At 37.5% G+C, this 57,671-nt stretch carries 53 protein-coding genes, 7 tRNA genes, 3 rRNA genes, 1 other RNA gene and 1 other annotated feature (1 of these 65 cut by a window edge); of the genes, 26 read left to right on the top strand and 38 right to left on the bottom strand.

The genetic code is table 11. The features are described from left to right. From MKX66_RS20035 to MKX66_RS19920, 24 genes are all read right to left on the bottom strand, one after another. A protein-coding gene (locus MKX66_RS20035) for a radical SAM/SPASM domain-containing protein (RefSeq protein ID WP_002016446.1) crosses the window boundary here: on the bottom strand, window positions 1-51 show its beginning. Its footprint begins 828 nt before the window's first position; only the first 51 of its 879 coding nucleotides appear in the window; its start codon is at window positions 49-51; the stop codon falls past the left edge of the window. A 180-nt stretch (window positions 52-231) separates the two neighbouring features. Beyond that, entirely contained in the window at window positions 232-711 is a 480-nt protein-coding gene (rlmH, locus tag MKX66_RS20030; protein WP_002130178.1) for a 23S rRNA (pseudouridine(1915)-N(3))-methyltransferase RlmH, read from the bottom strand. A gap of 59 nt (window positions 712-770) precedes the next feature. Beyond that, window positions 771-956 carry a CxxH/CxxC protein gene (locus MKX66_RS20025; RefSeq protein WP_002035001.1) on the bottom strand — a complete coding sequence of 62 codons (186 nt, stop codon included), beginning with the start codon at window positions 954-956 and terminating at the stop codon, window positions 771-773. Window positions 957-1,009: 53 nt separating this feature from the next. Then, window positions 1,010-2,197, bottom strand: a complete 1,188-nt coding sequence (locus MKX66_RS20020; RefSeq protein WP_002035000.1) for a S1C family serine protease — start codon at window positions 2,195-2,197, stop codon at window positions 1,010-1,012. A gap of 63 nt (window positions 2,198-2,260) precedes the next feature. After that, window positions 2,261-3,055 (bottom strand): MBL fold metallo-hydrolase, encoded by a 795-nt coding sequence (locus MKX66_RS20015; protein ID WP_002130181.1) that lies wholly within the window; start codon window positions 3,053-3,055, stop codon window positions 2,261-2,263. Next, complete coding sequence (locus MKX66_RS20010; protein WP_326996676.1) at window positions 3,039-3,875, bottom strand: two-component system regulatory protein YycI; 837 nt, start codon at window positions 3,873-3,875, stop codon at window positions 3,039-3,041. The genes MKX66_RS20015 and MKX66_RS20010 overlap by 17 nt, the downstream gene beginning before the upstream one ends. Further along, window positions 3,856-5,193, bottom strand: a complete 1,338-nt coding sequence (locus tag MKX66_RS20005) for a YycH family regulatory protein (protein ID WP_159147364.1) — start codon at window positions 5,191-5,193, stop codon at window positions 3,856-3,858. Before MKX66_RS20005 ends, MKX66_RS20010 begins: the two co-directional genes overlap by 20 nt. Then, window positions 5,190-7,025, bottom strand: a complete 1,836-nt coding sequence (walK, locus tag MKX66_RS20000) for a cell wall metabolism sensor histidine kinase WalK (protein WP_002143958.1) — start codon at window positions 7,023-7,025, stop codon at window positions 5,190-5,192. Before walK ends, MKX66_RS20005 begins: the two co-directional genes overlap by 4 nt. Before the next feature lie 3 nt (window positions 7,026-7,028). Beyond that, window positions 7,029-7,736, bottom strand: coding sequence for a cell wall metabolism DNA-binding response regulator WalR (gene walR / locus MKX66_RS19995; RefSeq protein WP_000971867.1), 708 nt, complete (start codon window positions 7,734-7,736; stop codon window positions 7,029-7,031). A 282-nt stretch (window positions 7,737-8,018) separates the two neighbouring features. After that, window positions 8,019-8,091: transfer RNA gene (locus MKX66_RS19990), tRNA-Phe, on the bottom strand. A gap of 41 nt (window positions 8,092-8,132) precedes the next feature. Continuing rightward, window positions 8,133-8,208, bottom strand: a tRNA-Asp gene (locus MKX66_RS19985). Window positions 8,209-8,230: 22 nt separating this feature from the next. Beyond that, window positions 8,231-8,302: transfer RNA gene (locus tag MKX66_RS19980), tRNA-Glu, on the bottom strand. 13 nt (window positions 8,303-8,315) lie between these two features. Continuing rightward, window positions 8,316-8,391: transfer RNA gene (locus tag MKX66_RS19975), tRNA-Lys, on the bottom strand. 154 nt (window positions 8,392-8,545) lie between these two features. After that, window positions 8,546-9,835, bottom strand: coding sequence for an adenylosuccinate synthase (locus MKX66_RS19970; protein ID WP_002034994.1), 1,290 nt, complete (start codon window positions 9,833-9,835; stop codon window positions 8,546-8,548). Window positions 9,836-10,050: 215 nt separating this feature from the next. Next, window positions 10,051-11,412 carry a replicative DNA helicase gene (gene dnaB / locus MKX66_RS19965; RefSeq protein ID WP_002016457.1) on the bottom strand — a complete coding sequence of 454 codons (1,362 nt, stop codon included), beginning with the start codon at window positions 11,410-11,412 and terminating at the stop codon, window positions 10,051-10,053. Between the two features lie 27 nt (window positions 11,413-11,439). After that, entirely contained in the window at window positions 11,440-11,886 is a 447-nt protein-coding gene (gene rplI, locus MKX66_RS19960) for a 50S ribosomal protein L9 (protein WP_002130186.1), read from the bottom strand. Further along, on the bottom strand, window positions 11,883-13,856 hold the full coding sequence (locus MKX66_RS19955) for a DHH family phosphoesterase (protein WP_002016460.1): 1,974 nt from the start codon (window positions 13,854-13,856) through the stop codon (window positions 11,883-11,885). Before MKX66_RS19955 ends, rplI begins: the two co-directional genes overlap by 4 nt. A gap of 78 nt (window positions 13,857-13,934) precedes the next feature. Next, window positions 13,935-14,870: a YybS family protein gene (locus tag MKX66_RS19950; protein WP_215590547.1), complete on the bottom strand. Its 936-nt coding sequence runs from the start codon at window positions 14,868-14,870 to the stop codon at window positions 13,935-13,937. A gap of 81 nt (window positions 14,871-14,951) precedes the next feature. Then, a complete protein-coding gene (rpsR, locus tag MKX66_RS19945) occupies window positions 14,952-15,185 on the bottom strand; it encodes a 30S ribosomal protein S18 (RefSeq protein ID WP_000918874.1) in 234 nt (77 codons plus the stop codon). 44 nt (window positions 15,186-15,229) lie between these two features. Next, window positions 15,230-15,751, bottom strand: a complete 522-nt coding sequence (gene ssb / locus MKX66_RS19940) for a single-stranded DNA-binding protein (protein WP_000981963.1) — start codon at window positions 15,749-15,751, stop codon at window positions 15,230-15,232. 26 nt (window positions 15,752-15,777) lie between these two features. Next, entirely contained in the window at window positions 15,778-16,068 is a 291-nt protein-coding gene (gene rpsF, locus MKX66_RS19935) for a 30S ribosomal protein S6 (protein WP_001233782.1), read from the bottom strand. Between the two features lie 191 nt (window positions 16,069-16,259). Further along, the gene (gene ychF / locus MKX66_RS19930; protein ID WP_002089951.1) at window positions 16,260-17,360 is read right to left on the bottom strand and encodes a redox-regulated ATPase YchF; all 1,101 of its coding nucleotides are present in this window, start codon (window positions 17,358-17,360) and stop codon (window positions 16,260-16,262) included. 115 nt (window positions 17,361-17,475) lie between these two features. Then, window positions 17,476-17,673: a DUF951 domain-containing protein gene (locus MKX66_RS19925; RefSeq protein WP_000436054.1), complete on the bottom strand. Its 198-nt coding sequence runs from the start codon at window positions 17,671-17,673 to the stop codon at window positions 17,476-17,478. A 20-nt stretch (window positions 17,674-17,693) separates the two neighbouring features. After that, entirely contained in the window at window positions 17,694-18,551 is an 858-nt protein-coding gene (locus MKX66_RS19920; RefSeq protein ID WP_002016466.1) for a mechanosensitive ion channel family protein, read from the bottom strand. A gap of 260 nt (window positions 18,552-18,811) precedes the next feature. On the opposite strand from MKX66_RS19920, the gene yyaC reads away from it, so the two are divergent. Further along, window positions 18,812-19,408 carry a spore protease YyaC gene (yyaC, locus tag MKX66_RS19915; RefSeq protein ID WP_002089953.1) on the top strand — a complete coding sequence of 199 codons (597 nt, stop codon included), beginning with the start codon at window positions 18,812-18,814 and terminating at the stop codon, window positions 19,406-19,408. Between the two features lie 20 nt (window positions 19,409-19,428). Here the strand turns inward: yyaC and spo0J are convergent, their stop codons facing one another. The 10 genes from spo0J to rpmH all read right to left on the bottom strand — a co-directional run bounded on the left by spo0J (window position 19,429) and on the right by rpmH (window position 28,485). After that, on the bottom strand, window positions 19,429-20,280 hold the full coding sequence (gene spo0J / locus MKX66_RS19910; protein ID WP_170935246.1) for a stage 0 sporulation protein Spo0J: 852 nt from the start codon (window positions 20,278-20,280) through the stop codon (window positions 19,429-19,431). Then, entirely contained in the window at window positions 20,273-21,034 is a 762-nt protein-coding gene (gene soj / locus MKX66_RS19905) for a sporulation initiation inhibitor protein Soj (protein ID WP_002016469.1), read from the bottom strand. Before soj ends, spo0J begins: the two co-directional genes overlap by 8 nt. A gap of 186 nt (window positions 21,035-21,220) precedes the next feature. Further along, the gene (gene noc, locus MKX66_RS19900; RefSeq protein WP_002016471.1) at window positions 21,221-22,093 is read right to left on the bottom strand and encodes a nucleoid occlusion protein; all 873 of its coding nucleotides are present in this window, start codon (window positions 22,091-22,093) and stop codon (window positions 21,221-21,223) included. Window positions 22,094-22,198: 105 nt separating this feature from the next. Beyond that, on the bottom strand, window positions 22,199-22,918 hold the full coding sequence (gene rsmG, locus MKX66_RS19895; RefSeq protein WP_002016472.1) for a 16S rRNA (guanine(527)-N(7))-methyltransferase RsmG: 720 nt from the start codon (window positions 22,916-22,918) through the stop codon (window positions 22,199-22,201). Between the two features lie 22 nt (window positions 22,919-22,940). Then, window positions 22,941-24,830 (bottom strand): tRNA uridine-5-carboxymethylaminomethyl(34) synthesis enzyme MnmG, encoded by a 1,890-nt coding sequence (gene mnmG / locus MKX66_RS19890; protein ID WP_002016474.1) that lies wholly within the window; start codon window positions 24,828-24,830, stop codon window positions 22,941-22,943. Between the two features lie 58 nt (window positions 24,831-24,888). Continuing rightward, a complete protein-coding gene (mnmE, locus tag MKX66_RS19885; protein ID WP_002034990.1) occupies window positions 24,889-26,265 on the bottom strand; it encodes a tRNA uridine-5-carboxymethylaminomethyl(34) synthesis GTPase MnmE in 1,377 nt (458 codons plus the stop codon). Between the two features lie 227 nt (window positions 26,266-26,492). Further along, a complete protein-coding gene (gene jag / locus MKX66_RS19880; protein WP_002166368.1) occupies window positions 26,493-27,110 on the bottom strand; it encodes an RNA-binding cell elongation regulator Jag/EloR in 618 nt (205 codons plus the stop codon). Further along, window positions 27,107-27,874: a YidC family membrane integrase SpoIIIJ gene (spoIIIJ, locus tag MKX66_RS19875; RefSeq protein WP_088040531.1), complete on the bottom strand. Its 768-nt coding sequence runs from the start codon at window positions 27,872-27,874 to the stop codon at window positions 27,107-27,109. The genes jag and spoIIIJ overlap by 4 nt, the downstream gene beginning before the upstream one ends. A gap of 52 nt (window positions 27,875-27,926) precedes the next feature. Continuing rightward, a complete protein-coding gene (gene rnpA / locus MKX66_RS19870) occupies window positions 27,927-28,274 on the bottom strand; it encodes a ribonuclease P protein component (protein WP_002089963.1) in 348 nt (115 codons plus the stop codon). Window positions 28,275-28,350: 76 nt separating this feature from the next. Then, complete coding sequence (gene rpmH / locus MKX66_RS19865; RefSeq protein WP_000831901.1) at window positions 28,351-28,485, bottom strand: 50S ribosomal protein L34; 135 nt, start codon at window positions 28,483-28,485, stop codon at window positions 28,351-28,353. A 563-nt stretch (window positions 28,486-29,048) separates the two neighbouring features. On the opposite strand from rpmH, the gene dnaA reads away from it, so the two are divergent. From dnaA to rrf, 11 genes are all read left to right on the top strand, one after another. Continuing rightward, window positions 29,049-30,389, top strand: coding sequence for a chromosomal replication initiator protein DnaA (gene dnaA / locus MKX66_RS19860; protein WP_002016481.1), 1,341 nt, complete (start codon window positions 29,049-29,051; stop codon window positions 30,387-30,389). A gap of 182 nt (window positions 30,390-30,571) precedes the next feature. Further along, window positions 30,572-31,717, top strand: coding sequence for a DNA polymerase III subunit beta (gene dnaN, locus MKX66_RS19855; RefSeq protein ID WP_002016482.1), 1,146 nt, complete (start codon window positions 30,572-30,574; stop codon window positions 31,715-31,717). Window positions 31,718-31,845: 128 nt separating this feature from the next. Then, entirely contained in the window at window positions 31,846-32,058 is a 213-nt protein-coding gene (gene yaaA / locus MKX66_RS19850) for a S4 domain-containing protein YaaA (protein ID WP_002016484.1), read from the top strand. 12 nt (window positions 32,059-32,070) lie between these two features. After that, complete coding sequence (gene recF, locus MKX66_RS19845; RefSeq protein WP_002034987.1) at window positions 32,071-33,198, top strand: DNA replication/repair protein RecF; 1,128 nt, start codon at window positions 32,071-32,073, stop codon at window positions 33,196-33,198. A 38-nt stretch (window positions 33,199-33,236) separates the two neighbouring features. Then, complete coding sequence (gene gyrB / locus MKX66_RS19840; RefSeq protein ID WP_002034986.1) at window positions 33,237-35,159, top strand: DNA topoisomerase (ATP-hydrolyzing) subunit B; 1,923 nt, start codon at window positions 33,237-33,239, stop codon at window positions 35,157-35,159. 88 nt (window positions 35,160-35,247) lie between these two features. Beyond that, window positions 35,248-37,719: a DNA gyrase subunit A gene (gyrA, locus tag MKX66_RS19835; protein WP_002016488.1), complete on the top strand. Its 2,472-nt coding sequence runs from the start codon at window positions 35,248-35,250 to the stop codon at window positions 37,717-37,719. Window positions 37,720-37,962: 243 nt separating this feature from the next. Continuing rightward, window positions 37,963-39,514, top strand: a 16S ribosomal RNA gene (locus MKX66_RS19830). A gap of 131 nt (window positions 39,515-39,645) precedes the next feature. Next, window positions 39,646-39,722 (top strand) — tRNA-Ile (locus MKX66_RS19825). Between the two features lie 10 nt (window positions 39,723-39,732). Next, window positions 39,733-39,808, top strand: a tRNA-Ala gene (locus tag MKX66_RS19820). Between the two features lie 80 nt (window positions 39,809-39,888). After that, window positions 39,889-42,810, top strand: a 23S ribosomal RNA gene (locus tag MKX66_RS19815). Window positions 42,811-42,859: 49 nt separating this feature from the next. Beyond that, a 5S ribosomal RNA gene (rrf, locus tag MKX66_RS19810) occupies window positions 42,860-42,975 on the top strand. Together the 16S, 23S and 5S rRNA genes with 2 tRNA genes alongside form the textbook arrangement of a ribosomal RNA operon. 36 nt (window positions 42,976-43,011) lie before the next feature. Here rrf and MKX66_RS19805 read toward each other — a convergent pair. Beyond that, on the bottom strand, window positions 43,012-44,013 hold the full coding sequence (locus tag MKX66_RS19805; protein WP_215590552.1) for a YaaC family protein: 1,002 nt from the start codon (window positions 44,011-44,013) through the stop codon (window positions 43,012-43,014). A gap of 115 nt (window positions 44,014-44,128) precedes the next feature. On the opposite strand from MKX66_RS19805, the gene guaB reads away from it, so the two are divergent. The 7 genes from guaB (at window position 44,129) to MKX66_RS19770 (ending at window position 51,082) form a co-directional block, all read left to right on the top strand. Beyond that, window positions 44,129-45,592, top strand: coding sequence for an IMP dehydrogenase (gene guaB, locus MKX66_RS19800; protein WP_002107266.1), 1,464 nt, complete (start codon window positions 44,129-44,131; stop codon window positions 45,590-45,592). Between the two features lie 113 nt (window positions 45,593-45,705). After that, window positions 45,706-47,016, top strand: a complete 1,311-nt coding sequence (locus MKX66_RS19795; protein WP_215591270.1) for a D-alanyl-D-alanine carboxypeptidase family protein — start codon at window positions 45,706-45,708, stop codon at window positions 47,014-47,016. Window positions 47,017-47,175: 159 nt separating this feature from the next. Continuing rightward, window positions 47,176-48,063: a pyridoxal 5'-phosphate synthase lyase subunit PdxS gene (gene pdxS, locus MKX66_RS19790; RefSeq protein WP_002009615.1), complete on the top strand. Its 888-nt coding sequence runs from the start codon at window positions 47,176-47,178 to the stop codon at window positions 48,061-48,063. Window positions 48,064-48,081: 18 nt separating this feature from the next. Continuing rightward, window positions 48,082-48,672 carry a pyridoxal 5'-phosphate synthase glutaminase subunit PdxT gene (gene pdxT / locus MKX66_RS19785; RefSeq protein WP_002009616.1) on the top strand — a complete coding sequence of 197 codons (591 nt, stop codon included), beginning with the start codon at window positions 48,082-48,084 and terminating at the stop codon, window positions 48,670-48,672. Between the two features lie 54 nt (window positions 48,673-48,726). After that, window positions 48,727-48,947: a binding site (T-box leader), on the top strand. A gap of 51 nt (window positions 48,948-48,998) precedes the next feature. Then, the gene (gene serS / locus MKX66_RS19780) at window positions 48,999-50,273 is read left to right on the top strand and encodes a serine--tRNA ligase (protein WP_002009617.1); all 1,275 of its coding nucleotides are present in this window, start codon (window positions 48,999-49,001) and stop codon (window positions 50,271-50,273) included. Between the two features lie 154 nt (window positions 50,274-50,427). After that, window positions 50,428-50,520: transfer RNA gene (locus tag MKX66_RS19775), tRNA-Ser, on the top strand. A 166-nt stretch (window positions 50,521-50,686) separates the two neighbouring features. After that, window positions 50,687-51,082 carry a DUF3797 domain-containing protein gene (locus MKX66_RS19770; RefSeq protein WP_002029297.1) on the top strand — a complete coding sequence of 132 codons (396 nt, stop codon included), beginning with the start codon at window positions 50,687-50,689 and terminating at the stop codon, window positions 51,080-51,082. A gap of 35 nt (window positions 51,083-51,117) precedes the next feature. Here MKX66_RS19770 and MKX66_RS19765 read toward each other — a convergent pair whose 3' ends face one another. The 3 genes from MKX66_RS19765 to MKX66_RS19755 form a co-directional block, all read right to left on the bottom strand. Continuing rightward, window positions 51,118-51,786 (bottom strand): deoxynucleoside kinase, encoded by a 669-nt coding sequence (locus MKX66_RS19765; protein ID WP_002009620.1) that lies wholly within the window; start codon window positions 51,784-51,786, stop codon window positions 51,118-51,120. A 2-nt stretch (window positions 51,787-51,788) separates the two neighbouring features. Beyond that, the gene (locus MKX66_RS19760) at window positions 51,789-52,424 is read right to left on the bottom strand and encodes a deoxynucleoside kinase (RefSeq protein WP_002009621.1); all 636 of its coding nucleotides are present in this window, start codon (window positions 52,422-52,424) and stop codon (window positions 51,789-51,791) included. Window positions 52,425-52,547: 123 nt separating this feature from the next. Then, window positions 52,548-53,087 (bottom strand): isochorismatase family cysteine hydrolase, encoded by a 540-nt coding sequence (locus MKX66_RS19755; RefSeq protein WP_002009622.1) that lies wholly within the window; start codon window positions 53,085-53,087, stop codon window positions 52,548-52,550. A gap of 106 nt (window positions 53,088-53,193) precedes the next feature. On the opposite strand from MKX66_RS19755, the gene tadA reads away from it, so the two are divergent. The 7 genes from tadA to MKX66_RS19720 all read left to right on the top strand — a co-directional run bounded on the left by tadA (window position 53,194) and on the right by MKX66_RS19720 (window position 57,583). After that, complete coding sequence (gene tadA, locus MKX66_RS19750; protein ID WP_002029304.1) at window positions 53,194-53,688, top strand: tRNA adenosine(34) deaminase TadA; 495 nt, start codon at window positions 53,194-53,196, stop codon at window positions 53,686-53,688. Between the two features lie 78 nt (window positions 53,689-53,766). After that, window positions 53,767-54,031: signal recognition particle sRNA large type (gene ffs / locus MKX66_RS19745), an RNA gene on the top strand. Between the two features lie 132 nt (window positions 54,032-54,163). Next, window positions 54,164-55,852: a DNA polymerase III subunit gamma/tau gene (gene dnaX / locus MKX66_RS19740; protein WP_002029302.1), complete on the top strand. Its 1,689-nt coding sequence runs from the start codon at window positions 54,164-54,166 to the stop codon at window positions 55,850-55,852. 25 nt (window positions 55,853-55,877) lie between these two features. Beyond that, a complete protein-coding gene (locus MKX66_RS19735) occupies window positions 55,878-56,204 on the top strand; it encodes a YbaB/EbfC family nucleoid-associated protein (protein WP_170935248.1) in 327 nt (108 codons plus the stop codon). A 14-nt stretch (window positions 56,205-56,218) separates the two neighbouring features. After that, window positions 56,219-56,815 (top strand): recombination protein RecR, encoded by a 597-nt coding sequence (recR, locus tag MKX66_RS19730; protein ID WP_002009629.1) that lies wholly within the window; start codon window positions 56,219-56,221, stop codon window positions 56,813-56,815. 14 nt (window positions 56,816-56,829) lie between these two features. Next, complete coding sequence (locus MKX66_RS19725) at window positions 56,830-57,051, top strand: YaaL family protein (protein ID WP_002009631.1); 222 nt, start codon at window positions 56,830-56,832, stop codon at window positions 57,049-57,051. A gap of 262 nt (window positions 57,052-57,313) precedes the next feature. Further along, window positions 57,314-57,583: a pro-sigmaK processing inhibitor BofA family protein gene (locus MKX66_RS19720; protein ID WP_002009632.1), complete on the top strand. Its 270-nt coding sequence runs from the start codon at window positions 57,314-57,316 to the stop codon at window positions 57,581-57,583. The last annotated feature ends 88 nt before the right edge of the window (window positions 57,584-57,671 follow it).

The following is a 57,671-nucleotide window of genomic DNA, read 5'->3' as shown; positions in this document are numbered from 1 at the left end:
AAGATTACATACACTCGTAATCTCCAAGTAAAACTTCTTAAACTTCTTCACCTTTAATTCCTCACTTCTATGACTACTTATACTTTTTCCCTCTTCATATTACAGCATATTTTTTTAGAAATAGAAACATACTTATTTTAGGAAATCTACATACCATCTATTAATGTTTAAAAGACCATCGGTGATTTTTGTCCAATGGTCTTTTTTACTCTTTATATACAAATGAAAAATTTATTTATGATACGGTTCACCACGATTAATCCGAAACGCTCTATACACCTGCTCAAGCAATACTAATCGCATTAATTGATGTGGTAATGTCATCTTCGAAAAAGAAAGAGATTCGTTTGAACGCTTCATTACTTCAGAACTAAGCCCCAGTGATCCACCAATTACAAATGTGATCTTGCTCTTTCCATATGTAGCAAGGCGATCTATACTTACCGCAAATTCTTCTGATGATTTTTGTTTTCCTTCTATAGCTAACGCAATGACATGCGTATCATCAGAAATTTTATCCAGTATACGAATACCTTCTTTTTCTTTTACAATTAACATTTCTGCTGCACTTAAATTTTCTGGTGCCTTTTCATCTGGCAATTCAATTACTTCTACTTTTGCGTAAGAAGATAATCGTTTTAAGTATTCTGCTATACCTTGTTTTAAGTATTTTTCTTTTAATTTTCCGATTGAAATAATCGAGATATTCACATTTATTCCCCACCTTACAAACACGTTATCCACAGGACTTATCCACATATCCACAAATGTTACCCACATATTGTGTGAGAATCTGTGTTCGATACAACATATGTCGCCTCATTTTGACAAAATTCACATGTTTTTTTCTCTTCTTTAGAGTTATCCACATTGTTAATAACCGGTGCGACTTCACACTCATCCACAATGATATCTAATGCTAATTCAACATGTTCTAAACAACAAGGTAAATTCATATTCCTCACCTCACTTTTCTACAATAGAAAACAGGAGGTAGGCCCTCCTGTTTTTAATACTTTTGAATGCCTAATTTCACCGTTGTTGTCGCTCGTTTTGTACCACGATAAAACGTAAGAGTCATTTTATCATTAATTTTTTTATTATATAAGGCCGTGCGGAACCCAATAATATCGTGCACCGCTTTTCCATCTACCGCCACAATAACATCATGTTCTCTAAGACCCGCATCCGTACCTGGCGAAGGACTTTTCACATCTAAAATGCAGACTCCTTCTGTTACGTTACCTGGTAAGTGTAATGTTTTTGACCAATAGTAACTCGGAATCTCATTTAATGATCTTAGTTCAATCCCAACGTAAGGTCTTCTTACTTTACCGTACTTTTCTAGTTCATTCATAATAGGAACAGCTCTCGTAACTGGAATAGCTAATCCAATTCCTTCTACTTCTTTTGCTGCAATTTTCATTGAGTTAATGCCTATTAATTGTCCCGCTACATTTACAAGCGCTCCACCACTATTACCTGGATTAATTGCCGCATCTGTTTGCAATACTTCTACTTGCCAATCGTAATGTCCATCTTGATCTAAATCTACAGGAACAATACGCTCATTAGCCGAAATAATACCTTGTGTGACAGTTCCGGAAAATTGTAACCCCAGTGGATTTCCAATCGCAATAACTGGTTCTCCTCTACGAACGGTATTAGAGTCGCCAATTTCAATCACTTTCTTCACATGCTTCGCATCTATTTCTAGTACAGCTAAGTCAGTGACTACATCGGTTCCTAATACTTTACCTGGAATTTTCTTACCGTCACTTAAGCTCACTTCAATACGATTCGCCCCAGCAACAACGTGGTTATTCGTTACAATATACGCATGTCCATCTGTTCTCTTATAAATCACACCAGAGCCTGTACCAGCTTCCGAATCAGCCTCCGAAAAATTGTCTCGTTGAATATTAATAACACCAACAACAGCCTCTGAAGCACGATCCACAGCGTCTACAAAGCTAATCTGTTTAACAGGAACATTTCCACTTTGAGCTTCAGCCATATTTTTTTCACTTGCTTCAGCTTGCGGAAGCTTACCTGCATGATTTGAAAATAAAGGAGCTCCAAATGCAAATAATGAAGCCCCTACAATTGTCCCCGCTATGCTAGAAATGACAATACCTTTATGTTTCTTTTTGCCTGCACGTTTAATACGATATTTTTCTTCATCAATAAAGGACATATTTGTTCACCTATCTTCCTGAAAACAACTATATTCACCTTTATTGTTTACTAAAATGAAGAATTATACGTATTGAATTTTCGTAGGCATTTTTTGATCCGTATCATGTATTTCAAAGGATTTTCCAACCCCAAAACCTTTTTCTTCTAATACTTGTGATACAGACATACGCGCTAATTCTTTCATGTTATTATCTAAGCTTAAATGCGCTAAATAAATGTGTTTTGTCTCATCTGTAATAACATCAGCCATCGCTAATGCAGCGTCCTCATTACAAACGTGGCCAACGTCGCTTAAAATACGTCGCTTAATGCTCCATGGATAGCGTCCCATACGAAGCATTTCCACATCATGATTGCTTTCAAACACGAAAGCATTTGCTCCCTTAATAACACCTTTCATACGGTCACTTACGTAGCCCGTATCTGTAATAAGAGCTAACTTTCTATTATTGTTATGAAAAGCGTAAAACATCGGTTCCGCCGCATCATGAGAAACACCAAATGATTCAACTTCAATATCCCCAAATGTTTTCACGTCTCCTACTGAGAAAATGAATTTTTGATCAGTTGGGATATTACCTATTAAATGTTCCATTGCATTCCATGTTTTCTCGTTCGCATAAACAGGTAAATCATATTTACGCGCCAATACACCTAATCCTTTAATGTGATCACTATGCTCATGTGTTACAAGAATACCTGATATGTCATTTATATTCAGTTCAGCTTGTTTAAATAAAGCCTCTGTCGCTTTACCACTTAAACCTGCATCGACAAGCAGTTTTTTTTCATCTGTTCCTACATATAGCATATTCCCTGTACTTCCACTTGCAAGTACACTAAAATGCATGCTCATTCTTTCTCACTCCATTATGTTCTTCCGGCACTTGAGTTTCCCCTAATTCCATAACTTGTCCTTCAATTGCATTCACAAAAAAATCCTTTTTTTGTTCTGTCTTTAAGTTCCATGTTGGAGCAAGCACTTGTACATTAGAAGAAGACTCCGCAAGAGTCGCATATCCAATCTGCGCCTCTTTCACGTGCGTATTTTCTGCAATTTTATTTTTCAAATATATATTTTCTAAAGCTGTTTGAGCAGTAATAATTTCTTGTTCTTTCGTCTTTTCGCTTTCGCCCATTTCCTTCAAATCCGTTAACATTGTTTGTGTATACGAAATAAGCTCATTTTTTTCATTTAAATCTACAACAATCATCGCACGATTATTGTAGAAGATTGGTTTATCTTTATACTTTTGAAAGAAGTAAATTTTTGAGTCCTTTATTGCTCCAAACTCATATTTTTGTCCATCCAGCACATAATTTTTCAAAAACTCATTATACTTATCTTTTGACAATGATTTTGTATTTAAAAAAGGCTCTTTTAATTTACCCTCTATTTGATATTCGTCTTGCACATGCGCTGTCTGATTTTTTAAAGATTGCACATCTTCTTCTTTGAAACTCTTATTTTTCGCCATTATAAATGACTCTTTTTTCGGTTCTTTAGGAAAATTTCCCATAGTAATTTTTTCAGCTTTTAATTGTTGATCGATTTTCGTTTCCGTCACAAGTTCTAATTGATTACTATCTTGCTTTTGAATGAACTGAAAGATAAGAAAGAGGTCTAAAACAAAAAAGGTCACAATAAATATGGTCTTAATTCGATCCCAATCCATTTAGTCCCCCCTCACTCCACTCATATATTTGTTGCTTACCATCTTCTTCACATTTTACATACCATATCGGCTGTAAGACAGCGATTCTCGCATCACTGATGGACGGTTCCAATGACATTTTATAACCAATACCAACATCCTGAATTGATTTTTTATCAATTTCTGGATTATTCTCTAGTGATGTCATCACTGTACGACCTGATGCGAGAGAAGTTGTTTGTTGTTTACTAGGCAAAGTAATACTGAACTCAAAAAAGGGTCTTTCATACTGCATAATTTCACCTGAACCCCATACTTGTTTTAATTCCGCTATTCCATTTGCATTAAATACAGGCAAACCATCCTCATATAAACGGAATGAAGTTTTCCTCCCATTAATATAATCAAAACGATAGGACTTCAAGGATCCACTATGCCCACTTACAAAGTCAAAACTTTTTTGTAAAATTACCGCATTATCCGTAGATTTATCACCATGTACAGCGGAATTTTTATATTTCAACATTGCATCCGACTTATCAATTTCCATAGAACGGATGCCATCTGTAAATGTTTCCTTTGTTTTCTCAGAAATAGGACTTAAATAACGTGGATCACTAAATAAAGCATTTTTAAATGGATCCACTTCTAGTTTAGCTGTAATATACTCTGCCTTACTTAATTCCGTAATTCCCTCTGGTAAAAAAAGTTTTTTTGTATCATTTATTTGATACTCAAAATATGGTCTTGCTACTGTTATAAGTTGATTTTGAGCATTTATAATATCCTTTATATAAGCACCACTTAATGTTGCTTGATATATTTTATGAGGAGTATCATAGGAAACAAAGCTAACTTTAATTTCTTGATCCTTACTTCTAGAAGGATCAATTATAATACGATTAAAACTTCTGTTACTTTCTATGTTTTTATCTTTAATATTAAACATATTTTTAATCGTATCTAACGGGATATTTGTAGGAAAAACAAATTCAATTTTTTCTTCTCCGTGTACATAAGACAGAAAATCACCTTTAGGGACTGTCCCCGTTATTTCCTCGAAATTATGTAATTCTCCGTTTTCAAGAATTTTATAAATCGAATCCATATTTTCCTTCTTTTCGCTTACATAATGATTTTTCTCTTTATGAATAACGACAGAGGATGGGCGAACAACCTCCGAAATCTTTATCGTATTTATCTCTTCGTTACCTTGAACGAACTTTGTATTTTGCATAGAAGTAGAATCAGGAACATATGTCCACAAGTTAAAAGTAAGAAATAGACTAATGACAACCAAATTAATTAGAACTATCGTTTTAAAGTTTTCCATACTCATTCCCAATCGTCCTCTTCATCTGTCGCCATTGGCAATGTGAAATAAATAGTTGTCCCTTTTCCTTCCTCACTTTTCGCCCAAACCGAGCCGCCATGTGCCTCAATCATTTCTTTCGCAATGGCTAACCCAAGACCTGTACCACCCATTTGTCTCGAACGCGCTTTATCTACACGATAAAAACGTTCAAATATTTTATCTACATTTTCTTTCGGAATTCCCATTCCTTGATCACTCACACTAATCTCTAATAACTCCCCGCGGTCACGTAGGCGATATGTTACTGTACCACCTTCTGGCGAATATTTTAGTGCATTGGAAATAATGTTATATAAAACTTGTGTAATTTTGTCTGTATCCATATCAATAAATCGAGATTTTTTAGAGAAAGATCGTTTGAAGCTTACATTTTGCTCTTTAGACATTTCAAAACGATCGATAACGTTATTAAAGAAATCAGTAAAGTCAACCCATTCCTTCATTAAGCGATGTTCTGTACTATCTAGTTTAGATAGTTGTAACAATGCATTTACAAGCCTGATCATTCTTTCCGTTTCTTCTTGTGTAACTGTTAAAAATTGCGGTGCAATATTGGGATCTTGCCATGCTCCATCAGTAAGTGCTTCTAAGTAACTGCGCATCGTTGTTAACGGCGTTCTTAACTCATGAGATACGTTCGCAACAAACTCACGGCGCTCTTGTTCTATCCGCTCCTGCTCTGTTACATCATATAATACAGCAATTAAACCATTTGCCTTCCCTGTTTCTTTTTGAATAACAGAGAAACTAGCACGTAAAATATATGGTTCATTTCTCGTACTAAAATCTAATAAAACTGAATCCGGCTCTTCATATAAATGATCCAGTGTAAATTCTTCTTGTATTCCTAGCACTTCTAAAACTGATTGATCTAGCGCCGTTTCACGCGAAACATTTAACATCTTTTCCGCAGGATCATTTAATAAAATGATATCCCCTTTTCGATCAGTAGCAATTACTCCATCTGTCATATGTGATAAAACGGATGATAATTTTCGTCTTTCACTTTCTGTGGAGGAACGAGCTTGTTGTAATTTTTTAGATAAATTGTTAAAAGATAATGCTAATTGTCCAATCTCATCGTGACTATGCACCTTTACTTTTCGCGAATAATTTCCTTTCGCCATTTCAATTGCTTGTCTTCGCATATCTGAAATTGGTCTCGTAATTGTTTGAGCCAATAAAATTCCAAGTACAGCTGTTACTAATAAAGCAATTACTGTACCCGTTGCGAAAATTTGGTTGATGTCCTTCATTTGTTTATACACATCTTCCATAGATGCAACGATATGAATGACACCAAGTACCTCTCCGCCTGGATCTTTTAGAATAGGGGTAATCATAACTTGAACTCGATGACCTGTATTTCCATCTTTCTCAATCTTTGACTCTGGTTTCTTTTGTACCATTACCCGTTGTACAGCTGTATCTGCTGACGTTCTTCCTACCTTATTTTGCTTAGACCCGTCTGAAATTGCCATTAATTTTTTAGTAGAATCAATTACACTTACTTCTTGAATATCTTTCTTACGATCTGATGCAAATTTTTGAATCGAATCATTAATAGCTTTATCTACTGATTCTGTTTTAGGACGTTCTTTTACAAACTCTTGCTTCAGGTTATAAGAAAGTAGATTTGTTTGCTGCGTTAAGGAATCTTGAAAGCCTTTTACAAGGCTTTTTTCTAATTCCCTGACGAAATATACACCAATTACTTGCATTGCTATTAATATTAACAGCATATATATGAGCACAAATTTTAAATGAATAGATTGAAAAAAACCAACTTTCTTCATATACTATTCCTGTTCTGGGTCACGCAAGTAATACCCTACCCCACGTCTAGTTACAATTAAAGTAGGATGACTTGGATTATCTTCAATTTTTTCGCGTAAACGACGTACTGTTACGTCTACTGTACGTACATCTCCAAAATAATCATAACCCCAAACTGTTTGTAATAAATGTTCACGAGTCATAACTTGACCTAAATGCTTCGCTAAATAATGTAGTAATTCAAATTCACGATGTGTAAGCTCAATGCTTTCTTCACGCTTTGTTACACTATAAGCGTTCGAATTGATAACGATTGGTCCAATAACCATTTCGGTATTTTCTTCTTTCTCTGCAGCACCACCCTGCTGATGGCGACGTAAATTCGCTTTCACACGAGCAAGTAACTCCCTCGTACTAAATGGCTTCGTTACATAATCATCTGCTCCAAGCTCAAGCCCTAATACTTTATCAATTTCAGAGTCTTTTGCTGTAAGCATAATAATTGGCATTTCTGAGCTTTTACGTATTTCACGACATACCTCTAAACCGTCTTTTCCCGGTAACATAATATCTAATAAAACCATATCTGGCTGTTCTTCATTTGCTTTTTCAATCGCCTCATCACCATCATGCGCCATTACAATTTCAAAACCTTCTTTTTCTAGGTTGAACTTCAAAATATCCGCAATTGGCTTTTCATCATCAACTACTAAAATTTTCTTTCCCATCATCGTCTATTTCCTCCTTATAAAAATATGATCAATAATCCTCAAACATATTGGTGTTTCTATAGTATGTTCCTATATGACAACAATCTTAGTCTAAGTATTTCTCCTCTATTCTCATAGACTCATGTATCATCCACTTTTACACGGAATCCTATACGATCTATAGAAAAACCTCTAGCTTCAACTGCTAGAGGCTCCTCATTCTATTGTAAAATAACTACCCACATTTGTAAAACTGGACAAAATAAAAAGGATATTAAGTGGGCCCACTTAATATCCTGAGAGTGGCTCGGGACGGAATCGAACCGCCGACACGAGGATTTTCAGTCCTCTGCTCTACCGACTGAGCTACCGAGCCAAAACTATATATAAAACCACTAATGGTGGTATAAACAAAAGTGGCGGTCCCGACCGGGGTCGAACCGGCGATCTCCTGCGTGACAGGCAGGCATGTTAACCACTACACCACGGGACCAAAAATGAACATAAAAAAAACATGACCCGTACGGGATTCGAACCCGTGTTACCGCCGTGAAAGGGCGGTGTCTTAACCACTTGACCAACGGGCCACGAAAAATAAAATGGTGAGCCATGAAGGATTCGAACCTTCGACCCTCTGATTAAAAGTCAGATGCTCTACCAACTGAGCTAATGGCTCATACTCACCAACGTCATATTTTCGTGACGACAAGACATATCATAACATGATGTCTTTCATTTTTGCAATACCTTTTCTTATTTTTTTATAAAAAATAAGAAAAAACTCATAAAAATATGAGTTTTTTCTTAAAAAAATCAATTTTTTATATCAATTAAGCTTCGTATACGTTACGAACGATATTTGTTTGATTACGATCTGGTCCAACCGAGAACATAGATAATTGGATTCCTGTTAATTCAGAAACACGCTCTACGTATTTTCTTGCATTTTCAGGAAGCTCATCCAATGATTTCACAGCAGTAACATCTTCTGTCCAACCTGGAAGCTCTTCATATACAGGCTCACATTTCGCTAAAATGTTTAAGTTAGCTGGAACTTCATCGATAACTTCGCCATTGCATTTGTAAGCAACACAAATTTTAACAGTTGGAATACCTGTTAATACATCGATAGAGTTTAATGATAAATCTGTTAAACCACTAACACGACGTGCATGTCTTACAACAACGCTATCGAACCAACCTACACGGCGTGGACGACCCGTTGTTGTTCCGTATTCACGACCAACTTCACGAATTTGGTGACCGATTTCATCATTAAGTTCAGTAGGGAATGGACCATCACCAACACGGCTTGTATATGCTTTACATACACCTACAACGCGAGTAACTTTCGCAGGACCAACTCCAGTTCCAACTGTTACACCACCAGCAATTGGGTTAGAAGATGTAACGAACGGGTACGTACCGTGGTCGATATCAAGCATAACACCTTGTGCACCTTCAAATAATACACGATTATTGTTATCTAGTGCATCATTTAATACGACAGATGTATCGCATACGTAATGTGCGATTTGTTGTCCGTATTCGAAGTACTCTTCAAAGATTTCTTCTACGCTGAAACCTTCTGTATCGTACATTTTTTCAAACAAACGATTTTTCTCCACTAAATTACGCTCAAGCTTCTCTTTAAATGCTTCACGGTCTAAAAGATCAGCCATACGGATACCAATACGAGCAGCTTTATCCATATATGCAGGACCGATACCTTTTTTCGTTGTACCAATCTTGTTATCACCTTTACTCGCTTCTTCTAATTCATCTTGTTTTAAGTGATAAGGTAAAATAACGTGCGCACGGTTACTTACACGTAAATTATCAGTACTTACACCACGATCGTGTAAGTATTTCAACTCTTCAAGTAATGCTTTCGGATCTACTACTAAGCCATTTCCGATTACACAAATTTTCTCTTTATAGAAAATACCAGATGGAATTAAGTGTAATTTATATTTAACTCCGCCGAAAACAATTGTATGTCCCGCGTTATTTCCACCTTGATATCTTGCAACTACTTCCGCATGCTCAGAAAGAAAATCAGTGATTTTACCTTTTCCTTCGTCGCCCCATTGTGTTCCTACAACTACTACTGAAGACATTATTAAAGCACCTCCGCAATTTTCAAACGATCTATTCAAACAATATAATTGTACCAAAACAGAAAGAGAAGTCAACCAAAAAACGAACATTTTTTTATCGAAAAACGTTTTCGTTCGTAAGAATTACATATTCACCTTATGAAAGCCCTATCTTTCATATAAAAAAAAAGAAACACATCTTATTATAAGAAATGTGTTTCTTTTTTATACTGCCTTTATGCGTGCGGTGCATGTCCATCCTCAAAGCGGCGTTCTAAGTTGACGAATTTATTAAATTCCTTAACAAACGCAAGCTCTACTGAACCTACCGGACCATTACGTTGCTTTGCAATGATAATTTCAATTGTATTTTTATTTTCTGTTTCACGATCATAGTAATCTTCACGATATAGGAAGGCTACAATGTCAGCATCCTGCTCGATACTTCCTGATTCACGAATGTCAGACATCATCGGACGTTTATCTTGACGAGATTCTACACCACGAGATAACTGCGACAAGGCAATAACAGGTACTTGCAATTCACGTGCAATCCCTTTTAATGTACGAGAAATCTCAGATACTTCCTGCTGACGGTTTTCTCCTGATTTCCCACTTCCTTGAATAAGCTGTAAATAGTCAATCAAAACCATCCCAAGACCTTGCTCTTGCTTTAATCTACGACATTTTGCTCGAATCTCATTTACTTTAATCCCTGGTGTATCATCAATATATATACCAGCATTAGAAAGGCTACCCATCGCCATTGTTAATTTCGCCCAATCATCAGAAGTTAATGAACCGGTACGAAGTCTTTGTGCATCAATATTTCCTTCTGCACAAAGCATACGCATAACAAGCTGATCAGAGCCCATCTCTAAACTAAAAATCGCTACATTTTCATCAGTTTTCGTCGCTACGTTTTGTGCGATATTTAGTGAAAATGCAGTTTTCCCTACCGATGGACGCGCCGCCACGATGATTAAATCATTTCGCTGAAAACCTGCGGTCATCTTATCTAATTCAGTAAATCCAGTTGGTATCCCGGTAACTTCACCCTTTTGATTATGCAAAAGTTCAATTTTATCATAAGCATCTACAAGAACATCTTTAATGTTTTGGAATGCTTTTGCATTTGTTTGGTGAGATACTTCTAATATTTTTTTCTCAGCCTCATTTAAAAGGCCATCCACATCATCTTCTCGCTCGTATCCATCCGATACAATATGAGTCGCCGTTCGAATTAAACGACGTAAAAGTGCCTTTTCAGCGATGATGCGTGCATAATATTCTACGTTAGCAGCTGTTGGAACAACTTCTGCTAACTCTGCTAGATAAGAAACCCCACCAACTTCTTCTAGTAATCCTTGATCAGCCATCGCTGATGTCATTATTACTAAGTCGATTGGTTCTCCCTTATCAGACAACCCAAGCATGACTTCAAAAATCTTTTGATGTTTCGTTCGATAAAATGAGTCAGGTACCAATAGTTCCGATGCTGACGTTAACGCATCCTGATCAATTAATATGGCACCTAAGACTGCCTGCTCAGCTTCTATATTATGCGGAGGGGTACGATCAGCCATTACATCACTCATGCGCAATCCTCCTTGCTTAATTTATTTTTATTGTTCACTAACATGAACTTTTACTGTTGCTGTTACTTGCGGATGCAATTTCACATTGACGTTTGTATAACCTAATGCACGGATTGCATCATCCATTTCAAATTTACGTTTATCAAGTTTAATCTTGTGTGACTTTTGCATTACATCTACAATTTGTTTACTCGTGATAGAACCAAATAAGCGGCCACCTTCTCCAGATTTCGCCTTTACTTCTACAGTTAATTTCTCTAATGTTTCTTTCAGCTCTTTTGCATTCTCAACTTCTGCTGCTGCATCTTTTTCCTCTTTGCGCTTTTGAGCATCTAAAGTTTTCATACTGCTGTTTGTCGCTTCGGCAGCTAACCCCTGTTTTAGTAAGAAATTATTTGCATAACCGTCTGGTACGTTTTTTATTTCTCCTTTTTTACCTTTACCTTTTACGTCTTTTAGAAAAATTACTTTCATGATTGTGTGCCTCCCTGTAAATAGTCATCAATAACAAATCGAAGCTTCTCCTCCGCTTCATCTACTGTAACATTTTTCATTTGTGTGGCTGCATTTGTTAAGTGCCCGCCACCTCCTAAATTCTCCATAATTAGCTGTACATTCAATTCACCTAAAGATCTACCACTAATTCCAATGAAATTTTCTCCACGTTTTGCAATAACAAACGATGCAATGATACCTGTCATTGTCAATAATGTGTCTGCTGATTGTGCAATAAGTACTTGGTCATAATATTCATCACCATCAACTTTAGCAATCGCAATTCCATTTTTATAAATGTACGCATTTTTAATGGCTTTTGCAACTCGTAAATACTGACCCATATCTTCTTTTAAAAGTTCTTGTACAAGTACAGTGTCTGCGCCATGCGAGCGTAAATAAGAAGCGGCATCAAATGTACGAGCGCCTGTACGGAATGTAAAACTTTTTGTATCAACAATAATACCAGCTAACAATGCCGTTGCTTCTAACATTGTCATCTTTAAATTTTTCGGTTGATACTCAAGTAATTCTGTAACAAGCTCTGCCGTTGAAGAAGCGTATGGCTCCATATAAACAAGTAATGGATCTTCAATGAAATCTTCCCCGCGGCGATGATGGTCAATAACTACTACATTTTCAATCTTGTGTAACAGTTTTTCCTCCATCACCATTGAAGGTTTATGCGTGTCAACAACAACAAGTAATGAATCATCATTTGCAAATTCCATCGCTTGCCCTGGTGTAATAAAATGTGACCATAACTCTTCATTTTGTTTCACTTTATCCATCAAACGTTTGATTCCTTTATCAGAATCATTTTCATCTAATACAATATATCCTTTGCGCTCATTTAATTGAGCTACCTTTAAAATACCAATCGCTGCACCAATCGCATCCATATCAGGAGCTCTATGCCCCATTATAATGACATTACTGCTTTCTAATACTAAATCCTTTAATGCATGCGAAATAACCCTAGCACGTACACGAGTACGCTTTTCAACCGGATTCGTCTTACCACCGTAAAACTTAACTTTACCCGTTGCTTGTTTAATAGCTACTTGGTCTCCTCCTCGTCCTAATGCAAGGTCTAAACCAGATTGAGCCATCGCTCCAAGCTCTGATAAAGGTAAATCACCTGAGCCAACACCAACACTTAATGTAAGTGGTATATTCCTTTTTGATGTTTCTTCACGCACTTGATCCAAAATACTAAATTTCCCTTTCTCCATTTGCGCTAAAATACTTTCATTTAGTACAACGAAGAATCTTTCTGAAGATGCACGTTTCAAATATGCACCATACTTAACAGCCCATTCATTTAGACGTGACGTCACAAGACTTGTTATATTCGTACGTAATTGGTCATCTAATCCTTGTGTAACTTCATCATAGTTATCTAAATAAATAACAGCTAAAACAGTGCGTTGATCTTCATACATCTTTTCAATTTCTGTTTGTTCCGTTACATCAAAGAAATAAATTAGTTTTTCTTCTTTCCTTACAAAAACACGAAACTTACGATTATTTAAAGAAACTATATCGTCAGAAGTTTCCCCCTTAATAAAAAGGAGTAATGTTTCTGATACATCGTAAAGGTGCCAACCAGCTAATGCATGCTGCCCCAAACATGATGATAAATAAGGATTCGCCCAATCAATCCCATAATCCTTATTGTATAACAAAATACCAATTGGCATTTGGTTAAATGCTTCATTACTCACTTTCTTTACCCTTGTAATCATATCTGTCGTATGTTTTTCAAAATTCCTTTGAAAAGTAAGTTCGAATCGTATAACGAAAAAAAGTACAATACAAAAGATAAAGAAGGCTGATATCCCCATAATTAAATGAAAGTAACAGAGGAGTGAAATTAGCACGAATACAAAAAATGCCAATACGTAAACAGGATATAAAAACCACTGTTTCTTATAAAATTCAGGCATGTATACAACTCCTATAAAGTAAAACTAACTCACTTTCCAGTTAGTTAAACAAATTAAAATAGTGTAAGGAATATTATTTTATTCCCCTATTTTAGAACGCAATGAAATCCCTAAATCAATTATACCTAAGATTGTTACAAGAGGAAACATCATCGGAATAAACATGCAGACAATAAAACTAATAATAGGAACACCTTTCGTAAAACCTTTGCTATGCGCTATAAAAGCGATAAATGTCAGACCTTGCAGTACTAGTAGTAAAGCAAATATGACATATAAATTAGAAAATACCATATGTAAATATGATGTCGGTTCTACTTTTATAAAAGTTGATAGCAAAATAAATATAACGTAATACCAAACAATACTCTTTGGTAATTGTATATCTTTAAATTTAGGCCAAGGTATAACGTCATGCTTTAGTTTTCTCAAAACACTACCTGATATCATAACTGTAATCCAAGAAAAACATACAGAAACCATTACAAGCAAACTTGGGAATAACGTTTGTAACACATCATTAAATTGTGTAAATAATTCTTTTTGCTCTTTACTAATAGGCATACTCGCAGCAGTAACTATCTTTTCACTTTGCGCCATACTTTCATTAAACATATTTTGCATTTGCTTCATTAAATCTATGTTAAAAAACTTTATACTCGCAACATAAATGAGCATAATACCAATTAAGTACACAAGCGTCCCCGCCATTAAAGTTTCTACCGGCTTTTTTCGTTTTTTATACATATATCCTAAAACGATACCTATCAATCCAAACATAGTTGTCTTTACTAGGTTCATCGGCTGACTGACAATAACAGTAATAAAAAGCGCCGCAGTAAAAACTATAAAGGCGTTAGATAATCTATATCTTATCGTTAGCAATATAAATGGCAATGGCAACGCAAACGTTACAACTGTACCTAAAATTGGAACATACATAGATATAAGCAATAACATTGCATATATCGCTAACAGTGCTGCACCCTCAGTAATAAATTTCGTATTCTTCATCATCTAACCTCTCTTTCAAAAAAAGAAAAGCATAGCAAAATGCACAGTAGAGTCCGACTCTACTGTGCATTTCATACGCTATTATTCACCAACATATGGTAAAAGTGCCATTTGACGAGCACGTTTAATTGCAACTGTAAGTTTGCGTTGGTATTTCGCGCTTGTTCCTGTTACACGACGAGGTAAAATTTTACCGCGCTCAGAAACGAAACGTTTTAATAAATCAACATCTTTATAGTCAATGCGAGTGATGCCGTTAGATGTGAAGAAACACACCTTACGACGCTTCGCACGTCCACCTTTGCGTCCTGCCATGTCTATTCCCTCCATTCTTTGTTAAAAATAGCCGATTCACACCATTAAAATGGTAAATCGTCGTCCGAAATGTCAATCGGTTGACCAACATTCGAAAATGGATCGTCATTCTTCGTAAATCCAGAGTTACCTTGATTACCTTGGTTACCTGAATTACTAGATTGACCAAATGGGTTAGAGCTTTGGTTACCGAAACCAGCTCCTGATGGTTGCTGATTGAATGAACCACGTTGCTCCCCACCGCCATTACGCGGCTCTAAAAATTGTACGCTCTCCGCAAGAACTTCTGTTACATATACACGTTTACCATCTTGTCCATCGTAATTACGAGTTTGAAGACGTCCGTCTACGCCTGCTAAGCTACCTTTTTTCAAATAATTTGCCACGTTTTCTGCTTGTTTACGCCATATTACACAATTAATAAAGTCAGCTTCACGCTCACCTTGTTGATTCGCAAATGCGCGATTCACAGCTAACGTAAAAGTAGCTACTGCAACACCATTGGGCGTGTAACGTAAGTCAGGGTCCTTAGTTAAACGACCAACGAGGATAACACGATTCATCAATCGAACCACTCTCCCTTATATATCAATTATTTTTCTTCTTCTTTAACAACGATATGACGAAGGATATCTTCGTTGATCTTAGCTAAACGGTCGAATTCGTTAATCGCCTCTGAGTTAGAGTTCACGTTTAAGATCATGTAGAAACCTTCACGTAAGTCGTTGATTTCGTAAGCTAAACGACGCTTACCCCACTCTTTCGTGTTAATGATTTCTGCACCATTGTTTGTTAAAACACCTGCAAAACGTTCAACTAAAGCTTTTTGAGCTTCTTCTTCAACGCCAGGACGAATGATGTACATAATTTCGTACTTTCTCATTACACTTTCACCTCCTTTTGGTCTAAACGGCCCATAATGGGCAAGGAGCAATTAATTTATAGTAATTACTCACGAGTTTAGATTATATCATAGTAAGTTATATGAATCAACTCACCAATACGTAAAAAACTTGGCAAACACATAATATATTTGCCAAGCTCATATCTTTATTTTTCCTAGGAAATATTAAATTAAACGTTGAAGCGGAAGTGCATAACATCTCCGTCTTTTACGATATACTCTTTTCCTTCTAAACGTACTTTTCCAGCTTCTTTTGCAGCTGTCATAGAACCGTTTGTCATTAAATCATCATAAGAAACTGTTTCCGCGCGAATAAATCCACGCTCAAAGTCTGTATGAATTACGCCAGCACATTGTGGTGCCTTCATACCTTGTTTAAACGTCCATGCACGTACTTCTTGCACACCAGCTGTGAAGTAAGTAGCAAGTCCTAATAAATCATATGCAGCACGAATTAATTGATCTAAACCAGATTCTTCAATGCCTAGTTCTTCAAGGAATACTTTTTTCTCTTCCTCGTCTAGCTCAGCGATTTCTTCTTCGATTTTTGCACATACAACGATTACTTGAGAATTTTCATTTGCTGCAAATTCTTTTACCATTTGTACATATTTATTGTCAGAAGGATCCATAATATCATCTTCACTTACGTTTGCTACATATAGCATTTCTTTCGTTGTAAGTAAATGAAGGCCTTTAACAATCTTCATTTGCTCTTCTGTAAATTCAACAGTACGAGCTGGTTTTCCCTCTTCAAAAGCTTCTTTTAAACGAACTAAAATTTCATGCTCATATACAGCTTCTTTATCTTTTTGTCTTGCTAACTTCGCAACTCGTTCGATACGCTTATCAACAGATTCCAAATCCGCTAAGATTAGTTCTAAGTTAATTGTTTCAATGTCATCAATTGGATCTACTTTTCCTGAAACGTGCGTAATATTTTCATCTTCAAAACAACGAACAACTTGGCAAATTGCATCTACTTGACGAATGTGAGATAAGAATTTATTTCCTAACCCTTCACCTTTACTCGCACCTTTTACGATACCTGCAATATCAGTAAATTCAAATACAGTCGGAACAGTTTTTTTCGGTTCTACTAATTCCGTTAATTTATTTAAACGCTCATCTGGTACTTCTACAATCCCTACGTTTGGATCGATTGTACAGAATGGATAGTTCGCAGATTCTGCTCCTGCTTGTGTAATTGCATTAAATAAAGTGGACTTACCTACGTTAGGTAATCCAACAATCCCAGCCGTTAATCCCATATTTTTCACTCCTATGTCTCAATCTTTCATCATTATAGATAGTAACGAAAAAAATGACAAGTTTCCACCAAATGAAAAAAAGCAACGGCTGTCTACTGCAGCCGTTGCTTTTTCACTATTCTTCGTGCTTCACAAGTATTTTTTTTACCTTGCGATCAAACTCTCTTCGAGGAATCATTACCGAATGGTCACACCCCTCGCACTTAACGCGGATATCCATTCCCATACGAATAATCTTCCAGCGATTTTCACCACATGGATGGGCTTTCTTCATTTCCACAACATCGTACAAGTTATATTGCTTTTGCTCCATTCTCTAAATCCCTCCCACTATTAAATTGCTTTTTCACTAACTAATTCTTCGCGACTATATAAAACCATACGTGGGTATGGAATTTCAATCCCATGTAAATCAAGACGATTTTTAATCTCTTTGCGAAGAGCCCTCGCAATAACTGCATGCTGCATCGGCTCAACTTCAGCAATAACACGTAATACAACTTCAGACGCTGCCAATGTTTGAACACCTAGCAATTGAGGTGTTGTTACCATTTTCTCATATTTTCCTGGTAATTCTACTAATAAATCTTCAATAACTTGCTCCGCTCGTACTATATCACTTTCATAAGAAATAGATACATCAACAAATGCTACACTATTACTAACGGAAAAGTTCGTTACTTGTACAATACTACCATTTGGTATTATATGAATTTCACCTGTCCAGCTTTTCATCTTCGTTGTACGTAGTCCAATTTCCAAAACAGTTCCTTCAAATTGCCCTATTCTTACATAATCACCTACTGAAAATTGATCCTCTAACAAAATAAATAATCCTGTAATAACATCTTTAACTAAACTTTGTGCACCAAAACCGACTGCTAAACCAATTACCCCAGCACCGGCTAATAGACCTGATGCATTAATATCAAACACACCTAAAATCGCAATTAACATAATGAACATAACAACGTATGCCACAATATTTTCAAGCAACTTCGCTACCGTAACTGTACGACGTTCTGAAATTTGAATCGGCGAACGGCTTCCCATACGAAACGCATTTCGTACAATTGCCCTTGCAACTCGCACAACGATTGCACCAAGTATTAAAATAACGATTATTTTTAGTGACTTCACACCTATATTCGTCCAATCAATGGACTCAAACCATTTCAACGCTAAATCCATGTCCCTCTACCTCTCTAGCTAAAATTTCTTTTTAGTTATCCTTATTATTGTATCAGAACTCTCTCTGATTTCTGAAAAAAATTTATGACTTTAATTCCATTTGTTAACTTCCATTCAGGTATAAAATGAAACGAATATATATATACTAGTACTATTATTTCCATTTTCATTCACAGTTTGTAGAAAGTATGCACTTATAATTTTCCATTTCACACACCATATAACATATTGTGAAAATTTATTAAAAGGATGGGTGCTTCATGAATATTAGAAGTTTTCGCTTACCTTTTTTTGAAAAAGAAACTCAAAATGTTATGCATCATGACTTAGAAGCCTCTGAGACAATCAGTAATTTCTTACTTTCCCATATTCCCATTAAGACTAATATGCCACTCATTCTCGTTTGTATCGGAACAGACCGTTCCACCGGTGATGCACTTGGTCCATTAGTTGGTACTAAACTAGAACAAATTGAAATCAAAAACCTTCAAGTATTCGGCACACTAGACGAACCAATACATGCACTAAATCTAGAGGAAAAAATTCAGAATATACAGAAAGAAAACCCTACTTCATTTATTATTGCTGTTGATGCATGTTTAGGAAAATCTCAAAGTATCGGTTCTATAACTACCGGAAAGGGCCCCAGTAAACCTGGAGCTGCGATGAATAAGAAATTACCTGAAATTGGTGACTTGCATATTCATGGCATCGTAAATTTAAATGGTTTCATGGAGTTTTTCGTACTTCAAAATACAAGACTAAGTTTAGTTATGAAGATGGCCGATGTAATTGCACAAAGTATAAAAGAAACCGATCAAAAATTATCTGCATTAAAAAAAGCAAACCATCTATAAACAATAAGATGGTTTGCTTTTTAATTTCCCTTTGATAATAATTCTAAAATTCGATTTAAATCTTCTTTATTAAAAAATTCGATTTCGATTTTACCTTTTTCTTTTTTCGTTTCTTTAATTTTTACATCCGTACCAAACTTTTCTCTTAAAAACGTTTCGCGCTCTACAAAAAATATATTTCTTTCTTTTTTCACTTGTTGTGTTTCACGTGAAACACGTTGATTAATTTCCTGGACAATTTGTTCCAATTGGCGAACGTTCAGTCCTTCTTTTTCAATTCGCTTCAATAAAGATTTCAACTGTTCTTCATCTTTTATTGTAAGTAAAGTTCTTCCATGAGCCATTGAAAGTTGACCGTTTGCAATCATATCTTGAACGAATGAAGGGAGGCTTAACAAACGAGTATAATTTGCGATATAAGGCCTGCTTTTACCAAGACGTTTTGCTAATTGTTCTTGTGTTACATTTAGCTCGTTCATTAACATCTGATATGCCATTGCCTCTTCCATAGGATTTAAATCTTCTCGTTGTAAGTTTTCAAGCAAAGCAAATTCCATCATTTGCTGCTCATTTAATTGCCTTACGACAGCAGGCACTTTCTCAAGTCCGGCCTCTTTAGCAGCACGATATCTTCTTTCACCTGCAACTATTTCATATCCTTTAATACTCTTTCGAGCAATTAAAGGTTGCAATATACCGTGCTCTTTAATAGAAGCCGCTAATTCCTGAATCGCTTCTTTATTGAAATATTTACGTGGTTGATATGGATTCGGCCTTAATTCAGTTACTATAATCTCCTGAATTGTTTCTTCTTCTTTCACATCTAAATCTGGAAAAAACACGTTGATTCCTCTTCCTAATCCCTTAGCCACCTGCAATCACTTCCTCTGCTAAATCTAAATATACTTCTGCTCCTCTTGATTTAGCGTCATACTGCATAATTGGTTTTCCATGACTTGGTGCCTCACTTAAGCGAACATTACGAGGAATAATCGAACGATATACTTTATCTCTAAAGTATTTTTTCACTTCATCTATAACTTGAATTCCTAAATTTGTACGAGCATCCAACATCGTTAACAATACACCTTGAATTGCTAAATTTTTATTTAAATGCTTTTGCACAAGTCGAACTGTATTTAATAGCTGACTTAACCCTTCCAGCGCGTAATATTCACACTGTACAGGAATAATAACAGAATCTGCTGCTGTTAATGCATTAATCGTTAATAACCCTAAGGATGGGGGACAGTCAATAATAATATACTCATATTCATCACGAATCGGCTGTAACGCTCTTTGCAAGCGTACTTCCCGGGAAATGGTTGGTACCAATTCAATTTCAGCACCAGCCAATTGAATTGTAGCGGGTAGAACATCTAAGTTTTCAGTTGCGGTTTTCCGTATGGCACCTTGAACATCTGCATCTTCTACAAGAACATTATAAATACATTGATCTAATTCAGACTTTTCAATCCCTACACCAGTCGTTGCATTTCCTTGAGCATCAATATCTACGAGAAGGACTTTTTTTCCTACTTGTGCCAATCCAGCCCCTAAATTAACGGATGTTGTTGTTTTTCCAACACCGCCTTTTTGATTAGCAATAGCAATGATTTTTCCCATGATGTCACCTACTTTCAACCTTTCTTTCTTATTCTAGAAACAATTACGTTTATTGTAACATGAAATAAAAGTTTTTCTTTTACGTCCTTATTAAACTTCAAAATTTATTTCTAAACTCCTTCTTGCTTTAACAAGAAAATATAGTAAAAGAGACCTCTCCAATAGGATAAGGTCTCTAGCACGTAATTATTTTTTCTTCGGAATTTTAATCGTAATTTGATAGTATTCATCAAACTCTTCTTCCGCAGAATTAACATTCAAACCACTATTAGCAACCATTTGTAATGATTGTCTAATCGTGTTCATAGCAATTCTCGCATCTCGACTTACTGCTTTTTGCTTCGCTTTGCGCTTTGGTTTTACTTCTTCTAATAACTTTGCAATTCGTTCTTCTGTTTGCTTTACATTCAATTGCTTCTCCACAATCTCTTGTAAAACCTTCAGTTGTAATTCCTCATTCTTCAAAGGAATAAGGGCGCGAGCATGCCGTTCTGTAATACTTTTTTCTAATAATGCACTTTTGATTTCTTCAGGCAATTTTAATAATCGCAATTTATTTGCGACTGTCGATTGTCCTTTTCCAAGTCGTTGTGCCAATGCTTCTTGTGTTAAATTATGTAACTCAATCAGCTTTTGATATGCCACAGCTTCCTCAATTGCTGTTAATTCCTCACGTTGCAAATTTTCAATTAACGCTACAGAAGCTGTCTCAGTATCATTTAAATTCTTTATTATTGCAGGGACTTTTTCCCACCCTAACTTTGTTGCTGCGCGGAAACGCCTTTCCCCGGCAATAATCTCGTACTTATCATCCTCATACTGTCTCACAACAATCGGCTGGATAAGCCCATGCGTACGAATCGTTAATGCTAGCTCCTCAATACGTGCATCGTCAAAAACTGTTCGCGGTTGATAACGGTTAGGGGTAATGTTTACTATCGGAATTTCCTGTATTTCTTCATATACCTTTTTAGCTATTTCTTCATGGCTTTCGTCTTGTAATTCGAATTCGCTCTCTTTATCTCCAAAGCCAAATAAACGAGAAAACGTATTTTTCATACATATTCCACCACCTTTTAGGCCTATTGACTGTTCTACATAAAATGTTTCCTATGAAACATTTACGTTTTCATTTATATAATTTAATCTTACGTCTAATAAGATTTATTTTTCAATAGGTAATTTATTGGGCGTTCCCGGTTTGCGTGGATATTTCTTTGGTGTCTTGCGCTTTTTCTCGATTAATAAAATATTACGCTCGCTTTCTTCAAACGGTAATTGGAACGTAGACATTTCTTTCAATTCTCCGCCAAGTACCTCTAAAGCATATTTGCCATTTTCGATTTCTTCGTTCGCCGCTGCACCTTTCATTGCAATGAATGTTCCCCCTACTTTTACAAGTGGTAAACATAGCTCACTTAATACAGAAAGACGTGCAACTGCACGTGCCATTACGATATCGTATGCTTCACGTACACCTTCTTTTTTTCCAAATGTTTCAGCACGATCATGACAAAATGCAACATCACTTAATTCTAACTTTTGCGCTAAGTGATTTAAGAAATTAATACGTTTTTGTAATGAATCTACAATTGTTACTTTTAAGTGCGGGAAACAGATTTTTAAAGGGATACTTGGGAATCCAGCTCCTGCTCCAACATCACAAATAGAAAATGGTTTCGAAAAATCATAATAAAAAGCCGCTGTAACAGAATCAAAAAAGTGTTTTAAGTATACTTCTTCTTTCTCCGTAATAGCCGTTAAGTTCATTTTTTCATTCCACTCTACTAATGTTTCAAAATAGATTCCGAACTGCTCTAACTGTCTAGAAGAGAGGGAAATACCCTTCTCTTCTAGCATAGATTGAAATTGTTCTATGTTCATCTAGCAATATCTCCTTACTATGTTATTGGTTCGATACTCGTGCAATTTTTCCTTGTTCAATGTAAATAAGCAAAATTGAAACATCAGCTGGATTTACACCAGAAATACGTGAAGCTTGCCCCATTGAAAGCGGACGAACATCTTTCAATTTCTGTCTTGCTTCTGAGGCAAGGCTAGAAATCGCATCATAATCAATATCCACAGGAATTTTTTTGTTTTCCATTTTCTTCATACGTTCTACTTGCTGTAAAGATTTCTCGATATATCCTTCGTACTTGGTCTGAATTTCAACTTGTTCCGTAATTTCATCACTTAATGCTACTTCACTTGGTACTAAAAGATGAATATGCTCATATGTCACCTCTGGACGACGTAATAAGTCACTTGCACGTATTCCATCTTTCAATTCACTTCCGCCAATACTACGAATTAATTCTTGAACTTCAGGACGCGGTTTAATAAAAATACTCTCTAACCGTTCCTTCTCCTGTTCAATTTGTAACTTTTTATTTGTAAATCGCTCATAGCGATCTTCTTTAATTAAGCCAATTTCACGACCAACTTCAGTTAAACGAAGGTCAGCATTATCATGGCGTAATAATAGGCGATATTCTGCACGAGACGTTAATAAACGATATGGTTCATTTGTACCTTTCGTTACAAGGTCATCAATTAAAACACCAATATAAGCATCAGCACGACCTAAAATAACTTCTTTTTTACCTAAAGAACGACACGCTGCATTAATCCCAGCCATAAGCCCTTGTCCTGCTGCTTCTTCGTAACCAGAAGTTCCGTTAATTTGTCCTGCTGTATATAAATTTTTAATTTTTTTCGTTTCAAGTGTTGGCCATAGTTGAGTTGGTACGATCGCATCATATTCAATTGCATAACCCGTACGCATCATTTCAACATTTTCCAGGCCAGGAATTGTTCTAAGCATTGCACGCTGTACATCTTCTGGTAAGCTCGTCGATAAGCCTTGTACATATACTTCTTGTGTATTACGTCCTTCTGGCTCTAAGAAAATTTGATGACGTGGTTTATCATTAAATCTTACTACCTTGTCTTCAATTGAAGGGCAATATCTAGGCCCTGTTCCTTTAATCATACCAGAATACATAGCTGAGCGATGTAAGTTTTCATCTATTAAACGATGTGTTTCTGTACTTGTATACGTTAACCAACATGGAATTTGATCCATAATAAATTTTGTCGTTTCAAAAGAGAAAGCACGTGGCTTATCATCACCTGGTTGAATTTCTGTTTTACTATAATCAATCGTATTACTGTTTACACGCGGAGGTGTACCTGTTTTAAATCTAACAAGATCAAAACCAAGTTCCTCTAAGTGTTCAGATAATGTAATAGATGGTTGCTGATTATTTGGACCACTTGAATATTTTAAATCGCCCATAATAATCTCACCACGTAAAAATGTTCCCGTTGTAATTACAACTGTTTTCGCTGTGTATTCAGCACCAGCTTGCGTAATTACCCCTTTACATACACCATCTTCAATAATTAAACGCTCTACCAGACCTTGAAACAACGTTAAGTTTGGTGTTTCTTCAATTGTTTTCTTTAATTCATGCTGGTAAGAGAATTTATCAGCTTGTGCACGAAGCGCGCGTACAGCTGGTCCTTTACCCGTATTTAACATACGCATTTGAATATGTGTTTTATCAATATTGCGTCCCATTTCTCCGCCTAATGCATCAATTTCACGAACAACAATCCCTTTTGCTGGTCCACCAACAGAAGGGTTACATGGCATGAACGCTACCATATCTAAGTTAATTGTTAACATTAATGTTTTTGAGCCCATTCGTGCTGCCGCAAGACCAGCTTCACATCCTGCATGACCTGCACCGATTACTATGACATCATATGAACCGGCATTGTATCCCATTGTTTATTCCTCCTAATAACCTCTATCTTACTAAATCATCTCTGATTAAAGTTTTACTTTATTTTCCTAAACAAAATTGAGAGAACAATTGGTCAATTAAACTTTCATGGACAGTATCACCAGTAATTTCACCAAGTATTTCCCACGCTCTTGTTAAATCAATTTGAACCATATCAATCGGAACACCATTTTCTATCGCTTCAATTGCATCGTTAATTGTTCTTCCTGCTTGTGTTAATAATCCGATATGTCTCGCATTAGACACGTATGTCATATCCGCAGAATCAATTGTTCCTTCAAAGAATAAATCAGCTATCGCCTTTTCAAGCTCATCTATTCCTTGCTCCTCAATTAAAGATGTTGTAATAACACGATTTCCTACCGCTAAATCTGTAACACGTTCCATATCAATTTCTTGCGGTAAATCTGTCTTATTTACAATAACAATGAAATCTTTTCCTTGTACGGCACGGAATAGATCCTCATCTTCATTTGTTAAAGCCTCGCTATAATTCACTACAATTAACACTAAGTCTGCTTGGCTCATCATTTCCTTCGAACGCTCTACACCAATTCGTTCAACAATATCTTCCGTTTCACGAATTCCGGCTGTATCTATAAGTTTAAGTGGTACACCACGCACATTAACGTACTCTTCAATAACATCACGAGTTGTTCCTGCAATATCAGTTACAATTGCCTTTTTCTCCTGAACAAGACTATTTAATAGCGATGATTTCCCAACGTTAGGTCTACCGATAATCGCGGTAGAAATGCCTTCACGTAAAATCTTTCCTTGCTTCGATGTTTCTAATATCTTTGCAATTTCAGCACGGACATGTGTAGCTTTCTCAATTAAAATATTATGCGTCATCTCTTCTACATCATCATATTCTGGGTAATCTATATTCACTTCAATATGAGCTAATGTTTCTAATATTTCTTGACGCAGATGGCCGATTAATTTAGATAATCGTCCTTCCATTTGGTTAATCGCTACATTCATAGCACGATCTGTTTTCGCACGGATTAAGTCCATAACAGCTTCTGCTTGTGACAAATCAATACGTCCATTTAAAAAAGCACGTTTTGTAAATTCACCAGGCTCTGCCAGTCGTACTCCTTGCGCTAAAATAAGCTGTAATACTTTATTTACCGAAACAAGTCCACCATGACAGTTAATTTCTACTATATTTTCACGCGTAAAAGTCCTTGGTGCACGCATAATGGACACCATAACTTCTTCAATAACTTGATTTGTATCTAAATCGACAATATGACCATAATGAATTGTATGAGAAGAAACCTGTGTTAAATCCTTCCCTTTAAAAATACGATCGACTTTCTCAATCGCATCATCCCCACTTACTCGAACAATGGCAATTGCACCTTCCCCAAGTGCTGTGGAAATTGCGGCAATTGTATCAAATTCCATGTCCTTTCACCTCACTTGCTTATTTATCTCTATTTCAACATGAATTTTTTCCGTCACTAAATTATTAGGATACCATAACGAACCTATCTACAAAAGAATAATAACTCATTTTATTATGTCCTTATGTAAAAAACACTAAACTTATTCACAGTGGATAAGTTTAGTGTTTTTTAGTTATCCACATTTATTTTCTCCTCAAAAAAACCGGCACTCAATTGAGTAACCGGTCACTTGGAAGATATTACAACATACCGATGTGGTTCTTTTCCTTCAGAAGTTGTAATGATATTTTGATGATTAGATAATGCTTGGTGAATAATTTTTCGTTCGAAAGAAGGCATTGGTTCTAGAACAACTCTTTTTTTCGTACTCACTACTTGTTTTGCTAATCGATAGGAAAGAGATTCTAACGTATTTTTTCTTTTACTACGATAGTTTTCAGCATCCAGTGTAATACCAATATATTGCTTTGTATTACGGTTCGCAACAAGCTTTGTTAAATACTGTAAAGAATTCAACGTATTCCCTCTTTTACCAATTAAAACACCAATATTTTCACCAGAAATTGTAAATTCAACTTCGCGTCCTTTTACAATTTTTCTAATCTCAACTTCCACACCCATATTTTGAATAACATTTTTTAAATATTCTTCACATTCTTGGATTGGATCTTTTTTCAATACAACTTCTACAACAGCGGGGCGATTCCCAAATAAACCTAGGAACCCCCTCTTACCCTCATCGATAATATTTATATCTACTCGATCTTTCGAAGCATTTAATTGTCTTAAAGCATCTTGTACTGCCAGCTCGACTGTTTGTCCTTTAGCAGTAATCATACTCACTTGCTTGATCCTCCTGCCTTACTAGCCTTAATGTCAGGCCCTTTGATCATATACATTTGAGCGATACCAAAGATATTACCAACTACCCAGTACAATGATAGTGCTGCTGGGAAGTTAATTGCAAAGACTAAAATCATAATTGGCATAAGCCAAATCATCATTGCCATTTGCGGATTTTGTCCAGCCGTTCCTGCCATTGCAAGCTTTTGCTGAATAAACGTCGTAATAGCTGCAACAATTGGAAGGATATAGAACGGATCCGCCTGTCCTAAATCGAACCATAAAAATGTATGTTCACTAATTGCTGTTGTTCTCATAATCGCATGATAAAACGCGAATAAAATAGGCATCTGAACAAATATTGGTAAACATCCTGCTAATGGGTTTACACCATTCTTTTGATATAACTGCATCATTTCTTGTTGTAGTTTTTGCTGTGTTGCTTGATCTTTAGAACTATATTTCTCTTTTAATTTCACCATTTCTGGTTGTAACGCCTGCATTGCTTTCGTACTCTTCGTTTGTTTAATCATTAATGGTAATAATGCAAAACGAATGATAAGAGTTGTAACAACGATTGCTAAACCGTAATTACTATCAAATAATTCTGCAAAATACGTGATTAACTGAGAAAGCGGGTATACGAAATATTCATTCCAAATCCCAGTGCTTTTCGGTGTAATCGGTTGATTTGTTTCACTACAGCCAGTAGCAATTGCCATTAGCATAATAACCATGGCTAATAAACCTATTTTCTTTTTCAAAGCCTGCTCCTCCTTGTTTCGGTATGTATATAGTGTAATTCATTTCCTTACGCTACTTTTTTATTCTTTTCATACCAGAGCGTTTAAAGACATGAATTAAGCTTTTCTTTAACTCTTCATATGTCATCTCTGCACAAGGCTTCCTTGCTATTATAACAAAATCTTTTCCAGAATCTATCTCATCTTTTAATTCTATAATCGATTGGCGAATCATACGCTTAATTCGATTACGCACTACTGCATTTCCTATTTTCTTACTAACAGAAAGACCAATGCGAAAATGCGGCTGTTTTTCTTTATCTAATTTGTATACAACAAACTGGCGATTGGCATTCGATTGTCCTTTTTGGAAAACAGCCTGGAATTCATCATTCTTTTTTATACGATTTTTTTTCTTCATATCATTTGACACTCCTGTATTTCATCAGCGGAAACTCATTATTATTAGAAAAAAAGACCACTGAACGTTCAGTGGTCTACGCAGATAATACTTTTCTTCCTTTACGACGACGAGCTGCTAGCACTTTACGTCCGTTTGCTGTGCTCATACGGCTGCGGAAACCATGTACTTTGCTGCGCTTACGTTTATTTGGTTGGTAAGTTCTTTTCATTATATGACACCTCCCTGAGGAATATCTGTTAAAGACAGTCTAATAAATTATAGTAAATCAAATAGGAAAATGTCAATGGTTCTCGAAATTTTCATCAAATATTCATTTTTAACCTATTCACAAACTTTTTCACAGTACCTATATTTCCTTGTGGATAAATATATTTTCTCTTTTTTGTATCCACAAACTCTTTTTTTACTTTTACACAGTATATCGTGTTGTGGACAAGTTTATTCCACAAGGTATTGATTTTGTGGATAACTTTCTTAAATTCATTGCTATAGCTGCTTTTTTTTGATATTATAGTTGTGTTTTCACTTTGAATAAGTTTTCCACACCTTTATTTTATCCACAATTTGTGTATAACATGTGGATAGTTTAAATCACATGTGAGTAAATAGTTGTCCACATGTGTTATTTTGTCGAAAACTCTATCTCGGATACTAACGACGTTTTTATATTTTAAAATACGTTTCGTATAAATATGCACTAGAAATATTTACAGGTTGTACAATTGTTGCGCAACCTTATTCTTTTACCATCTTTGTAAAGGAGGGACACCTTTGGAAAATATCTCTGATTTATGGAATAGTGCCTTAAAAGAATTAGAAAAAAAGGTAAGCAAGCCAAGTTATGAAACCTGGTTAAAATCAACAACTGCTCATAACTTAAAAAAAGATGTATTAACTATTACAGCTCCAAATGAATTCGCTCGTGACTGGCTAGAATCTCATTATTCGGAACTAATCTCCGAAACACTTTATGATTTAACAGGGGCAAAACTAGCTATTCGTTTTATCATTCCCCAAAGTCAGGCAGAAGAGGATATAGATCTCCCTTCTGTTAAGCAAAAACACGCACATGATGAGTCTAATCACTTACCACAGAGTATGTTAAACCCAAAATATACATTTGATACATTTGTTATTGGCTCTGGTAATCGTTTTGCACATGCTGCTTCTTTAGCTGTAGCTGAAGCACCAGCTAAAGCCTATAATCCGCTCTTTATTTACGGGGGCGTTGGACTTGGAAAAACACATTTAATGCACGCAATTGGGCATTATGTAATTGAACACAACCCAAATGCAAAAGTTGTATATTTATCATCTGAAAAATTTACAAATGAATTTATTAATTCAATTCGTGATAATAAAGCTGTCGATTTTCGTAATAAATATCGTAATGTAGATGTCTTATTGATAGATGATATTCAATTTCTTGCTGGAAAAGAACAAACACAGGAAGAGTTTTTCCATACATTTAATGCGTTACATGAAGAAAGTAAACAAATTGTGATTTCAAGCGATAGACCACCAAAAGAAATCCCAACTTTAGAAGATCGCCTTCGTTCTCGCTTTGAATGGGGGTTAATTACGGACATTACGCCACCAGATTTAGAAACTAGAATCGCAATTTTACGTAAAAAAGCAAAAGCAGAAGGTCTTGATATACCAAATGAAGTTATGCTTTATATCGCAAATCAAATCGATTCAAATATTCGTGAACTAGAGGGTGCACTTATTCGAGTTGTAGCTTATTCATCTTTAATTAATAAAGATATGAATGCTGATTTAGCGGCTGAAGCGCTTAAAAATATTATTCCAAACTCTATACCTAGAATTATTTCTATTTCTGATATTCAAAAGGCTGTTGGGGGCGTCTATCAAGTAAAATTAGAAGATTTCAAAGCAAAAAAACGGACAAAATCCGTTGCATTCCCTCGCCAAATTGCGATGTATTTATCACGTGAACTTACGGACTCATCTTTGCCAAAAATAGGTGAAGAATTTGGTGGCCGCGATCATACAACAGTAATCCATGCTCACGAAAAAATTTCGAAGCTATTAAAAACGGATACTCAATTACAAAAACACGTTGAAGAAGTTAAGGATATTTTAAAATAGTAGTAGCTGAATAGTGTGAATAACTTAGCTTGTTTTACGCACAGTCTATCCACATGTAGATAGACTGTTTTTACATCTTTAAACAGGGTTATCCACATATCCACAAGCCCTATTACTATTACTACTACTTTTTTATCTTTATTAAATAAATAAAATCTTATACTTACCGGAGGTTTTTCGTTATGCGTTTTACAATACAAAAAGACTATCTTGTAAGAAGTGTACAAGATGTAATGAAGGCAGTTTCTTCTCGTACAACAATTCCAATTCTTACAGGGATTAAAGTTGTAGCAACTGAAGAAGGTGTTACTTTAACAGGTAGTGATGCAGACATCTCTATCGAATCATTTATCCCAGTCGAAGATGCTGGAAAAGAAATTGTGGAAATTAAACAATCAGGAAGTATTATTTTACAAGCAAAATATTTTAGTGAGATCGTAAAAAAATTACCTAAAGAAACTGTCGAAATTTCTGTGGAAAATCATTTTATGACAAAAATAAAATCTGGAAAATCAGAGTTCAACTTAAATGGTTTAGATGCTGCTGAATATCCGTTATTACCACAAATCGAAGAACATCATGTATTTAAGATTCCAACAGATTTACTAAAGCACATGATTCGTCAAACAGTATTTGCAGTTTCAAGTTCTGAAACAAGACCGATCTTGACAGGTGTAAACTGGAAGGTATATAACAGCGAGCTAACTTGTATTGCAACAGATAGTCACAGACTGGCACTTCGCAAAGCAAAAATCGAAGGGTATAATATTGCCGATGAATTTCAAGCGAATGTCGTTATTCCTGGTAAGAGCTTAAGTGAATTAAGTAAAATTCTAGATGAATCTGAAGAAATGGTAGATATCGTTATTACGGAGTATCAAGTATTATTCCGTACAAAACATTTATTATTCTTCTCAAGATTATTAGAAGGAAATTATCCAGATACAACGCGTTTAATTCCAGCTGAAAGTAAAACTGATATATTTGTAAATACAAAGGAATTTTTACAAGCGATTGATCGTGCGTCGCTGTTAGCAAGAGATGGTCGTAACAACGTTGTTAAATTATCGACATTAGAACAACAGATGTTAGAGATTTCCTCGAATGCACCAGAAATCGGAAAGGTAGTAGAAGAGGTTCAATGTGAAAATGTAGATGGAGAAGAATTAAAAATATCTTTTAGTGCAAAATATATGATGGACGCATTAAAGGCTTTAGATAGTACAGAAATTAAAGTTAGTTTTACTGGAGCGATGAGACCGTTTTTAATTCGCACAGTAAATGATGATTCCATTATCCAATTAATTTTACCAGTCCGTACTTACTAAGTAAGGATTAAGGGTTGCTAGTGTAAAGGTACTAGTGACCCTTATTTGATTTGTGGGGTATTACTTTCCTAATGCTAGTTTATTTAGTACAATGAAAGAATGAACACTTTCAGAAAGTGAGCGATTTTATGAAACTTATTAAGATTTCAACAGAATACATTACACTAGGACAATTTTTAAAGTTAGCTGATGTAATTGATACAGGTGGCGCTGTGAAATGGTTCTTACAAGAATATGAAGTATACGTGAATCAAGAACTTGAAAATAGAAGAGGCCGAAAGTTATATGCAAATGATATTGTTGAAATTCCGGGAAGCGGAACTTTCCAAGTTCAGGCATAAAGGGGGATCCCTTTGTTTATTACAGAAATACAATTAAAAAACTATCGCAATTATGAGCATTTAGAGCTTTCCTTTGAGGATAAAGTCAATGTAATTATTGGTGAAAATGCGCAAGGGAAAACGAATCTGATGGAAGCTATTTATGTATTGGCGATGGCGAAATCTCATAGAACTTCGAACGATCGTGAACTCATTCGTTGGGATGAGGATTATGGTAATATAAAAGGTAGATTACAAAGGCGAAATAGTTCAATATCCTTAGAATTAAACATTTCAAAAAAAGGTAAAAAGGCAAAGTTAAATCAGTTAGAACAACAAAAATTGAGCCAGTATATTGGTGAAATGAATGTTGTTATGTTTGCCCCAGAAGATTTAAATCTTGTAAAAGGAAGCCCTCAAGTACGAAGACGCTTTTTGGATATGGAACTTGGACAAATAGCTCCGGTCTATTTGTATGAATTAAGTCAATATCAAAAGGTACTCACGCAACGAAATCATTTACTTAAGAAGATGCAAGGGAATAGTAAAAATGAGGAAACGATGTTGGATGTATTTACACTTCAACTTATTGAGCATGGTGCAAAAATTTTGCGAAAACGTTTTGAGTTTTTGCATTTACTACAAGAATGGGCTGCTCCAATTCATCGCGGAATTAGCAGGGGATTAGAGGAGTTAGAAATCGTTTATAAACCAAGTGTAGATGTATCAGAATCAATGGATTTGTCGAAAATAAAAGAAGTATACTATGAAAGTTTTCAATCTGTGAAACAACGTGAAATTTTTCGGGGTACAACTTTACTTGGTCCTCATCGTGATGATTTACAATTCTTCGTTAATAGTAAAAATGTTCAAGTCTTTGGTTCACAAGGACAACAACGAACAACCGCACTATCCCTAAAATTGGCTGAAATTGAATTGATATACTCAGAGGTTAAGGAATATCCAATTCTTTTACTAGATGATGTGTTATCAGAATTAGATGATTATCGTCAATCGCATCTGCTAAATACAATTCAAGGAAAAGTACAAACCTTTGTGACAACGACGAGTGTCGAGGGAATTGAACACGAAACATTGAAAGAAGCGAAAACAATTCATGTAACGAACGGCACGGTAGATTGTGAAATAGACAGAAAATAATTTCTGTTTAAATGGAAAAGTAGGTGATCTTTGTGTCAATGGAACAAAAGCAAATGCAGGAAAATGCATATGATGAAAGTCAGATTCAGGTGTTAGAAGGACTGGAGGCAGTTCGAAAGCGTCCTGGTATGTATATCGGTTCTACAAGTGGAAAAGGTCTTCATCACCTCGTGTGGGAAATTGTTGATAACAGTATTGATGAAGCTTTAGCAGGATATTGTGATGAAATTAATGTCAGTATTGAAGAAGATAATAGTATTGTTGTAACAGATGATGGTCGTGGTATCCCTGTTGGTATACAAGAAAAAATGGGACGTCCCGCTGTAGAAGTTATTATGACGGTACTCCATGCCGGTGGTAAATTTGGCGGTGGTGGTTATAAAGTTTCTGGTGGTTTGCATGGTGTAGGTGCATCTGTTGTAAATGCTTTATCAACAGAATTAGAGGTATTTGTACATCGAGATGGAAAAATACACTATCAAAAATATGAACGTGGGGTCCCGGCTGCAGATTTAAAAGTAATAGGTGAAACTGATCGTACAGGAACGATCACACGCTTTAAGCCAGATTCAGAAATTTTTACAGAGACGACAGAATACGAATTTGATACATTAGCGACTCGTATGCGTGAGTTGGCGTTTTTAAATCGTAATATTAAATTAACAATTGAAGATAAGCGTGAACATAAGCAAAAGAAAGAATTCCATTATGAAGGTGGAATTAAATCATATGTTGAACATTTAAATCGTTCAAAACAACCGATTCATGAAGAACCTGTATATGTTGACGGTTCAAAAGATGGGATTCAGGTTGAGGTTGCTCTTCAATATAACGAAGGCTATACAAATCATATTTATTCATTTACAAATAATATTCATACGTATGAAGGCGGTACACATGAGGTAGGTTTTAAGACTGCTCTAACACGTGTAATTAACGATTATGGTCGTAAAAATAATATTTTAAAAGATGCGGATAGTAATTTAACTGGTGAAGATGTTCGTGAAGGCTTAACAGCAATCGTGTCAATTAAGCATCCAAATCCACAATTTGAAGGACAAACAAAGACGAAACTTGGAAATAGTGAAGCGAGAACGATTACAGAGTCTGTATTCTCAGAGGCGTTTGAAAAGTTCTTACTAGAAAATCCCAATGTTGCACGTAAAATTATAGATAAAGGGACTATGGCAGCACGTGCACGTGTAGCGGCTAAAAAGGCTCGTGAACTAACGCGCCGAAAGAGTGCTCTAGAAGTTTCAAGTTTACCAGGGAAGCTAGCTGATTGTTCTTCTAAAGATCCAGCAATTAGCGAAATTTACATCGTGGAGGGTGACTCTGCGGGCGGATCTGCAAAACAAGGACGCGATCGTCATTTTCAAGCGATTTTACCACTGAAGGGTAAAATTATTAACGTTGAAAAGGCACGTTTAGATAAGATTTTATCAAATGATGAAGTTCGTACAATTATTACAGCAATTGGTACAAATATTGGTGGGGATTTTGCTATTGAAAAAGCTCGCTATCATAAAGTTATTATTATGACAGATGCCGATGTTGATGGTGCACATATTCGTACCCTATTATTAACGTTCTTCTATCGTTATATGCGTCAAATCATTGAGTGTGGATATATATATATCGCACAGCCACCGTTGTTTAAAGTACAACAAGGTAAAAAAATTCAATATGCTTATAACAATAAAGAACTTGAAAAAATACTAGCTGAATTACCAGCTCAACCTAAGCCTGGGATTCAGCGTTATAAAGGTCTAGGGGAAATGAATCCAACTCAGCTGTGGGAGACGACAATGGACCCAGAAGTACGTTCGTTACTTCAAGTTTCCCTTCAAGATGCAATTGAAGCGGATGAAACATTTGAAATTTTGATGGGTGATAAAGTAGAGCCGCGTCGTAACTTTATCCAAGAAAATGCAAAATACGTGAAAAACCTTGATATTTAAGTGAGTAATGACAGGAATCTAAGTATTCCTGTCTTCTACATATAAATCAATGTATGTGTAACGGAAATGTAAGAGGAGGTGCTCGTTGATGTCAGACAATCAACAACAAGCACGAATTCGAGAAATTAATATTAGTCATGAAATGCGTACCTCATTTTTAGATTACGCAATGAGTGTTATCGTGTCTCGTGCATTACCAGATGTTCGTGATGGATTAAAACCAGTTCATCGTAGGGTTTTATATGCGATGAATGATTTAGGAATTACAGCTGATAAAGCATATAAGAAGTCGGCGCGTATTGTCGGCGAAGTAATTGGTAAGTATCACCCGCACGGTGATTCAGCTGTTTATGAAACAATGGTACGTATGGCACAAGATTTTAGTCAACGTTACATGCTTGTTGATGGACATGGTAATTTCGGTTCTGTTGATGGAGATTCAGCGGCAGCAATGCGTTATACAGAAGCAAGAATGTCTAAGATTTCTATGGAATTAATACGCGATATTACAAAGAATACAATTGATTATCAAGATAACTACGATGGTTCTGAAAGAGAGCCAGTTGTATTACCAGCGCGTTTCCCTAACTTATTAGTCAATGGTACGACGGGTATTGCGGTTGGTATGGCAACAAACATTCCACCGCATCAACTTGGAGAAGTAATTGATGGTGTGTTGGCATTAAGTCATAACCCTGATATCACTATCGCGGAATTAATGGAATATATTCCTGGGCCAGACTTCCCAACTTCAGGTTTAATCTTAGGGCGAAGTGGAATTCGAAGAGCTTACGAAACAGGTCGCGGTTCTATTATACTTCGTGCTAAAGTTGAAATTGAAGAGAAAGCAAATGGTAAACAAACTATTATCGTAACAGAACTACCTTATCAAGTTAATAAGGCGCGATTAATTGAAAAGATCGCAGAACTAGTTCGTGATAAGAAAATTGAAGGTATTACAGATTTACGTGATGAATCAGATCGAAATGGTATGCGTATTGTTATGGAAGTACGTCGTGATGCCAATGCCAATGTACTATTAAATAATCTATATAAACATACAGCACTCCAAACTAGCTTCGGTATTAATATGTTGTCTCTTGTAAATGGAGAGCCACAAGTCTTAAATTTAAAACAAAATCTATATTATTATTTAGAGCATCAAAAGGTAGTGATTCGTAGACGTACTGCTTATGAATTAGAGAAAGCAGAAGCGCGTGCTCATATTTTAGAAGGCTTACGAATTGCCTTAGATCATCTTGATGAAGTTATTACTTTAATCCGTAGTTCAAAAACAGCTGATATTGCAAAACAAGGTTTAATGGAACGTTTCGGCTTAAGTGAGAAACAAGCGCAGGCGATTTTAGATATGCGTTTGCAACGTTTAACTGGATTAGAACGCGAAAAAATCGAACAAGAATATCAAGATTTAATGAAGATAATTGCAGAGTTAAAAGCAATTTTAGCAGACGAAGAAAAAGTTCTTGAAATTATTCGCGAGGAATTAGCTGAAGTAAAAGAGCGTTTTAATGATAAGAGAAGAACAGAAATTACAATTGGCGGTATGGAAGCTATAGAGGATGAAGATTTAATCCCAGAACAAAATATCGCAATTACACTTACTCATAATGGTTATATTAAGAGGTTACCGGCTTCTACGTACAAAACACAGAACCGTGGGGGACGTGGTGTACAAGGAATGGGTACGAATGATGATGACTTTGTCGAACATTTATTAACAACGTCTACTCATGATCATATTTTATTCTTCACAAACAAGGGTAAAGTATACCGTACAAAAGGATATGAAATCCCAGAGTATAGTCGTACAGCAAAAGGTATACCGATTATTAATCTATTAGGGGTAGATAAGGGTGAGTGGATCAACGCTATTATTCCAATTCGTGAATTTGGTGACGACCAGTTCTTATTCTTTACAACGAAACAAGGTATCTCTAAGAGAACACCACTTTCATCATTTGCCAATATACGTACAAATGGTTTAATTGCAATTTCTCTTCGTGAAGAGGATGAATTAATCTCTGTACGCTTAACATCTGGTGATAAGGATATTATCGTTGGGACAAGTAACGGTATGCTAATTCGTTTCAATGAGCAAGATGTGCGTTCAATGGGACGTAATGCGGCTGGTGTAAAAGCAATTACATTAGGTGATGAAGATCAAGTTGTAGGTATGGAAATTGTCGAAGAGGATGTAAATGTTCTAATTGTAACCAAAAATGGTTATGGAAAGCGTACACCGATTGATGAATACCGTCTGCAAAGTCGTGGTGGTAAAGGTCTGAAGACTTGTAATATTACAGATAAAAACGGTAAGTTAGTAGCGGTTAAGTCTGTAACAGGCGAAGAAGACATTATGTTAATTACAGCAGCAGGCGTTATTATTCGTATGCCGGTTGATCAAATCTCTCAAATGGGACGTAATACACAAGGTGTTCGTCTAATTCGATTAGAAGATGAGCAAGAGGTAGCGACAGTAGCAAAAGCGCAAAAAGATGAAGAAGAAGAATCTAATGAAGAGGATTCTTCTGAAGAGTAAGAGTGGGGATTTCTCCCCCTCTTATTTTTTTATAATAATACTTGCATAGCAATAGGAAAGTGTATATAATAGGAAAAGTCAGCAAATGAGAGATACAAGTTATCGGAAAAAACTTGTTGACGAAAATAATATACTATGATATATTATGAAAGTCGCTGAAACGCGATGTTGAACTTTGAAAACTAAACGAAACAAACAACGTGAAACGTCAATTTTTATTTTTAGATGCTAGACAAACTAACTTTATTGGAGAGTTTGATCCTGGCTCAGGATGAACGCTGGCGGCGTGCCTAATACATGCAAGTCGAGCGAATGGATTAAGAGCTTGCTCTTATGAAGTTAGCGGCGGACGGGTGAGTAACACGTGGGTAACCTACCCATAAGACTGGGATAACTCCGGGAAACCGGGGCTAATACCGGATAATATTTTGAACTGCATAGTTCGAAATTGAAAGGCGGCTTCGGCTGTCACTTATGGATGGACCCGCGTCGCATTAGCTAGTTGGTGAGGTAACGGCTCACCAAGGCGACGATGCGTAGCCGACCTGAGAGGGTGATCGGCCACACTGGGACTGAGACACGGCCCAGACTCCTACGGGAGGCAGCAGTAGGGAATCTTCCGCAATGGACGAAAGTCTGACGGAGCAACGCCGCGTGAGTGATGAAGGCTTTCGGGTCGTAAAACTCTGTTGTTAGGGAAGAACAAGTGCTAGTTGAATAAGCTGGCACCTTGACGGTACCTAACCAGAAAGCCACGGCTAACTACGTGCCAGCAGCCGCGGTAATACGTAGGTGGCAAGCGTTATCCGGAATTATTGGGCGTAAAGCGCGCGCAGGTGGTTTCTTAAGTCTGATGTGAAAGCCCACGGCTCAACCGTGGAGGGTCATTGGAAACTGGGAGACTTGAGTGCAGAAGAGGAAAGTGGAATTCCATGTGTAGCGGTGAAATGCGTAGAGATATGGAGGAACACCAGTGGCGAAGGCGACTTTCTGGTCTGTAACTGACACTGAGGCGCGAAAGCGTGGGGAGCAAACAGGATTAGATACCCTGGTAGTCCACGCCGTAAACGATGAGTGCTAAGTGTTAGAGGGTTTCCGCCCTTTAGTGCTGAAGTTAACGCATTAAGCACTCCGCCTGGGGAGTACGGCCGCAAGGCTGAAACTCAAAGGAATTGACGGGGGCCCGCACAAGCGGTGGAGCATGTGGTTTAATTCGAAGCAACGCGAAGAACCTTACCAGGTCTTGACATCCTCTGAAAACTCTAGAGATAGAGCTTCTCCTTCGGGAGCAGAGTGACAGGTGGTGCATGGTTGTCGTCAGCTCGTGTCGTGAGATGTTGGGTTAAGTCCCGCAACGAGCGCAACCCTTGATCTTAGTTGCCATCATTAAGTTGGGCACTCTAAGGTGACTGCCGGTGACAAACCGGAGGAAGGTGGGGATGACGTCAAATCATCATGCCCCTTATGACCTGGGCTACACACGTGCTACAATGGACGGTACAAAGAGCTGCAAGACCGCGAGGTGGAGCTAATCTCATAAAACCGTTCTCAGTTCGGATTGTAGGCTGCAACTCGCCTACATGAAGCTGGAATCGCTAGTAATCGCGGATCAGCATGCCGCGGTGAATACGTTCCCGGGCCTTGTACACACCGCCCGTCACACCACGAGAGTTTGTAACACCCGAAGTCGGTGGGGTAACCTTTATGGAGCCAGCCGCCTAAGGTGGGACAGATGATTGGGGTGAAGTCGTAACAAGGTAGCCGTATCGGAAGGTGCGGCTGGATCACCTCCTTTCTATGGAGAATTGATGAACACTGTTCATCAATATAAGTTTCCGTGTTTCGTTTTCGTTTAGTTTTGAGAGTTCAATATAAGTATTGACTCTTAAATAGGAATATGATATAAATAAATTCCGCAATTTGTATGGGCCTATAGCTCAGCTGGTTAGAGCGCACGCCTGATAAGCGTGAGGTCGATGGTTCGAGTCCATTTAGGCCCACCATACATTTTACGGGGCCTTAGCTCAGCTGGGAGAGCGCCTGCCTTGCACGCAGGAGGTCAGCGGTTCGATCCCGCTAGGCTCCACCAAAAAGCTATTTTATATAGCAAATGGTATGTTCTTTGAAAACTAGATAACAGTGTAGCTCATATTTTTTTAATTTTAGTTTGGTTAAGTTAGAAAGGGCGCACGGTGGATGCCTTGACACTAGGAGTCGATGAAGGACGGGACTAACGCCGATATGCTTCGGGGAGCTGTAAGTAAGCTTTGATCCGAAGATTTCCGAATGGGGAAACCCACTATACGTAATGGTATGGTATCCTTACCTGAATACATAGGGTATGGAAGACAGACCCAGGGAACTGAAACATCTAAGTACCTGGAGGAAGAGAAAGCAAATGCGATTTCCTGAGTAGCGGCGAGCGAAACGGAATCTAGCCCAAACCAAGAGGCTTGCCTCTTGGGGTTGTAGGACATTCTATACGGAGTTACAAAGGAACGAGGTAGACGAAGCGACCTGGAAAGGTCCGTCACAGAGGGTAATAACCCCGTAGTCGAAACTTCGTTCTCTCTTGAATGTATCCTGAGTACGGCGGAACACGTGAAATTCCGTCGGAATCTGGGAGGACCATCTCCCAAGGCTAAATACTCCCTAGTGATCGATAGTGAACCAGTACCGTGAGGGAAAGGTGAAAAGCACCCCGGAAGGGGAGTGAAAGAGATCCTGAAACCGTGTGCCTACAAATAGTCAGAGCCCGTTAATGGGTGATGGCGTGCCTTTTGTAGAATGAACCGGCGAGTTACGATCCCGTGCGAGGTTAAGCTGAAGAGGCGGAGCCGCAGCGAAAGCGAGTCTGAATAGGGCGTTTAGTACGTGGTCGTAGACCCGAAACCAGGTGATCTACCCATGTCCAGGGTGAAGTTCAGGTAACACTGAATGGAGGCCCGAACCCACGCACGTTGAAAAGTGCGGGGATGAGGTGTGGGTAGCGGAGAAATTCCAATCGAACCTGGAGATAGCTGGTTCTCCCCGAAATAGCTTTAGGGCTAGCCTTAAGTGTAAGAGTCTTGGAGGTAGAGCACTGATTGAACTAGGGGTCCTCATCGGATTACCGAATTCAGTCAAACTCCGAATGCCAATGACTTATCCTTAGGAGTCAGACTGCGAGTGATAAGATCCGTAGTCAAGAGGGAAACAGCCCAGATCGCCAGCTAAGGTCCCAAAGTGTGTATTAAGTGGAAAAGGATGTGGAGTTGCTTAGACAACTAGGATGTTGGCTCAGAAGCAGCCACCATTTAAAGAGTGCGTAATAGCTCACTAGTCGAGTGACTCTGCGCCGAAAATGTACCGGGGCTAAATACACCACCGAAGCTGCGAATTGATACCAATGGTATCAGTGGTAGGGGAGCGTTCTAAGTGCAGTGAAGTCAGACCGGAAGGACTGGTGGAGCGCTTAGAAGTGAGAATGCCGGTATGAGTAGCGAAAGACGGGTGAGAATCCCGTCCACCGAATGCCTAAGGTTTCCTGAGGAAGGCTCGTCCGCTCAGGGTTAGTCAGGACCTAAGCCGAGGCCGACAGGCGTAGGCGATGGACAACAGGTTGATATTCCTGTACCACCTCTTTATCGTTTGAGCAATGGAGGGACGCAGAAGGATAGAAGAAGCGTGCGATTGGTTGTGCACGTCCAAGCAGTTAGGCTGATAAGTAGGCAAATCCGCTTATCGTGAAGGCTGAGCTGTGATGGGGAAGCTCCTTATGGAGCGAAGTCTTTGATTCCCCGCTGCCAAGAAAAGCTTCTAGCGAGATAAAAGGTGCCTGTACCGCAAACCGACACAGGTAGGCGAGGAGAGAATCCTAAGGTGTGCGAGAGAACTCTGGTTAAGGAACTCGGCAAAATGACCCCGTAACTTCGGGAGAAGGGGTGCTTTCTTAACGGAAAGCCGCAGTGAATAGGCCCAAGCGACTGTTTAGCAAAAACACAGGTCTCTGCGAAGCCGTAAGGCGAAGTATAGGGGCTGACACCTGCCCGGTGCTGGAAGGTTAAGGAGAGGGGTTAGCGTAAGCGAAGCTCTGAACTGAAGCCCCAGTAAACGGCGGCCGTAACTATAACGGTCCTAAGGTAGCGAAATTCCTTGTCGGGTAAGTTCCGACCCGCACGAAAGGTGTAACGATTTGGGCACTGTCTCAACCAGAGACTCGGTGAAATTATAGTACCTGTGAAGATGCAGGTTACCCGCGACAGGACGGAAAGACCCCGTGGAGCTTTACTGTAGCCTGATATTGAATTTTGGTACAGTTTGTACAGGATAGGCGGGAGCCATTGAAACCGGAGCGCTAGCTTCGGTGGAGGCGCTGGTGGGATACCGCCCTGACTGTATTGAAATTCTAACCTACGGGTCTCATCGACCCGGGAGACAGTGTCAGGTGGGCAGTTTGACTGGGGCGGTCGCCTCCTAAAGTGTAACGGAGGCGCCCAAAGGTTCCCTCAGAATGGTTGGAAATCATTCGTAGAGTGCAAAGGCATAAGGGAGCTTGACTGCGAGACCTACAAGTCGAGCAGGGACGAAAGTCGGGCTTAGTGATCCGGTGGTTCCGCATGGAAGGGCCATCGCTCAACGGATAAAAGCTACCCCGGGGATAACAGGCTTATCTCCCCCAAGAGTCCACATCGACGGGGAGGTTTGGCACCTCGATGTCGGCTCATCGCATCCTGGGGCTGTAGTCGGTCCCAAGGGTTGGGCTGTTCGCCCATTAAAGCGGTACGCGAGCTGGGTTCAGAACGTCGTGAGACAGTTCGGTCCCTATCCGTCGTGGGCGCAGGAAATTTGAGAGGAGCTGTCCTTAGTACGAGAGGACCGGGATGGACGCACCGCTGGTGTACCAGTTGTTCTGCCAAGGGCATAGCTGGGTAGCTATGTGCGGAAGGGATAAGTGCTGAAAGCATCTAAGCATGAAGCCCCCCTCAAGATGAGATTTCCCATAGCGTAAGCTAGTAAGATCCCTGAAAGATGATCAGGTTGATAGGTTCGAGGTGGAAGCATGGTGACATGTGGAGCTGACGAATACTAATAGATCGAGGACTTAACCATATAATATGAAGCAAATGTTATCTAGTTTTGAAGGAATATACCTTCATAGTTTGGTGATGATGGCAGAGAGGTCACACCCGTTCCCATACCGAACACGGAAGTTAAGCTCTCTAGCGCCGATGGTAGTTGGGACCTTGTCCCTGTGAGAGTAGGACGTCGCCAAGCAAGATAAAAACACGAGTCATTTGACTCGTGTTTTTTTTATTTCCCATGAAATAGGTTGGATTCCGTTAGTAAAAATGCTGAAATATAGTAAGGGATTTTTTGAGCAGAAATATTGAGAAATTGATAAATAAACGGATAATCTTCAGATCCATAACTTCCAAGTAAGTCATACCACCAATCCGTTTCATACCTAGAAATCATACTTAAATTATAGAGTAATAAATAATGAACAAGAAGCTCAGGCAACACTGGCTTAGAGTTTCTAGGGTCAGTCGTAAGTGGTAAATAATAAGTGTCAGTAAGATGCTCATAGTATAAAGGTGTACTATACATAGGATTCCATGATTGAATAGGTGCCGAAAAAAACAAATTTAATTCATTATTTTTCTCAGGTACGTGTTGTATTGATAAATGCTTACAAGCTGTTTCGATGTAACGAGAAAATCTCTCTTTGGTCATATGTAGTCGATCTAGTATGTTGACTGAAAAAGAGAGTTCATTTTTATTTGTTGAATCAATTTTATATAATGTGGTTCCTTTTTGACTATAGCGAAATAAATGTTGTAATTCAGGAATATTCCCCATTAGCTCTAACATATTAAACTTCTCCGCTTCTAAGTGTTTCATGTGAAACAGTTGTTCTGCAACGTGAGTAAACAATCCGTTTTTCTGTATTTTCACCTCATCTTCTAAAAATTGATACCCCTGTTTTTTCCGTTTACGAGTCGTAACGCCATGAGCTAAAACAGTAGTTGATTCTGGGTAGTTAGGATCAATAGTTAACAAGCAAGCTTTAAACAGTTGGCTAATTCCATAAAATAACAACATCGGCTGAATCGAAAAGGGGGCCACCTTATATAATTCATAATAATTTTTCCCGTGTTCTAAGTAGTAAATAAAGGGATAACAGTTTTCAAAACTTTTTTTTTCAGCATCTTGTATGGAGGATTTTTCATAACAACGGGCAAGATAACGTTGTACATTTTGAGATGAAAAAAAGAAACTTAATTGCTGCCAAGTACAATGTGTTTGATGCATATATTACGCTCCTTTTATTGTCTAAAAATTCTAACATATATATACGTCCTTGACAGTATTTTAACCAATTGATAAGCTACTAATAATAATTTCTGGTATCATGGGGGGAACAATTATGTGGGAATCTAAATTTGTTAAAGAAGGTTTGACTTTTGATGATGTATTACTTGTACCAGCGAGGTCAGATATATTACCAAGAGAAGTAAGTGTTAAAACAGTTTTATCTGAAAGCTTACAGCTAAACATCCCGTTAATTAGTGCAGGAATGGATACAGTAACAGAAGCTGACATGGCTATTGCAATGGCTCGCCAAGGCGGTTTAGGAATTATTCATAAGAATATGTCTATTGAGCAACAAGCAGAGCAAGTTGATAAAGTAAAGCGCTCTGAAAGCGGCGTTATTTCAGATCCTTTCTTCTTAACTCCAGAACATCAAGTATATGATGCAGAACATCTTATGGGAAAATATCGTATCTCAGGTGTACCAGTTGTAAATAATTTAGATGAGCGAAAATTAGTTGGTATTATTACAAACCGTGATATGCGTTTCATCCAAGACTACTCAATCAAAATTTCTGACGTAATGACAAAAGAACAGTTAATTACAGCTCCAGTTGGTACTACACTGGAAGAAGCTGAAAAAATCCTACAAAAGTATAAAATTGAAAAGCTCCCTCTTGTTGATAATAACGGTGTATTACAAGGGCTTATCACAATAAAAGATATTGAAAAAGTAATTGAATTCCCAAACTCTGCTAAAGATAAGCAAGGACGCTTATTAGTTGGAGCAGCTGTTGGTGTAACGGCTGATGCTATGCTTCGTATCGATGCATTAGTAAAAGCTAGCGTAGATGCAATTGTACTTGATACAGCTCATGGGCATTCTAAAGGTGTTATTGAAAAAGTAAAAGAAGTTCGTGCGAAATATCCAGCACTAAATATTATCGCTGGAAATGTTGCTACAGCTGAAGCAACGAAAGCATTAATTGAGGCTGGTGCAAACGTAGTTAAAGTTGGTATTGGACCAGGTTCTATTTGTACAACGCGTGTTGTAGCTGGTGTTGGTGTACCACAATTAACAGCAGTTTATGATTGTGCAACAGAAGCTCGTAAACACGGTATTCCAGTTATTGCTGATGGCGGTGTTAAGTACTCTGGTGATATGGTTAAAGCTTTAGCAGCAGGAGCACACGTTGTTATGCTAGGTAGTATGTTTGCTGGTGTTGCTGAAAGCCCTGGAGAAACTGAAATTTACCAAGGTCGCCAATTTAAAGTATATCGTGGTATGGGTTCTGTCGGAGCGATGGAAAAAGGAAGTAAAGATCGTTACTTCCAAGAAGGAAACAAAAAACTTGTTCCTGAAGGTATTGAAGGACGCGTACCATATAAAGGACCTTTAGCAGATACAGTTCATCAATTAGTTGGTGGATTACGTGCAGGTATGGGATATTGCGGAGCGCAGAATTTAGAATTCTTACGTGAGAATGCACAGTTCATTCGCATGTCAGGTGCAGGTTTACGTGAAAGCCATCCTCATCACGTACAGATTACAAAAGAGGCTCCAAACTACTCATTGTAATGTCTTATATACAAATAGACAGAGATTTGATATCTCTGTCTATTTTTTTTTGATTATGTTAGAATAACGGTTATGTGAGTACATAGATATTGGGGGTAGCAAAAGTGAAAGGTATGTTTTGCAAAAGATTCATTGCGTTGGTAACAGTGCTTACAATAGCTTGTAGCATGCTTGTACCATATAGCAATGCATCAGCAGAAACAGGAGCCGCTTTAAACATTGAAGCAGGTGCGGCAATTTTAGTAGAAGCGAATTCTGGGAAGATTTTATATCAAAAAAATGCAGATGAGTTATTATCAATTGCTAGTATGACAAAAATGATGAGTGAATACCTAGTGAACGAGGCTATTGCGAAAGGGAAACTAAAATGGGATCAAAAAGTTAAGGTTTCCGAATATGCGTATAACATTTCGCAAGATCGTTCATTATCGAATGTGCCTCTACGAAATGGTGAATCTTATACAGTAAAAGAGCTATACGAAGCAATGGCAATTTATTCTGCTAATGGTGCAACGATAGCGTTAGCTGAAGCAGTTGCTGGAAAAGAAGTAGACTTTGTAAAAATGATGAATGATAAATCGAAAGAGTTTGGATTAAAAAATTATAAGTTTGTAAATTCTACGGGCTTAACGAACAAAGATTTAAAAGGACACCATCCTGAAGGGACAACTCCAGATGAAGAAAATAAAATGTCTGCGAGAGATGTAGCAATTTTAGCACAACGTCTTATTCAAGATTTCCCTAAAACATTAGACATAGCAAAAATTTCAAAAAAAGTATTCCGTGAAGGTACTCCGGATCGGATTGAAATGCCTAACTGGAACTGGATGTTAAAGGGGTTAATTAAGGAATACGAAGGCGTAGATGGTCTGAAAACAGGATCAACTCCAGAAGCAGGAGATTGTTTCACTGGTACGATTGAAAGAAATGGTATGCGTTTCATTTCTGTAGTTATTAAAACAAAATCTCACACGGCAAGATTTGATGAGACAAAGAAATTATATGATTATGGCTTTGCTAACTTTGAAATGAAGAAAATGTATGAAAAAGGTTCTTCGGTCAAAGGAAAAGAAACAGTAAGAGTTGAAAATGCGAAAGATAAAGATGTAGCAGTTCAAACGAAGCAAGCTGTTTCACTTCCGGTGCCAAAGGGAAGTAAAGACGTTTATAAAACAGAATTTAAAGAAGGAAATAAGGGACAAGAAGCACCTCTGAAAAAGGGAGTTGCACTTGGACAAATGGTTGTAACGTCTAAAGATAGTAATGATCCTGGATTTTTATCAGGAAAATCATTACAAGTAGACCTTGTAACAAAATCTGAAGTAGAAGAGGCAGGCTGGTTTACACGTTCTATGCGTGGAATTGGTTCTTTCTTTAGTAGTATGTGGAATGGTGCTATTGATACAGTAAAAGGTTGGTTTTAAAAGCTCCTCATTGTAGGGGCTTTTTCTTATTCCTATTTTTCATACCGACTTTATGAAAAAGTAGTGGACAAGCATCAGATAGTTAGTGGTAGAATGTAAGAGTATTCTTAATTTTCTTCTTTAACGGGGAAAGCAATTCACCTAGGGGGGTTTTTGTACATGACAAATGTAACAGGGACAGAACGTGTAAAACGTGGAATGGCAGAAATGCAAAAAGGCGGCGTTATTATGGACGTAGTTAACGCTGAGCAAGCAAGGATTGCAGAAGAGGCAGGCGCAGTTGCTGTTATGGCATTAGAGCGTGTACCTGCAGATATTCGTGCAGCAGGTGGCGTTTCTCGTATGGCAGATCCAACAATTGTTGAAGAAGTTATGGGTGCTGTATCAATTCCGGTTATGGCAAAATGTCGTATCGGTCACCTTGTAGAAGCACGTGTATTAGAATCATTAGGGGTAGACTATATCGATGAGAGTGAAGTATTGACTCCTGCTGATGAAGTATACCATTTAAATAAACGTGATTACACAGTTCCGTTTGTATGTGGTTGCCGCGATATCGGAGAAGCTGCACGTCGTATTGCAGAAGGTGCAGCTATGCTTCGTACAAAAGGTGAACCTGGAACAGGAAACATTGTAGAGGCAGTGCGTCATATGCGCCAAGTCAATGCAGAAATCCGTCAAGTTGCAAGTCTACGTGAAGATGAGTTAATGACATATGCAAAAAATACTGGTGCTCCTTATGAAGTACTACTTGAAATTAAACGCCTTGGTCGCCTGCCAGTTGTAAACTTTGCAGCAGGTGGTGTAGCAACACCAGCAGATGCAGCGTTAATGATGCAACTTGGTGCTGATGGTGTATTTGTTGGATCTGGTATCTTCAAATCAGAGAACCCAGAGAAATTTGCACGTGCAATCGTTGAAGCAACGACTCATTATGAAGATTACGAACTAATTGCAAGCCTTTCTAAAGGATTAGGTAATGCAATGAAAGGTATCGAAATTTCAACGTTATTACCAGAACAACGCATGCAAGAGCGTGGATGGTAATTAAAGGAGATCTTTAAAATGGTGAAAATCGGTGTACTAGGTCTTCAAGGTGCAGTTCGTGAGCATGTAAAATCAGTTGAGGCAAGTGGTGCAGAAGCTGTTGTTGTAAAGCGTATAGAGCAACTTGAAGAGATTGATGGTCTTATTTTACCAGGCGGTGAAAGTACAACAATGCGCCGTCTTATTGATAAGTATGCTTTCATGGAGCCTCTTCGTACATTTGCGAAGTCTGGTAAACCAATGTTTGGTACATGTGCAGGAATGATTCTTCTTGCGAAAACACTTATTGGCTATGAAGAAGCACATATTGGTGCTATGGATATTACGGTTGAGCGCAATGCGTTCGGACGCCAAAAAGATAGTTTTGAAGCTGCACTTTCAATTAAAGGTGTGGGAGAAGACTTTGTTGGTGTATTTATCCGTGCTCCGTATGTTGTAAATGTAGCTGATGATGTTGAAGTACTTTCTATGCATGGCGAGCGAATGGTAGCGGTAAGGCAAGGGCCGTTTTTAGCTGCTTCTTTCCATCCGGAATTAACGGATGATCATCGTGTAACAGCATACTTTGTAGAAATGGTAAAAGAAGCGAAAATGAAAAAAGTTGTATAAGTAACTTGCAACTTGTATAAGATTATAGTAAATTGATGATAACAATTTTATAAAATAAGCGTGTTGATAGGAAGTAGTAACAAATGTTGTTTCTTATAGAGAGTCGATGGTTGGTGGAAATCGATAGAAACAGTTTGTGAATCCATCCTGGAATGGAATGTGGAATATCTTTTGATTAGTAAACATTCCCGGTGAAGAGCCGTTATTTCTACTTGAGAGGAAAGCGGTAATGCTTTCAACTAGGGTGGCAACGCGGGTTAACTCCCGTCCCTTTGTATAGGGACGGGAGTTTTTTGTGTTTTATAAAATAAAAGGAGGAGTATATAATGCTTGATATTAAATTTTTACGTACGAATTTTGAAGAAGTAAAAGCAAAATTACAGCATAGAGGCGAAGATTTAACGGATTTTGGTCGCTTTGAAGAACTTGATACGAGAAGAAGAGAGCTACTTGTTCAAACAGAAGAACTAAAAAGTAAACGTAACGAAGTATCTCAACAAATTTCAGTATTAAAGCGTGAAAAGAAAGATGCGGAAGCTCTAATTCTAGAAATGCGTGAAGTTGGGGAAAAAGTAAAAGATCTTGATAATGAGCTTCGTACAGTTGAAGAAGATTTAGAAAGATTAATGCTATCTATCCCAAATATCCCTCATGAATCTGCCCCAATAGGCGAAACAGAGGATGATAACGTAGTAGCACGTACTTGGGGAGAAGTGAAAGAATTTACTTATGAGCCAAAACCACATTGGGACCTTGCTACTGATTTAGGGATTTTAGATTTTGAACGTGCTGGGAAAGTAACAGGAAGCCGATTTGTATTTTACAAAGGTGCTGGTGCAAGATTAGAACGTGCTTTGATTAGCTTTATGCTTGACCTTCATACTGATGAGCATGGATATGAGGAAGTATTGCCTCCTTATATGGTAAACCGTGCAAGTATGACAGGAACAGGACAACTTCCAAAGTTTGAAGAAGATGCATTCCGTATTGAAAGTGAAGATTATTTCCTAATCCCAACAGCTGAAGTACCTGTAACAAATATGCATCGTGATGAGATTGTGAGTAAAGAGCAATTGCCGATACGATATGCTGCGTTTAGCTCATGCTTCCGTTCTGAAGCAGGTTCAGCTGGTCGTGATACACGTGGTTTAATTCGCCAACACCAATTTAATAAAGTTGAACTTGTGAAGTTCGTGAAACCAGAAGATTCTTACGAAGAGTTAGAAAAATTAACAAATGATGCAGAGCGCGTGTTACAATTATTAGAGTTGCCATATCGCGTTATGAGCATGTGTACAGGAGATTTAGGATTTACAGCAGCGAAGAAATACGATATTGAAGTATGGATTCCAAGCTATGGTACATATCGTGAAATTTCTTCTTGTAGTAATTTTGAGGCATTCCAAGCGAGACGCGCGAATATCCGTTTCCGTCGTGAGCCAAATGGTAAACCGGAACATGTTCATACACTAAATGGATCTGGTCTTGCAATTGGACGTACAGTGGCAGCTATTTTAGAGAACTACCAACAAGAAGATGGTACAATTATAATTCCAGAAGTTCTTCGCCCTTATATGGGAGGAAAAACAGTTATTAAATAAGTTAAAACATTCATCGGTATGAGTGATTGGTAATTATGGACGTTGTCAGCAGTGTCATAAAGGAGAGGGGAAGTAAAGTTTCCCTTTCCTCATAATTTATTATAGTGGGGTTGACTAACTGTTTTTCTTTTGATATTATATTTGATGTCAATATGGAGGTATACCCAAGTCTGGCTGAAGGGATCGGTCTTGAAAACCGACAGGCGGCGAGAGTCGCGCGGGGGTTCGAATCCCTCTACCTCCTCCAGATATAATTGACAACAGCGCATATAAGTGGAGATTGGAGAACTCGTTACCAACACGTAACGAGTTTTTATTTTAAAACCAATCATAAAGTATGATGTAAGGATATAGTGTCCTTATTACACACTCATATTCCGATGATTATCTTCATAGATATGAAAGGAGTTAACATGGATCTTATTATACAAACGTTTCCTTTAGATGGAAAAACTTTATATTATGTACAATGTCCTGTCTGTAAGAACAATAGAATTTTAAACAGTGGTGCAAATGTGTCGCGCATTATAAGTGATGATACATTCCGTAAACTTTGTGGTTGCACTTGTGATGTAAAACAGGTTGCAAAAAAAGTAGAGGTACCAAAAGAAGCTGAAAAACCAGCTGTGCAAAAAGAAGTAACTCCAAAACGTACAGGGAAATTACTAACAGCAGTAATTAATGGGAAAGAATTGACTGTTAAAGAGATTGCTGAAACATATGATATTAGTACGAGTACTGTTCGTCAGCGTATTAATGCTGGAAAGCCAGAGAGTGAAATTATTGCTCCGACAAAAAAGAAAAAGTAATTTCATAGGAAAACCCGTGCATATGCACGGGTTTTTTATTTTACAAGTTTACGTGTTTGTTTTAAAAAATGTCCAATTTTTTTAATGATTGGTTCGATTGAATCGCCATCTTTTAAAATATCGTATTCATTAATGTTTAATCGTAAAACAGGGCATGAATTAAAGTTATTAATCCAGTTATCGTAACGTCCATGCATCTCTTTCCAATATTCAATTGGTGTTTGCTGCTCCATGGGACGTCCTCGTTCTTGAATACGATCGACAATATCATCAAAAGAACCTTCTAGGTAAATTAATAAGTCTGGATGAGGGAAGTAAGGAGTCATGACCATAGCATCAAATAACCCTTTGTATGTCTCATAATCAGTTTCAGTCATTGTACCCTTTTCGTAATGCATTTTTGCGAAAATACCAGTGTCCTCATATATAGAACGGTCTTGAACAAAACCGCCACCATATTCGAAAATTCTTTTTTGTTCTTTAAATCGTTCTGCTAAAAAGTACACTTGTAAGTGAAAGCTCCAGCGTGTGAAATCAGCATAGAACTTGTCCAAATATGGATTGGAATCTACTTTTTCAAAAGATGTACGATAACCTAAAGCGTTAGCCAATGCAGTTGTCATAGTTGATTTACCGACACCTACTGTTCCAGCAATAGTGATAACTGCATCATTTGGTATATCATATTTTTGCCTTAAATTCATTGTTATTTCGACTCCTTCAAGAGAGTATTTTGAAGAGCTGATAAGATGACATTTAAATCATCAGGATTTCTTACAAAATCCATATCGTCTCCATTAAATTTCAATACTGGAATATCTGGATGGTCCTTTTTGAAAGCATCCATTGCTGTTTCGTAATCTTTTGTAAGCTGTAGCAAGTAATTTGGATCCATATTTTTTTCGAATTCTCTTCCGCGCATGGCAATTCGTTTTTGTAATGTTTCTAGGCTCGCTGTTAAATAAACGATGACATTTGGCACAGGCATATCTTGCGTAAGAATGCGATAAATTTGCATGTACTTGTCATATTGAGAATCTTTTAATGTACGGGATGCAAAAATTAAATTTTTAAATATATGATAATCTGCTACTACAGGCTTTCTTTGATTCAAATACTTTATGTTAATATCCTCTAGTTGTTTGTATCTATTACAAAGAAAGAACATCTCTGTTTGAAAACTCCATTCGTCGATGTCTTCGTAGAATTTTCCTAAAAAAGGATTTTCATCAACAATCTCTTTTAGTAAGTGGAGTTGCATGTGAGTTGAAAGTTCCTTCGCAAGTGAAGTTTTTCCAACACCAATTGGTCCTTCAACCGTGATAAATGGTACTCCGGTCACGCTGTTTCCTCCTTTCAATCAGTGATTTACCGTGACTACTAAAAACACAAAACAGAATTATTGTAGCACAAGAGGGGAGCGAGCGGACTAATTTGATATAAAAAGTTAGAAAATAGATATGTATTAATTAAATTTTATTTGGGATGACGGTACAATATTTGCCTTTAATGTGGCTTCCATTATTTTTAAAGCATGTTCATTATCTTGCTCGTTATTAGAAGCGATGCAATCCCGTGGTACATAAAGTGTATAATTTCTCATATGGGCATCATTAGCTGTAAAAAGGATGCATATGTTCCCGGCAATTCCTGTTAAAATGAGATTTTCGATTTTTAAATAACCTAATAAAGAATTCAAAGGTGTTTCATAAAAAGCAGAGTAATGTGGTTTAATAAAAATGTAATCGTCAGTATGCGGAGCAATGGCCTCGATAATATTTTTACTATACTCATTTGTACAATGGGTGATAAGTTGATCAATATCAGATCTCCAAAGTTGATAGTGATCATTGATATAAATTATTGGATAGCCTAATGACTTCATGGTGTCCTTTAATTGTAAAATGGGGTTCTTTATAATTTCACATTTCTGTGCCAGGATGGGTCCGTGGGAGAATTGAAAATCATTAATCATATCGATAATGAGTAAGGCAGTATTTTTCATATGTAATTCCCTCTCTTTCTTCTTTAGGTTGGATTGAATTTGTAAAAGTTATCCCACCTGCAAGAAATGAAAAAGTGTATTTTATTTTTGGTGAAAGGACTATATTATGGAGCGAGATATATATTTTATGCAGTTAGCAATAGAGGAAGCGAAGAAGGCGGAGGCGATACAAGAGGTACCAATTGGTGCTGTAATTGTGCTAGATGGTGAAGTGATTAGTGTCGCACATAACTTAAGAGAAACTGAACAGAGATCAATAGCTCACGCCGAACTCTTAGCTATTGATGAAGCTTGCAAAAAATTAGGGACATGGCGTTTAGAAGATGCAACGTTATATGTAACATTAGAACCTTGCCCAATGTGTGCAGGGGGAATTGTTTTATCGCGTATAAAACGGGTTGTATATGGTGCGAGCGATCCGAAAGGTGGATGTGCAGGTACGTTGATGAATCTTTTAACTGATGAGCGTTTTAATCATCAGTGTGAAGTAGTGCCTGGTGTACTTGAAGAAGAATGTGGTACGTTGTTAACGATTTTTTTTAGGGAGCTTCGTAAGAAAAGAAAAGAAGTGAAAAAACTAGAGAAAAGTAATGGTAACTAACGTATTTGCATTTTGTAAAAAAACAAGTTATACTGATAATGCCTTATCCAAGGCAACCGAATATTGGTTTTAACTTTGCCGTGCTAAGCGGGGAGGTAGCGGTGCCCTATACTCGCAATCCGCTCTAGCGAGGCTGAATCCCTTCTCGAGGTTATGTTGCTGTAAGGTCTGCCTTAAGTAAGTGGTGTTGACGTTTGGGTCCTGCGCAACGGGACCCCGTGAACCTTGTCAGGTCCGGAAGGAAGCAGCAATAAGCGGGTTTTCTCGTGTGCCGCAGGAGTGCCTGAACCGAGCTAACTGCTTGAGTAACGCTTATGGTACGTAATCGACAGAAGGTGCACGGCAGTTATATATGTATACAAAACTCACCTTTATATAAAGGTGAGTTTTTTGTATGGAAAATAACTTTTGGAATCTATAAACAGAATGGGTTATAATAAATAAGATAATAACCTTTGAGGGAGGCCGTATTTTCGTGTCATACCAAGCGTTATACCGAACATGGAGACCGCAAAAATTCGAAGATGTAGTCGGTCAAAAGCACGTGACAAAAACGTTGCAAAATGCCCTTCTTCAAGAGAAAGCTTCACATGCTTATTTGTTTTCGGGTCCGAGGGGAACAGGGAAAACGACAATTGCAAAAGTATTTGCAAAGGCAATTAACTGTGAACACGCCCCGGTAGCTGAACCTTGTAATGAATGTCCTTCTTGTTTAGGAATTACACAAGGGTCTATTTCAGATGTATTAGAAATTGATGCGGCTTCAAATAACGGTGTAGATGAAATTCGAGATATAAGAGATAAAGTAAAATATGCTCCAAGTGCTGTAGGATATAAAGTATACATTATTGATGAAGTTCACATGCTTTCTATGGGTGCCTTTAATGCGCTTTTGAAAACTTTAGAAGAGCCGCCAGGACATGTTATTTTTATTCTGGCGACAACAGAACCGCATAAAATTCCAGCTACAATTATTTCGCGTTGTCAGCGTTTTGAGTTTCGAAAGATATCAGTAAATGATATCGTTGAGAGATTATCGACGGTCGTGACAAATGAAGGTACGCAAGTAGAAGATGAAGCGTTACAAATCGTAGCGCGTGCCGCCGAAGGTGGTATGCGTGATGCGCTCAGTCTTATTGATCAAGCTATTTCTTATAGTGATGAGACGGTGACGAGTGAAGATGTTTTAGCTGTAACAGGATCTGTATCTCAGCGATATTTGGGTGACCTGGTAGAATGTATACGTGAAAATGATGTATCAAGAGCGTTACGTATTATAGATGAGATGATGAGTAAAGGGAAAGATCCAGTTCGCTTTATGGAGGATTTCATTTACTACTATCGTGATATGCTTTTATATCAAACTTCACCACAATTAGAACATATGTTGGAACGGGTAATTGTAGATGATCAATTCCGTACGTTAAGTGAAGAAATGCAACCGGAAGTAATCTATGAAATTATTCATACCCTTAGTAAGGGACAACAGGAGATGAAGTGGACAAACCATCCAAGAATATTCTTGGAAGTTGTTATGGTGCAACTGTGTCAGCAGTTTATGATGCAAGCAAACGGCGCAGATCGTTTACAAGCGATTATGAACAGGATGCAGCAGTTGGAGAAAGAGTTAGAGCAAGTTAAAAAGAATGGCGTGCCAGCTGGTGTGCAGCAGGAAGTAAGAGAGACGCGGGCAACACCAAAACCGGTACGAACAGGGAGTATGAAAATTCCTGTTGGACGTGTGAATGAAGTGTTAAAGCAAGCGAAGCGTCAAGATTTAGAACAGTTAAAAGCTGTATGGGGCGAATTATTAGGAAGGCTCAAGTCACATAACAAAGTAGCATTTGCTGTTTTATTAGAAAATAGTGAACCAGTTGCGGCTTCGGATGACACCTATGTGTTAGCATTTCAATATGAGATTCATTGCAAAATGGCTAGTGAAAATCGAGAAGCGATGGATACATTGGAACAAACCCTTTTTGAATTGTTAAGTAAAAGGTTAAATATGATTGCTATCCCAAAAAGTGAATGGGGTAAAATTCGTGAAGACTTTTTACAACGCGAAGGCGGGGATTCTGAAGAAAGCCCAGAACAAAAAGAAGATCCTCTTATAGAAGAGGCTGTAAAATTAGTAGGGCAAGAACTTATTGAAATAAAAGAGTAATAATAATGAGGAGGAATTAATTATGATGCGTGGCGGAATGGGAAATATGAATAATATGATGAAACAAATGCAAAAGATGCAAAAGGACATGGCGAAGGCGCAAGAAGAGCTTGGCGAAAAAACAGTTGAAGGTACAGCTGGCGGCGGAATGGTTACTGTTATTGCAAATGGTCATAAGCAAGTTCTTGAAGTGAAAATTAAAGAAGAAGTTGTAGATCCAGAAGATATCGAAATGTTACAAGACTTAGTATTAGCTGCAACGAATGATGCACTTAAAAAGGTTGATGAACTTTCAAACTCTACAATGGGCAAATTTACAAAAGGCATGAACTTACCAGGTGGAATGTTCTAGGAGGATATTGATATATGCATTATCCAGAACCGATATCAAAATTAATCGATAGTTTTATGAAGTTGCCAGGAATTGGACCGAAAACAGCGGTTCGATTGGCATTCTTCGTGTTAGATATGAAAGAGGATGATGTACTAGGTTTTGCGAAAGCACTTGTGAATGCAAAGCGAGATTTAGCGTATTGTTCTGTGTGCGGACATATCACTGACCGCGATCCTTGTTATATTTGTGACGATTCGCATAGGGATCAATCGGTTGTTTGTGTAGTACAAGAGCCGAAAGATGTAATTGCGATGGAAAAAATGAAAGAATATCAAGGTGTATATCATGTTTTGCGTGGTGCCATTTCTCCAATGGAAGGAATTGGACCAGAGGATATTAATATCCCGCAGTTATTAAAGAGACTGCAAGATGAAACAGTACAAGAAGTGATATTAGCAACAAACCCTAATATTGAAGGGGAAGCCACAGCGATGTACATATCCCGCCTCTTAAAGCCAACAGGAATTAAAGTAACTCGTATTGCACATGGTCTGCCAGTTGGTGGAGATTTAGAATATGCAGATGAAGTAACACTATCGAAAGCTTTAGAAGGCCGTAGAGAGATATAAGAGGAGAAGGGAAAATGTTCTTTCAAAAAAAGGGTAAGTTGCGTAAAGAGTATGACGATAAGTTAATTGTATTATTAGAAAAGGTAAAGAATGAATGGCTACGTCAGAAGAGACTGGTTGAACAAAGTGTTGAGCCGTCTCAAGATGTACTTTGTTCTTTAAAAATAGCAGAGGCGAAATATTTTTTCTTGTTAAAAGAAGCAAAACGTCGTCCTGTGAAAATGGAACAATGGTAAAAGGTCCTGCTTTTTAAAGCGGGACCTTTTACTTTTTATCGATTTATTTGTGAGTAATAGGGCTACTTTATTTTTGGGATATAAAGAGGAGAAAGAAAAAATGGGAATGGAATTAGTTGTATCTAATTGCTAGTGCTTAGAAGAAAGATTACTGATTAAAGGTTATAAAGATGAAGTGGTAGGAGTTATGTTATAGATGTTCTTTTTTCTTGTCTTGTCCCATACAAATGGATATGTATAGGTCATTCATAAGGAGGAAAAAATGAATTCTACAATTATTATTGTTGGCATTCTTTCTTTAGTTTTTATTTTTCTTGTTTTTGGTGTTTCTGCTAAACCAATACGTTTTATAGGGAAAGCACTCTTTCATGTCACTTTAGGTATAGCGTTACTATTTATTGTGAATGTTGCAGGGACATATTTCGATTTTCATATTCCAATTAACATGGGCACAGCTACAGTATCAAGTTTATTAGGGGTGCCAGGTGTTGCTGCATTAGTGATTATTAAGCTATATATAATGCCAAGATAAATTTATTTTGGCATTTTTTAAAAAAGCGTTGACTTATCGATTAGTAATATGATAAATTAATAAGCGTCGTCAGGAACGAAAGAAAAAA

It is taken from the genome of Bacillus sp. FSL R9-9530 (assembly GCF_038008145.1).
Lineage (GTDB): Bacteria > Bacillota > Bacilli > Bacillales > Bacillaceae_G > Bacillus_A > Bacillus_A mycoides.
Note: the sequence above shows the minus strand (reverse complement) of the source record. Positions and strands in the feature narration are given on the sequence as shown.

Excerpts from the sequence above, each read along its gene's own strand:
- rpsF (WP_001233782.1), bottom strand. The coding sequence starts at position 16,068 with ATGAGAAAGTACGAAATTATGTACATCATTCGTCCTGGCGTTGAAGAA.
- MKX66_RS19765 (WP_002009620.1), bottom strand. The coding sequence starts at position 51,786 with ATGAATTTAAGGCAAAAATATGATATACCAAATGATGCAGTTATCACT.
- recR (WP_002009629.1), top strand. The coding sequence starts at position 56,219 with ATGCATTATCCAGAACCGATATCAAAATTAATCGATAGTTTTATGAAG.
- dnaB (WP_002016457.1), bottom strand. The coding sequence starts at position 11,412 with ATGAGTGATGTAATGGCTGATCGTACCCCTCCGCATAATATAGAAGCT.
- MKX66_RS19735 (WP_170935248.1), top strand. The coding sequence starts at position 55,878 with ATGCGTGGCGGAATGGGAAATATGAATAATATGATGAAACAAATGCAA.
- MKX66_RS19725 (WP_002009631.1), top strand. The coding sequence starts at position 56,830 with ATGTTCTTTCAAAAAAAGGGTAAGTTGCGTAAAGAGTATGACGATAAG.
- walK (WP_002143958.1), bottom strand. The coding sequence starts at position 7,025 with ATGAAGAAAGTTGGTTTTTTTCAATCTATTCATTTAAAATTTGTGCTC.
- rnpA (WP_002089963.1), bottom strand. The coding sequence starts at position 28,274 with ATGAAGAAAAAAAATCGTATAAAAAAGAATGATGAATTCCAGGCTGTT.
- MKX66_RS20025 (WP_002035001.1), bottom strand. The coding sequence starts at position 956 with ATGAATTTACCTTGTTGTTTAGAACATGTTGAATTAGCATTAGATATC.
- tadA (WP_002029304.1), top strand. The coding sequence starts at position 53,194 with ATGGAGCGAGATATATATTTTATGCAGTTAGCAATAGAGGAAGCGAAG.
- MKX66_RS19950 (WP_215590547.1), bottom strand. The coding sequence starts at position 14,870 with ATGAAGAATACGAAATTTATTACTGAGGGTGCAGCACTGTTAGCGATA.
- mnmE (WP_002034990.1), bottom strand. The coding sequence starts at position 26,265 with ATGGAATTTGATACAATTGCCGCAATTTCCACAGCACTTGGGGAAGGT.
- MKX66_RS20020 (WP_002035000.1), bottom strand. The coding sequence starts at position 2,197 with ATGTCCTTTATTGATGAAGAAAAATATCGTATTAAACGTGCAGGCAAA.
- noc (WP_002016471.1), bottom strand. The coding sequence starts at position 22,093 with ATGAAAAATACGTTTTCTCGTTTATTTGGCTTTGGAGATAAAGAGAGC.
- rsmG (WP_002016472.1), bottom strand. The coding sequence starts at position 22,918 with ATGAACATAGAACAATTTCAATCTATGCTAGAAGAGAAGGGTATTTCC.
- pdxS (WP_002009615.1), top strand. The coding sequence starts at position 47,176 with ATGACAAATGTAACAGGGACAGAACGTGTAAAACGTGGAATGGCAGAA.
- MKX66_RS19770 (WP_002029297.1), top strand. The coding sequence starts at position 50,687 with ATGGATCTTATTATACAAACGTTTCCTTTAGATGGAAAAACTTTATAT.
- MKX66_RS19925 (WP_000436054.1), bottom strand. The coding sequence starts at position 17,673 with ATGGAGCAAAAGCAATATAACTTGTACGATGTTGTGGAAATGAAGAAA.
- soj (WP_002016469.1), bottom strand. The coding sequence starts at position 21,034 with ATGGGAAAAATCATTGCTATTGCTAATCAAAAAGGCGGTGTTGGAAAA.
- serS (WP_002009617.1), top strand. The coding sequence starts at position 48,999 with ATGCTTGATATTAAATTTTTACGTACGAATTTTGAAGAAGTAAAAGCA.
- rpsR (WP_000918874.1), bottom strand. The coding sequence starts at position 15,185 with ATGGCAGGACGCAAAGGTGGACGTGCGAAGCGTCGTAAGGTGTGTTTC.
- MKX66_RS20010 (WP_326996676.1), bottom strand. The coding sequence starts at position 3,875 with ATGGATTGGGATCGAATTAAGACCATATTTATTGTGACCTTTTTTGTT.
- MKX66_RS20005 (WP_159147364.1), bottom strand. The coding sequence starts at position 5,193 with ATGAGTATGGAAAACTTTAAAACGATAGTTCTAATTAATTTGGTTGTC.
- MKX66_RS19955 (WP_002016460.1), bottom strand. The coding sequence starts at position 13,856 with ATGCCTGAATTTTATAAGAAACAGTGGTTTTTATATCCTGTTTACGTA.
- MKX66_RS19805 (WP_215590552.1), bottom strand. The coding sequence starts at position 44,013 with ATGCATCAAACACATTGTACTTGGCAGCAATTAAGTTTCTTTTTTTCA.
- yyaC (WP_002089953.1), top strand. The coding sequence starts at position 18,812 with ATGAATATTAGAAGTTTTCGCTTACCTTTTTTTGAAAAAGAAACTCAA.
- MKX66_RS20015 (WP_002130181.1), bottom strand. The coding sequence starts at position 3,055 with ATGAGCATGCATTTTAGTGTACTTGCAAGTGGAAGTACAGGGAATATG.
- dnaN (WP_002016482.1), top strand. The coding sequence starts at position 30,572 with ATGCGTTTTACAATACAAAAAGACTATCTTGTAAGAAGTGTACAAGAT.
- MKX66_RS19970 (WP_002034994.1), bottom strand. The coding sequence starts at position 9,835 with ATGTCTTCAGTAGTAGTTGTAGGAACACAATGGGGCGACGAAGGAAAA.
- MKX66_RS19920 (WP_002016466.1), bottom strand. The coding sequence starts at position 18,551 with ATGGATTTAGCGTTGAAATGGTTTGAGTCCATTGATTGGACGAATATA.
- mnmG (WP_002016474.1), bottom strand. The coding sequence starts at position 24,830 with ATGGGATACAATGCCGGTTCATATGATGTCATAGTAATCGGTGCAGGT.
- gyrB (WP_002034986.1), top strand. The coding sequence starts at position 33,237 with ATGGAACAAAAGCAAATGCAGGAAAATGCATATGATGAAAGTCAGATT.
- gyrA (WP_002016488.1), top strand. The coding sequence starts at position 35,248 with ATGTCAGACAATCAACAACAAGCACGAATTCGAGAAATTAATATTAGT.
- rpmH (WP_000831901.1), bottom strand. The coding sequence starts at position 28,485 with ATGAAAAGAACTTACCAACCAAATAAACGTAAGCGCAGCAAAGTACAT.
- MKX66_RS19755 (WP_002009622.1), bottom strand. The coding sequence starts at position 53,087 with ATGAAAAATACTGCCTTACTCATTATCGATATGATTAATGATTTTCAA.
- MKX66_RS19720 (WP_002009632.1), top strand. The coding sequence starts at position 57,314 with ATGAATTCTACAATTATTATTGTTGGCATTCTTTCTTTAGTTTTTATT.
- walR (WP_000971867.1), bottom strand. The coding sequence starts at position 7,736 with ATGATGGGAAAGAAAATTTTAGTAGTTGATGATGAAAAGCCAATTGCG.
- ychF (WP_002089951.1), bottom strand. The coding sequence starts at position 17,360 with ATGGGATTAACGGCTGGGATTGTTGGATTACCTAACGTAGGTAAGTCC.
- pdxT (WP_002009616.1), top strand. The coding sequence starts at position 48,082 with ATGGTGAAAATCGGTGTACTAGGTCTTCAAGGTGCAGTTCGTGAGCAT.
- MKX66_RS19795 (WP_215591270.1), top strand. The coding sequence starts at position 45,706 with ATGTTTTGCAAAAGATTCATTGCGTTGGTAACAGTGCTTACAATAGCT.
- rplI (WP_002130186.1), bottom strand. The coding sequence starts at position 11,886 with ATGAAAGTAATTTTTCTAAAAGACGTAAAAGGTAAAGGTAAAAAAGGA.
- yaaA (WP_002016484.1), top strand. The coding sequence starts at position 31,846 with ATGAAACTTATTAAGATTTCAACAGAATACATTACACTAGGACAATTT.
- guaB (WP_002107266.1), top strand. The coding sequence starts at position 44,129 with ATGTGGGAATCTAAATTTGTTAAAGAAGGTTTGACTTTTGATGATGTA.